This window comes from Mesorhizobium sp. B2-5-13 (genome assembly GCF_006440535.1).
Classification (GTDB): Bacteria; Pseudomonadota; Alphaproteobacteria; order Rhizobiales; family Rhizobiaceae; genus Mesorhizobium; species Mesorhizobium salmacidum.
The window spans coordinates 1-54,354 of sequence record NZ_VFUI01000007.1 but is presented as its reverse complement, the minus strand read 5'-3'; the positions used below and the strand labels follow the sequence as shown (position 1 = coordinate 54,354).

Annotated in this window: 59 protein-coding genes, 1 tRNA gene and 2 pseudogenes (1 of these 62 only partly in view); 35 read left to right on the top strand and 27 right to left on the bottom strand. The window is 63.5% G+C overall.

What is annotated here, in order from left to right; all coding sequences use genetic code 11:
* Positions 1-3,973: the 5' portion of a PAS domain-containing protein gene (locus FJ434_RS14000; RefSeq protein ID WP_181165929.1), read on the bottom strand. The gene continues 578 nt to the left of window position 1, outside the view; the window shows 3,973 of its 4,551 coding nt (coding positions 1-3,973); its start codon is at positions 3,971-3,973; the stop codon falls past the left edge of the window.
* A 632-nt stretch (positions 3,974-4,605) separates the two neighbouring features.
* Positions 4,606-5,526, bottom strand: coding sequence for a DUF2865 domain-containing protein (locus FJ434_RS13990; protein WP_140748076.1), 921 nt, complete (start codon positions 5,524-5,526; stop codon positions 4,606-4,608).
* 317 nt (positions 5,527-5,843) lie between these two features.
* Here FJ434_RS13990 and FJ434_RS13985 point away from each other — a divergent pair, with 317 nt between their 5' ends.
* Positions 5,844-6,059, top strand: a complete 216-nt coding sequence (locus tag FJ434_RS13985; RefSeq protein ID WP_140748078.1) for a hypothetical protein — start codon at positions 5,844-5,846, stop codon at positions 6,057-6,059.
* 99 nt (positions 6,060-6,158) lie between these two features.
* Here the strand turns inward: FJ434_RS13985 and FJ434_RS13980 are convergent, their stop codons facing one another.
* From FJ434_RS13980 to FJ434_RS13965, 4 genes are all read right to left on the bottom strand, one after another.
* Positions 6,159-6,527 (bottom strand): cell envelope integrity protein TolA, encoded by a 369-nt coding sequence (locus FJ434_RS13980; RefSeq protein WP_140748080.1) that lies wholly within the window; start codon positions 6,525-6,527, stop codon positions 6,159-6,161.
* Positions 6,528-7,039: 512 nt separating this feature from the next.
* Positions 7,040-7,114, bottom strand: a tRNA-Glu gene (locus FJ434_RS13975).
* Between the two features lie 90 nt (positions 7,115-7,204).
* Positions 7,205-7,612 (bottom strand): VOC family protein, encoded by a 408-nt coding sequence (locus tag FJ434_RS13970; RefSeq protein WP_140748082.1) that lies wholly within the window; start codon positions 7,610-7,612, stop codon positions 7,205-7,207.
* Positions 7,613-7,648: 36 nt separating this feature from the next.
* Complete coding sequence (locus FJ434_RS13965) at positions 7,649-8,032, bottom strand: fimbrial protein (RefSeq protein WP_140748084.1); 384 nt, start codon at positions 8,030-8,032, stop codon at positions 7,649-7,651.
* A gap of 26 nt (positions 8,033-8,058) precedes the next feature.
* Between FJ434_RS13965 and FJ434_RS13960 the strand changes: the two genes are divergently transcribed.
* Positions 8,059-9,099, top strand: a complete 1,041-nt coding sequence (locus tag FJ434_RS13960; RefSeq protein WP_140748086.1) for an RluA family pseudouridine synthase — start codon at positions 8,059-8,061, stop codon at positions 9,097-9,099.
* Between the two features lie 190 nt (positions 9,100-9,289).
* Complete coding sequence (gene rpoH, locus FJ434_RS13955) at positions 9,290-10,201, top strand: RNA polymerase sigma factor RpoH (RefSeq protein ID WP_015315375.1); 912 nt, start codon at positions 9,290-9,292, stop codon at positions 10,199-10,201.
* Positions 10,202-10,283: 82 nt separating this feature from the next.
* Here the strand turns inward: rpoH and FJ434_RS13950 are convergent, their stop codons facing one another.
* The 4 genes from FJ434_RS13950 to FJ434_RS13935 form a co-directional block, all read right to left on the bottom strand.
* The gene (locus tag FJ434_RS13950) at positions 10,284-11,156 is read right to left on the bottom strand and encodes an MBL fold metallo-hydrolase (RefSeq protein ID WP_140748088.1); all 873 of its coding nucleotides are present in this window, start codon (positions 11,154-11,156) and stop codon (positions 10,284-10,286) included.
* Positions 11,157-11,300: 144 nt separating this feature from the next.
* A complete protein-coding gene (locus FJ434_RS13945) occupies positions 11,301-11,960 on the bottom strand; it encodes a peroxiredoxin (protein ID WP_140509714.1) in 660 nt (219 codons plus the stop codon).
* 211 nt (positions 11,961-12,171) lie between these two features.
* Positions 12,172-12,537, bottom strand: a complete 366-nt coding sequence (locus FJ434_RS13940) for a cell division protein ZapA (RefSeq protein WP_027141889.1) — start codon at positions 12,535-12,537, stop codon at positions 12,172-12,174.
* Positions 12,538-12,548: 11 nt separating this feature from the next.
* On the bottom strand, positions 12,549-12,821 hold the full coding sequence (locus FJ434_RS13935; protein ID WP_015315371.1) for a DUF4164 domain-containing protein: 273 nt from the start codon (positions 12,819-12,821) through the stop codon (positions 12,549-12,551).
* 263 nt (positions 12,822-13,084) lie between these two features.
* On the opposite strand from FJ434_RS13935, the gene tkt reads away from it, so the two are divergent.
* From tkt to FJ434_RS13900, 7 genes are all read left to right on the top strand, one after another.
* Positions 13,085-15,076 carry a transketolase gene (tkt, locus tag FJ434_RS13930; protein WP_140509710.1) on the top strand — a complete coding sequence of 664 codons (1,992 nt, stop codon included), beginning with the start codon at positions 13,085-13,087 and terminating at the stop codon, positions 15,074-15,076.
* A 157-nt stretch (positions 15,077-15,233) separates the two neighbouring features.
* Entirely contained in the window at positions 15,234-16,244 is a 1,011-nt protein-coding gene (gap, locus tag FJ434_RS13925; RefSeq protein ID WP_027141887.1) for a type I glyceraldehyde-3-phosphate dehydrogenase, read from the top strand.
* Between the two features lie 186 nt (positions 16,245-16,430).
* Positions 16,431-18,311: a potassium/proton antiporter gene (locus tag FJ434_RS13920; protein WP_140509708.1), complete on the top strand. Its 1,881-nt coding sequence runs from the start codon at positions 16,431-16,433 to the stop codon at positions 18,309-18,311.
* Between the two features lie 157 nt (positions 18,312-18,468).
* Positions 18,469-19,665, top strand: coding sequence for a phosphoglycerate kinase (locus FJ434_RS13915; protein WP_140748089.1), 1,197 nt, complete (start codon positions 18,469-18,471; stop codon positions 19,663-19,665).
* A 146-nt stretch (positions 19,666-19,811) separates the two neighbouring features.
* Complete coding sequence (locus FJ434_RS13910) at positions 19,812-20,837, top strand: class I fructose-bisphosphate aldolase (RefSeq protein ID WP_140748091.1); 1,026 nt, start codon at positions 19,812-19,814, stop codon at positions 20,835-20,837.
* Positions 20,838-21,015: 178 nt separating this feature from the next.
* Positions 21,016-21,759 carry a thioredoxin family protein gene (locus FJ434_RS13905; protein ID WP_140509702.1) on the top strand — a complete coding sequence of 248 codons (744 nt, stop codon included), beginning with the start codon at positions 21,016-21,018 and terminating at the stop codon, positions 21,757-21,759.
* A gap of 148 nt (positions 21,760-21,907) precedes the next feature.
* Complete coding sequence (locus tag FJ434_RS13900) at positions 21,908-22,624, top strand: SGNH/GDSL hydrolase family protein (RefSeq protein WP_140748155.1); 717 nt, start codon at positions 21,908-21,910, stop codon at positions 22,622-22,624.
* Between the two features lie 25 nt (positions 22,625-22,649).
* On the opposite strand, the gene FJ434_RS13895 is transcribed toward FJ434_RS13900, so the two are convergent.
* The gene (locus FJ434_RS13895; protein WP_181165932.1) at positions 22,650-22,829 is read right to left on the bottom strand and encodes a hypothetical protein; all 180 of its coding nucleotides are present in this window, start codon (positions 22,827-22,829) and stop codon (positions 22,650-22,652) included.
* Between the two features lie 98 nt (positions 22,830-22,927).
* Entirely contained in the window at positions 22,928-23,881 is a 954-nt protein-coding gene (locus tag FJ434_RS13890) for a ring-cleaving dioxygenase (RefSeq protein ID WP_140748093.1), read from the bottom strand.
* 266 nt (positions 23,882-24,147) lie between these two features.
* On the opposite strand from FJ434_RS13890, the gene FJ434_RS13885 reads away from it, so the two are divergent.
* The 4 genes from FJ434_RS13885 to FJ434_RS13870 all read left to right on the top strand — a co-directional run bounded on the left by FJ434_RS13885 (position 24,148) and on the right by FJ434_RS13870 (position 26,256).
* Positions 24,148-24,315, top strand: a complete 168-nt coding sequence (locus FJ434_RS13885; RefSeq protein ID WP_015315361.1) for a hypothetical protein — start codon at positions 24,148-24,150, stop codon at positions 24,313-24,315.
* Between the two features lie 84 nt (positions 24,316-24,399).
* Positions 24,400-24,990, top strand: a complete 591-nt coding sequence (locus FJ434_RS13880) for a DJ-1/PfpI family protein (protein WP_140748095.1) — start codon at positions 24,400-24,402, stop codon at positions 24,988-24,990.
* Between the two features lie 66 nt (positions 24,991-25,056).
* The gene (locus FJ434_RS13875) at positions 25,057-25,464 is read left to right on the top strand and encodes a hypothetical protein (RefSeq protein WP_140748097.1); all 408 of its coding nucleotides are present in this window, start codon (positions 25,057-25,059) and stop codon (positions 25,462-25,464) included.
* A 72-nt stretch (positions 25,465-25,536) separates the two neighbouring features.
* Entirely contained in the window at positions 25,537-26,256 is a 720-nt protein-coding gene (locus tag FJ434_RS13870) for a YafY family protein (RefSeq protein ID WP_140712965.1), read from the top strand.
* A gap of 64 nt (positions 26,257-26,320) precedes the next feature.
* Here the strand turns inward: FJ434_RS13870 and FJ434_RS13865 are convergent, their stop codons facing one another.
* From FJ434_RS13865 to FJ434_RS13855, 3 genes are all read right to left on the bottom strand, one after another.
* On the bottom strand, positions 26,321-27,016 hold the full coding sequence (locus FJ434_RS13865) for a DUF1013 domain-containing protein (protein ID WP_127278222.1): 696 nt from the start codon (positions 27,014-27,016) through the stop codon (positions 26,321-26,323).
* Between the two features lie 419 nt (positions 27,017-27,435).
* Positions 27,436-27,576 carry a DUF1127 domain-containing protein gene (locus FJ434_RS13860; protein ID WP_013892619.1) on the bottom strand — a complete coding sequence of 47 codons (141 nt, stop codon included), beginning with the start codon at positions 27,574-27,576 and terminating at the stop codon, positions 27,436-27,438.
* A 201-nt stretch (positions 27,577-27,777) separates the two neighbouring features.
* Positions 27,778-28,788 carry an NAD(P)H-quinone oxidoreductase gene (locus FJ434_RS13855; protein ID WP_140748099.1) on the bottom strand — a complete coding sequence of 337 codons (1,011 nt, stop codon included), beginning with the start codon at positions 28,786-28,788 and terminating at the stop codon, positions 27,778-27,780.
* Between the two features lie 122 nt (positions 28,789-28,910).
* On the opposite strand from FJ434_RS13855, the gene FJ434_RS13850 reads away from it, so the two are divergent.
* The 3 genes and pseudogenes from FJ434_RS13850 to FJ434_RS13840 all read left to right on the top strand — a co-directional run bounded on the left by FJ434_RS13850 (position 28,911) and on the right by FJ434_RS13840 (position 30,734).
* On the top strand, positions 28,911-29,105 hold the full coding sequence (locus tag FJ434_RS13850; protein ID WP_140509076.1) for a DUF1192 domain-containing protein: 195 nt from the start codon (positions 28,911-28,913) through the stop codon (positions 29,103-29,105).
* 74 nt (positions 29,106-29,179) lie between these two features.
* A pseudogene (locus tag FJ434_RS13845) lies at positions 29,180-30,439 on the top strand (MFS transporter); the annotation flags it as partial.
* Positions 30,440-30,470: 31 nt separating this feature from the next.
* A complete protein-coding gene (locus tag FJ434_RS13840; RefSeq protein ID WP_010911936.1) occupies positions 30,471-30,734 on the top strand; it encodes a metalloregulator ArsR/SmtB family transcription factor in 264 nt (87 codons plus the stop codon).
* Between the two features lie 130 nt (positions 30,735-30,864).
* On the opposite strand, the pseudogene FJ434_RS13835 reads toward FJ434_RS13840, so the two are convergent.
* The 3 genes and pseudogenes from FJ434_RS13835 to FJ434_RS13825 form a co-directional block, all read right to left on the bottom strand.
* Positions 30,865-31,189, bottom strand: a pseudogene (locus tag FJ434_RS13835) (metalloregulator ArsR/SmtB family transcription factor).
* 5 nt (positions 31,190-31,194) lie between these two features.
* Positions 31,195-31,851 carry a glutathione S-transferase family protein gene (locus tag FJ434_RS13830; protein ID WP_140748102.1) on the bottom strand — a complete coding sequence of 219 codons (657 nt, stop codon included), beginning with the start codon at positions 31,849-31,851 and terminating at the stop codon, positions 31,195-31,197.
* Between the two features lie 89 nt (positions 31,852-31,940).
* Positions 31,941-32,777 carry an alpha/beta hydrolase gene (locus FJ434_RS13825; RefSeq protein ID WP_140748105.1) on the bottom strand — a complete coding sequence of 279 codons (837 nt, stop codon included), beginning with the start codon at positions 32,775-32,777 and terminating at the stop codon, positions 31,941-31,943.
* A gap of 92 nt (positions 32,778-32,869) precedes the next feature.
* On the opposite strand from FJ434_RS13825, the gene FJ434_RS13820 reads away from it, so the two are divergent.
* The 3 genes from FJ434_RS13820 to FJ434_RS13810 all read left to right on the top strand — a co-directional run bounded on the left by FJ434_RS13820 (position 32,870) and on the right by FJ434_RS13810 (position 34,297).
* Positions 32,870-33,391 (top strand): helix-turn-helix domain-containing protein, encoded by a 522-nt coding sequence (locus FJ434_RS13820; RefSeq protein WP_140748108.1) that lies wholly within the window; start codon positions 32,870-32,872, stop codon positions 33,389-33,391.
* A 76-nt stretch (positions 33,392-33,467) separates the two neighbouring features.
* Positions 33,468-33,701: a hypothetical protein gene (locus tag FJ434_RS13815; RefSeq protein WP_135863133.1), complete on the top strand. Its 234-nt coding sequence runs from the start codon at positions 33,468-33,470 to the stop codon at positions 33,699-33,701.
* Between the two features lie 164 nt (positions 33,702-33,865).
* On the top strand, positions 33,866-34,297 hold the full coding sequence (locus tag FJ434_RS13810) for a heme-binding protein (protein WP_140748111.1): 432 nt from the start codon (positions 33,866-33,868) through the stop codon (positions 34,295-34,297).
* 3 nt (positions 34,298-34,300) lie between these two features.
* On the opposite strand, the gene FJ434_RS13805 is transcribed toward FJ434_RS13810, so the two are convergent.
* The 3 genes from FJ434_RS13805 to FJ434_RS13795 all read right to left on the bottom strand — a co-directional run bounded on the left by FJ434_RS13805 (position 34,301) and on the right by FJ434_RS13795 (position 36,037).
* Complete coding sequence (locus FJ434_RS13805) at positions 34,301-34,702, bottom strand: hypothetical protein (protein WP_027141869.1); 402 nt, start codon at positions 34,700-34,702, stop codon at positions 34,301-34,303.
* A gap of 252 nt (positions 34,703-34,954) precedes the next feature.
* Complete coding sequence (gene rpmF / locus FJ434_RS13800; RefSeq protein ID WP_008834724.1) at positions 34,955-35,137, bottom strand: 50S ribosomal protein L32; 183 nt, start codon at positions 35,135-35,137, stop codon at positions 34,955-34,957.
* A gap of 138 nt (positions 35,138-35,275) precedes the next feature.
* The gene (locus FJ434_RS13795; RefSeq protein WP_140712977.1) at positions 35,276-36,037 is read right to left on the bottom strand and encodes a transglycosylase domain-containing protein; all 762 of its coding nucleotides are present in this window, start codon (positions 36,035-36,037) and stop codon (positions 35,276-35,278) included.
* A 96-nt stretch (positions 36,038-36,133) separates the two neighbouring features.
* Between FJ434_RS13795 and FJ434_RS13790 the strand changes: the two genes are divergently transcribed.
* Positions 36,134-37,033, top strand: a complete 900-nt coding sequence (locus FJ434_RS13790; protein WP_246672660.1) for a polyprenyl synthetase family protein — start codon at positions 36,134-36,136, stop codon at positions 37,031-37,033.
* A gap of 110 nt (positions 37,034-37,143) precedes the next feature.
* Complete coding sequence (locus tag FJ434_RS13785; protein WP_140748114.1) at positions 37,144-39,483, top strand: response regulator; 2,340 nt, start codon at positions 37,144-37,146, stop codon at positions 39,481-39,483.
* A 15-nt stretch (positions 39,484-39,498) separates the two neighbouring features.
* Here FJ434_RS13785 and FJ434_RS13780 read toward each other — a convergent pair whose 3' ends face one another.
* From FJ434_RS13780 to FJ434_RS13765, 4 genes are all read right to left on the bottom strand, one after another.
* Positions 39,499-40,251, bottom strand: a complete 753-nt coding sequence (locus tag FJ434_RS13780) for a Stf0 family sulfotransferase (protein WP_140712983.1) — start codon at positions 40,249-40,251, stop codon at positions 39,499-39,501.
* 97 nt (positions 40,252-40,348) lie between these two features.
* Positions 40,349-41,203, bottom strand: coding sequence for a lytic transglycosylase domain-containing protein (locus FJ434_RS13775; protein ID WP_140712985.1), 855 nt, complete (start codon positions 41,201-41,203; stop codon positions 40,349-40,351).
* Between the two features lie 5 nt (positions 41,204-41,208).
* Positions 41,209-42,462 (bottom strand): flavodoxin-dependent (E)-4-hydroxy-3-methylbut-2-enyl-diphosphate synthase, encoded by a 1,254-nt coding sequence (gene ispG / locus FJ434_RS13770; RefSeq protein ID WP_140509088.1) that lies wholly within the window; start codon positions 42,460-42,462, stop codon positions 41,209-41,211.
* Positions 42,463-42,811: 349 nt separating this feature from the next.
* On the bottom strand, positions 42,812-42,991 hold the full coding sequence (locus FJ434_RS13765; RefSeq protein ID WP_027141862.1) for a YdcH family protein: 180 nt from the start codon (positions 42,989-42,991) through the stop codon (positions 42,812-42,814).
* Positions 42,992-43,230: 239 nt separating this feature from the next.
* Here FJ434_RS13765 and FJ434_RS13760 point away from each other — a divergent pair, with 239 nt between their 5' ends.
* Positions 43,231-43,434, top strand: a complete 204-nt coding sequence (locus FJ434_RS13760; protein WP_027141861.1) for a YdcH family protein — start codon at positions 43,231-43,233, stop codon at positions 43,432-43,434.
* Positions 43,435-43,469: 35 nt separating this feature from the next.
* Here the strand turns inward: FJ434_RS13760 and FJ434_RS13755 are convergent, their stop codons facing one another.
* Positions 43,470-44,258 (bottom strand): IclR family transcriptional regulator, encoded by a 789-nt coding sequence (locus tag FJ434_RS13755; RefSeq protein WP_027141860.1) that lies wholly within the window; start codon positions 44,256-44,258, stop codon positions 43,470-43,472.
* A gap of 170 nt (positions 44,259-44,428) precedes the next feature.
* On the opposite strand from FJ434_RS13755, the gene FJ434_RS13750 reads away from it, so the two are divergent.
* From FJ434_RS13750 to FJ434_RS13705, 10 genes are all read left to right on the top strand, one after another.
* Positions 44,429-45,259 (top strand): transporter substrate-binding domain-containing protein, encoded by an 831-nt coding sequence (locus FJ434_RS13750; RefSeq protein WP_010911956.1) that lies wholly within the window; start codon positions 44,429-44,431, stop codon positions 45,257-45,259.
* Between the two features lie 73 nt (positions 45,260-45,332).
* Positions 45,333-45,998: an amino acid ABC transporter permease gene (locus FJ434_RS13745; protein ID WP_027141859.1), complete on the top strand. Its 666-nt coding sequence runs from the start codon at positions 45,333-45,335 to the stop codon at positions 45,996-45,998.
* Between the two features lies 1 nt (position 45,999).
* Positions 46,000-46,650: an amino acid ABC transporter permease gene (locus tag FJ434_RS13740; protein ID WP_140748117.1), complete on the top strand. Its 651-nt coding sequence runs from the start codon at positions 46,000-46,002 to the stop codon at positions 46,648-46,650.
* A gap of 4 nt (positions 46,651-46,654) precedes the next feature.
* A complete protein-coding gene (locus FJ434_RS13735) occupies positions 46,655-47,449 on the top strand; it encodes an amino acid ABC transporter ATP-binding protein (protein ID WP_140748120.1) in 795 nt (264 codons plus the stop codon).
* Positions 47,450-47,485: 36 nt separating this feature from the next.
* Positions 47,486-47,947, top strand: a complete 462-nt coding sequence (locus FJ434_RS13730) for a RidA family protein (RefSeq protein WP_027141856.1) — start codon at positions 47,486-47,488, stop codon at positions 47,945-47,947.
* A 25-nt stretch (positions 47,948-47,972) separates the two neighbouring features.
* On the top strand, positions 47,973-49,178 hold the full coding sequence (locus FJ434_RS13725) for an aminotransferase class V-fold PLP-dependent enzyme (protein ID WP_140748123.1): 1,206 nt from the start codon (positions 47,973-47,975) through the stop codon (positions 49,176-49,178).
* 397 nt (positions 49,179-49,575) lie between these two features.
* Positions 49,576-50,115 carry a sigma-70 family RNA polymerase sigma factor gene (locus FJ434_RS13720; protein WP_140509047.1) on the top strand — a complete coding sequence of 180 codons (540 nt, stop codon included), beginning with the start codon at positions 49,576-49,578 and terminating at the stop codon, positions 50,113-50,115.
* Positions 50,112-51,017, top strand: a complete 906-nt coding sequence (locus tag FJ434_RS13715) for an anti-sigma factor (RefSeq protein ID WP_140509045.1) — start codon at positions 50,112-50,114, stop codon at positions 51,015-51,017. Before FJ434_RS13720 ends, FJ434_RS13715 begins: the two co-directional genes overlap by 4 nt.
* Before the next feature lie 97 nt (positions 51,018-51,114).
* Entirely contained in the window at positions 51,115-51,612 is a 498-nt protein-coding gene (gene purE, locus FJ434_RS13710) for a 5-(carboxyamino)imidazole ribonucleotide mutase (protein ID WP_027141852.1), read from the top strand.
* Positions 51,609-52,685 carry a 5-(carboxyamino)imidazole ribonucleotide synthase gene (locus FJ434_RS13705; protein ID WP_140748126.1) on the top strand — a complete coding sequence of 359 codons (1,077 nt, stop codon included), beginning with the start codon at positions 51,609-51,611 and terminating at the stop codon, positions 52,683-52,685. Before purE ends, FJ434_RS13705 begins: the two co-directional genes overlap by 4 nt.
* Positions 52,686-52,757: 72 nt before the next feature.
* Here FJ434_RS13705 and FJ434_RS13700 read toward each other — a convergent pair whose 3' ends face one another.
* Positions 52,758-53,180, bottom strand: coding sequence for a lysozyme inhibitor LprI family protein (locus FJ434_RS13700; RefSeq protein WP_140712995.1), 423 nt, complete (start codon positions 53,178-53,180; stop codon positions 52,758-52,760).
* 242 nt (positions 53,181-53,422) lie between these two features.
* Between FJ434_RS13700 and ykgO the strand changes: the two genes are divergently transcribed.
* A complete protein-coding gene (gene ykgO, locus FJ434_RS13695; RefSeq protein ID WP_006327841.1) occupies positions 53,423-53,548 on the top strand; it encodes a type B 50S ribosomal protein L36 in 126 nt (41 codons plus the stop codon).
* A gap of 109 nt (positions 53,549-53,657) precedes the next feature.
* Complete coding sequence (locus FJ434_RS13690) at positions 53,658-54,305, top strand: tetratricopeptide repeat protein (RefSeq protein WP_140509039.1); 648 nt, start codon at positions 53,658-53,660, stop codon at positions 54,303-54,305.
* Positions 54,306-54,354 lie beyond the last annotated feature (49 nt).

Genomic DNA, 54,354 nt, shown 5'->3' with positions numbered 1-54,354 from the left:
CCAGGAGTGCCGAGGAGCGTGCCGGCTTTATCAACTGCGCGTCGATGCCGAGATCGCGGTAGCTGGTGTTGGCAAGCGACTGGTCGACCGAGGTCAGCATGATGATCGGCGTGTCCGCGAGGCCCTCGGTGTTGCGCACGATGCGCGCCATTTCGGCGCCGCTCATCTCAGGCATCTGGTAGTCGAGCACGACACAATCCACCGCCACGCCATAGGCTGCCGCGGCGATCAGCACCTTGAGACCTTCGGCGCCGCTTTCGGCCGCGCAGGAATCGAACGTCCACGAGGTCATCTGCTCGGTCAGGATGGCGCGGTTGACGGCATTGTCGTCGACGATCAGCACGCGTGCGCCCGTCACGTCCACCGGCGTGATGCGCTGCCCGTTCTGCTGCCCGGCCCCCGGCAGCGTCACCGTGAACCAGAAGGTCGACCCCTTGCCTTCGGCGCTCTCGACGCCGATGTCGCCACCCATCAGGTCGACCAGCCGCGAGGTGATGGCAAGGCCAAGCCCGGTGCCCTCGTGGCGCCTTGTCGACGACGTGTCGACCTGGCTGAATTTCTCGAACACCAGTTTCTGTTTTTCCTCGGGGATGCCGATGCCGGTGTCGGTGACCGAGATCGTCAGCCTGGTTCCCGTCGGAACTCGTTCGCCGCTCACATCGACCAGCACGTGGCCTTCTTCGGTGAACTTCACCGCATTGCCGACCAGGTTGGTGACGATTTGCCGGATGCGGCCGACATCGCCGATGAACAGGCTTTCGAGCCGCGGCTCGATGCGCACGATGAGCTCGAGGTCCTTTTCCTTGGCCCGCGTAGACACCAGCGTCGCCACGTCCTCGATCGCCTCGGCGAGATTGAAGGGCGCCGGGTCGAGCACCAGCTGGCCGGCATCGATCTTGGAGAAATCCAGGATGTCGTTGATGATGGTCAACAGCGCATTGCCCGATTTGACGATGATGTCGGTGAATGTCTTCTGCTTCGGGTCGAGATTGGATTTGGCCAGCAGTTCAGCCATGCCCAGCACGCCATTCATCGGCGTGCGGATCTCGTGGCTCATATTGGCGAGGAATTCCGACTTGGCGCGGTCGGCGAGCACGGCGCGCTGACGCGCTTCGCTGAGCTCCGCCTCACGCTGCTTCAGTTCCGTGATGTCGGTCGTCGAACCGATCAAATAGAGCGAACCGTCGGAGGCGATCATTGCGCCCTTGCGGGCGAACTGATGTCTGACGCTGCCGTCGGGAAGGCGCACCGTCTCCTCAATCTCCTGGGTCTCGCCGGTACGCAGCACGGCGAGATCGCTGGCCACGAAGGCCTCGCCATCCGGCCCGAAGATCTCGACGTCGGTGTTGCCGATCGCCTCCTGCTTGCTGAAGCCGGTGAGGTCGCACCAGCCCTTGTTGACATACAACTGCCTGAGATCGGAGCGCTTGGCGTAGATCGACACCGGTACATTGTCGATCAGGCTGCGGAACACCTCGTTCTCGCGCATGCTCTCTTCCAGAGCTTGCTCGCGTGCCTTGACGTCGGTGATGTCGGTGCTGGAGCCGACCAGATGCACCGATCCGTCCGTAGCCACCAGGCGGCTCTTGCGCGTCACCAACTGCCGCACCGTTCCGTCACGATGGGTGACGGGCTCCTCGACCTCACGCACATTGCCGTTCGTCACGACATCGGTGTCGTCCTGGCTGAAGCCCTCTGCTTCCTCGCCGCTGAACAGCTGGCGGTCGGTCCGGCCTATGACATCGTCCTTGGCGAGACCGGTCAGCGCGCACCAGGCCTTGTTGACGAATTCGATGCTCAGGTCCTGCGCCTTGATGAAGGCGGCTACCGGCAACTCGTCCATGACATGCCGGAAGAGATCGAGCTGGCGCATCGAGTGATGAAGCGCAGCCTCGCGGCTCTTCAGGTCGGTGATGTCGACGCGCACGCCGATGAAGGTGCCGTCTCCGGTGCGCATGTCGTAGACCTGGTACCAGCGTCCATCCCCATTGAGGCGCTCATAGGAGGAATTCGGCAGGCGGTAACGCGCCAGGATGCCATCAAGCCAGCGTTCGGAATCGACTTCGTAAAGGCTGTCGATTCCAGGATCGCCGCTCGACCGGAAATAGCCGACCGAATGGCCGAACTCCAGCGCTTCGCGGAAAGTGCGGCCGGGCTGCCAGAAGGGCTTCAGCGCCGGCAGCGAATCCTGCAGCCTGTGGTTGGCGAAGACGAACTTGTCGTCCCGGTCGTAGATGATAACGCCTGCCGGCAGGGATTCCAGCACGCTGGCGAGATGCTTGCGCGCATCTTCGGCTTCGGTCTCGCGCCGCTTCATGTCGGAGATATCGAAAAGAAAGCCGGCGACATAGTCGCGGCCGCTTGCCATGCGGACGCGGTTCTTCCTGACAATGCGCGAACGGCTGGCGCCGTCGGCCTCGAAGCTTTCTTCCACTTCATATTGCCGCCCGCCAGCCAGCACCTCACGTTCGCTGCTTTCGAACAGCGCGACGTCGGCCGGCCTGAGGAAATCGCCCCCCGGCCTGCCAAGCATGGCTTGCGGCGCCTGCTTGAACAGCGCCGCGAAGGCCTCGTTGACGAAGACGAATCGCAGATTGTCGTCCTTGACGAAGATCGGATCCTTGACGCCGTTGATCACGGCCTCCGCCAGCCGCGCCTTCTCCAGTGCTTCGGCAAGTTCAGCCTCTCGGTCCTTCATGTCGGTGATATCGACGTAGGAAATGAACCGCTTGCCGCCGGCCAGCGCCGCCATCGACGAGATCAGCGTCCGGCCGTCATTGCGCGGGAACTGCCGCGATCCGGCTGTGCCGGCTCTGATTTCAGCCTCGCGTTCGGCGACATGTCGCTGCCATGTCGCGTCGTCCGAACCATAGGGGTCTATGTCGCGGCTCGCGTCCATCAGATCGCGGAAGCTGCAGCCGATCTCGGCGCGCCGGGCGTCGATCTGCCAGAAATCGTAAAAGGCGCGGTTGATGACCTCGGCACGCATGTCGGCATCGAGGACGAGGACACCGATCGGCATCTGATCGACCATGGTGCGGAGATTGGCGAATGTCTCGGCGATCTTGGCGTTGGCATTCTCGATCTCCGCGTCACGACGCTTGACCTCGGTGACCTCATAGTAGGTCAGCAGCCGCTTGCCTCCCGACAGAGCCGTGACCGAGAACATCATGGTCCGCCCGTCGGTGTGGACAAACTCCCGAGGTGCGACGGTACCGCCCCTGATCTCCTCGATGCGAGTGGCGAGGTAGCGCTGCCATTGCTCTTCGTCGATGTCGCCATAGATGCCGTTGCGGCGGTTGAGTTCCATCAAAAGGCTGAACGGCGCTCCAACCGTCACGGCCCCATCCGGAATCCTGGAGAGATCGCGATAGGCCTTGTTGACGATCAGCGTGTCGAGCCCGGCATCCAGAAGCACGACGCCCATATGCATGGCGTCCATCGTCCGCTCGAGATCGGCAAGATGCTGGACGGGCTCGCCGCCAGCCGGCGGCTCGATGTCCTCGAAGGCGCTGGCCAGCGCGGTGACATTGCGGCCTATGCCGCGATAGCCGGCAAATTTTCCGTCACTGTCGAAACGCGGGAAACCTGACGTCAGCACCCAGCGGCAGTCGGGGCGGCCACCCTTCAGTTCGTAGACGAAGTCGCGGAACGGCCGGTGCGCCTGCAAGTCCTCCAGATGGGCTGCCGCGCTGCGGTTGCCCTTCCGGACCTGATTGAGAAAATCGAACCGGAACCGGCCAAGCACATCAGCCGGATCAATGCCCGTCGCAGCCTGGTAGTCTTGAGAAAGCCAGGAAAAGCGAAGCTCCGCGTCGGTTTCCCAGGTCCAGTCCGAAGCCGCTTCGACGAGCTGGCGAAGCGCGCCGGCGCGATCCATGTCGACGCCGGACGGTCTATCGCCACCATGCGCGGCTGCCTTGCCGGGCTCACGCTTGCCGCGCGCGCCGATTGCTTCGTTCGATTCCGCCATGCTGTCCCCACCCCGAAAATCAAGGCCGAACCCTCCCTCCGCGGTTCATCGGCGGAATGTGCCGCAGAAGCATTAACGATCCGCTAACCTTAACGGCGCAACCGGCCTGTTCCTGCTGCGTTATTCCGTCCGGTTGTGGCGCGCGGCAAGGCCGCGCTATAAGCATGCGCAGGGGTGTTGCTAATGTATGGACGAATAGGGCCTTTCTTGCTGGGCGTGGCGCTGCTTTTCGGCGGCGGCTGCTCGCGCAGCTATGACGGCACGGTCATCATCCCGCGGCCGCTCGACGCCAGGCGGATCTGGGACCGGCCACCGCCCAATGTCGATTACCCGCCGCAGGTCGACAACGGCGCCTTTCCGGGGCCGCCACAACCCCCCGGACCGCTTTCCGAGCGCAAGGCCCTGAAACCTGCGCCGCACAGACGGCATCAGGCCAGGGCGTCACCGCCGCCTTCCCCGTCATCGGACTCCGAAAAGCAATTGGCATGCAGGAACGTGAGCGCGCCCGGCCAAAGGGTTCGCATGGTCTGCGAATAGAGCGGTTCGGCGTTTGACAGTGTCGCCAGACCGCTCCCGCGAACAATGTCCTATAGCGACGCCGCGACCTTCCTCGGTTGCTTGGCTGCAGCCTGTCATTCAGCCGGGAAGAAGGCGGGACCGACCACACGCACGGTGCGCTTGCCGGGCTCGATCGACTGGAGTTGAGCGGCACCCGGAGCCTCGATGTCGGTTTCCGGAATTGCCGCGACGCTGCCGAGGTCCGGCTTTGCCTGAGGCAAAGGGATGATTGCATTGGTCATGTTCGTGGGCGTCACCGTCCTAGCCCTCAGTTCGGCAACCCGCTGATAATAACGCTTGACGTCGCAGGCCTTGAAATTGGCATCGTCACGATACCGGAAAGCGGCCGGCAACTCGGTGTATGGTTTGCGCGTGTCGAGCGCCACCATGCTGTCGGTTTCCTGGCTGATATCGCTCAGCGTGTAGAGATCGACCGCCGGATCATCGCAGATGTAGCGGCATTGATCGGCCATTTCCTTGAGATCGCGGTTGCCGGCGAATTGCGACTTTGGCGCGGGGAAGAAATAGCCATCAGAAAGGCGGACGCAAAACAGCATCGCATTGCCGCCGGTCGTGGCCCCGGCCGCTGCCGTCGCGGATTTCGCCTTCGGCGCCGGGCGCTCCTGCGTTACCCCCGATGAACAGCCGAGCGCCGCGAACCGCCCCTGCAGGCCTGAATTGTCACGGCCGGAATTGGACGCAGCCGCGATCTGGCGCTGCACCTCCGTCCGGTTTCGAGCGAGGTCGGCACAAGCGTTGAAGAAGCCGCCCGCGGCACTTTGCGCGGTGCACTTGCGCTGCCTCTCCAGGCCCTGGATTGCCGCGAGCTGGCGGCGAAGCTGAGCCAGTGCCGGGCTCACGCCTCCGCCGCGGCCAGCGGAGAGCAATTGACTTTTGATCGCACCACAACTGTCCGCGTAGGAAGGTGTCGTGCCGGACGCAAACGCAGCGACCGTTGCCAGCGCCATCATCATGGAAAGACAGAAACGGGTCATCCGAACGCCATGATACTTGTTGCCGATAGTCCGCAACTACGCTCTTTCGACTTGGGCAAACTTCCACTAAATGAGCTATACCTAATATTTAAGACTTTTAACCTCAACAGAACTTCATCTAGTGTAATATAGTCCTGCATGTAAATTCCATATTACATTTTTATTTCAAGATTGAGACGAACCGGGAAGCAACGGAGACAGATCCGCGTTCGTCGGCAGGCCGATGTGTCGAGCCATGCGATCAATCGGGCGTTACCGGTCTCTGGCCTTGAAACCTTTGCTCGTGCTGCTGCGTTGAGGGGCGAAGGAGAACGCGGATGTCGATCCACTTCACGGTGTCGGAACTGACAAGAAACCTTTTTCACTCTCTCGGGCGGGACCACGAGCGTGGCCCACGGCCGCTCAACCCCGAGCAAAACCTGTTGCTCGAGTGCTATCTGGCCGGGCAGATTCCTGAATCGGCATGGAGCGACTATGTCTTTGAGACACCGGATCTGGCACGGCATGCCGAAATACGGCGCCTGAGCCGTTGATTTGCGCCAACCAGGGAAAGACGCCCGACGCAGCTTTCCGATTCAGACGAACCAGCCACCTTGATGCCCGTTCCATGGCAGACTTTTTTGGGCGTGCCGCTACTGCTTGGGCGAAACGAATTGCTGTGTGAACACGTTGCCGGCAATTCCTTGCGACAGCTCCGGCGATAAACTCAGCGGCGTACAATTCTTCACCGCCGCTATTGCCGCCTCGATGAACGACTGACGCGCCTTGTCGTCGCCGGCCACCTTGACGGCGGTTGGTCGCGGCGCGCCGATCAGAGTACCGTCGCGCTTGAAACTGAAACTCAGGGTTACAGTCGAATTCCCGGCATCGGCCGGCGGCGTCCAGCACGACTGAATCGCGGCCCCGACAGCGTCCATGGTGTTGAGCGTTGCGGCAACCGATGTGCATACGACACCTGTCGACACCACACCCGCGATCACCAGCTTTGCACCGCCTTTCATCGCACGCCTCATTGTCACGACCAGCCGGCAATCCGCGCGCGGACTGCCGGAATCGATGGTAGGGCCGATACAGGCAATGGCAATATCCCTCGCCAAAAAGTTGTTCGGAGAGAGCCGACTGCGAAGCCGCCCGGGCGACGGACCGAAAACCGATGCGAGCCAATGCCGAAAACAAAAAGGCCGGCACTGAGCCGACCTTTCCTTTCCGCCTCGACAGTTGCGCCAGTACATCCGTGGTCGCGGGCCGAAAGCGAATTGTCTCCAGTAGACAGGCTATTGGTAAACCAAACCTTAACGTGCCTGCCGTCCCACGCACCAAGTCAGGATTCGATAGCCGTGAGACCATCATCTTGCGGTAGGATGGTCCAGGCGACCGCCCTGAACTCGGCTTCCGGCAGGGGAACTGCCGGTTTTTCACGGGGCATCGTGCACGCGTTCGAGGCATGCCGAGCCATGCAGGTATTGGTCCGAACTTGTTAGCTTGTCAGGAGGGCAACGACCGGGCCGTTGCTTGGTACGCCCAAGGGGAATCGAACCCCTGTTCCCGCCGTGAGAGGGCGGTGTCCTGACCGCTAGACGATGGGCGCGTTCAAGAAGGGGCGATATAGGCTGGCGGCTGGGAAAAAGCAACTGGGGTTTGCCGGCTTTGCAGCATCGAACGAAAAACAGCCGGCAAGCTAGCGTTTCAGCTCGATCAGGTCCCAGAGATTGCCGTGGAGATCGGCGAAAACGGCCACGGTGCCGTAGGGCTCGAAGCGCGGCGCCTCGCGGAATTCGACGCCCTTGTTCAGCATGGCGGCGTGATCACGGAGAAAATCGTCGGTTTCGAGGAACAGGAAGACCCGGCCGCCGGTCTGGTTGCCGATGCTTTTCCTCTGCGCCTCGTCGGACGCCTCGGCAAGCAGCAGCCTGGCACCCTGTCCGTTGTCCGGCGCGACGGTCACCCAGCGCTTGCCGCCGCCGAGATCGACATCCTCGGTCAGGGTAAAACCCAGCCGCTCGACATACCAGGCGATCGCCTCGTCATAATCGGCGACGACCAGCGTCACGGTCGCGACACGGCGATGTTCGGCAAACCCGGTCATGTCCGGCGCAAACTTGTTTGCTGCATTGCCGCCTGCCTATTTGTTGCGGATTGCAAAACGGCCGATCAGGCGGCGCTCGGCGATATCATAGACGAAGATCGCACGGCTGCCGTCGGCAAGCTCGGCGTCGATAGAAAGGCGGCTGCCCGACAGTGACTGACCGACCACCCGGGAGCCTACCGGCAGCACGATGTCCCCGCTGAGCGGTTCGCCGGCGGGCATCTGGACGTCGCCGGCCAGCGGCGGGCTCACCGGCGTTGCCTTGCGTGATTTGTAGACAATCGCCGCGATCACCACCATAAGAGCCAGAAGGAGCAGGCCGAGATTGATGGCCATGAAGCGGATGAGCCTGCCGCGCAGCTTGTCGACCGCGGGGTCAAGCGGCTTTTCCTGCTCTTCATCGGCATCGGGCCGGGCCATGGCAAATATTCCGGAATGGTTTTTCGATGAGCGCTCATAGCGAAGAGGCCCCTGAATTGATAGAGGCCGCGCCCACCTTGCTGGTCGCCGGCGCGGATGCGGCCGGCCAACGCCTCGACCAGTGGCTGGCGGCAGCGCTTGGCCCGGACATGTCACGCAGTCGCGTGCAGATGCTGATCAGGCAAGGCGTCGTCGTCATCGACGGCAAGCGGGTCAACGAAACCAAGCGCAAGATGAGCGCTGGCGAAAATGTGTCGGTCGCCATGCCGGAACCGGAACCGGCGCTGCCGCAGGGCGAGAACATCGCGCTCGACGTGCTCTACGAAGACAACGAGTTGATCGTCATCAACAAGCCGGCGGGGCTTGTCGTGCACCCCGGCGCCGGCAACTGGACCGGCACGCTGGTCAATGCGCTCATCCACCATTGCGGCGACAGCCTGTCGGGCATTGGCGGGGTGCGTCGCCCGGGCATCGTCCACCGCCTCGACAGGGAGACCAGCGGCGTCATGGTGGTCGCCAAGACCGACCGCGCCCACAAGTCGCTATCGGAAGCCTTCGCCGACCACGGCCTGACCGGCGACCTCGAACGCGCCTACCTGGCTTTGGTCTGGGGCACACCGCAAAGGCCGACCGGCACGATCGATGCGCCGCTTGGCCGCGCCGCCGACCGGGTGCGCCGCGCCGTCGTGCCGGAAGGCCGCGACGACGCGCGCCACGCCGTCACCCGCTTTGCCGTGCAAGAGCGCTTCGGCGAAGGCCAGCGGGAATTCGCCACCGCGAGCCTCGTCGAATGCCGGCTGGAAACCGGCCGCACCCACCAGATCCGCGTCCACATGGCCCATATCGGCCATCCCGTTATCGGCGATCCCGATTACGGCTTGGCATTCCGCACCAAGGCCAATCGGCTGCCGGAGCCCCTGAAAACTCAGGTCAAGGCATTTTCCCGGCAAGCTTTGCATGCCTGGCTCCTTGCATTTCGGCACCCCACTACCCATGTAACGATGAGGTTCGAGGCGTCGATACCGGAGGATATGGAGGAACTCGTCGAAGGCTTCCGCAAACTCTGAACCAACCATCAAAAAACCTGACTGTCATTGTTCACTTCAGCGTGACACACTGTTTCGTGTTGAACAAATGCCTGTCTTTTCTGGTTTTGTTCCTGTATAAGATCTGATGTCGCGGGCGAGCCTTTTGGTGCTCGCGTCACATGCCCGCCGCGTTTCGGGGGCATTACTCCAATAGAGAGGGGGCGCTATCATGGCCCAGTCATTACCCAGTATCGTTTCCGGCGAAGGCGGCCTCAGCCGCTATCTGGAAGAAATCCGCCGCTTTCCCATGCTTCAGCCGCAGGAAGAATACATGCTCGCCAAGCGTTATGCCGAGCATGAAGACACCACGGCCGCGCATAAGCTCGTCACCAGCCATTTGAGGCTCGTCGCCAAGATCGCCATGGGCTATCGCGGCTACGGCTTGCCGATCGGCGAGGTGATCTCGGAAGGCAATGTCGGGCTGATGCAGGCCGTCAAGAAATTCGAACCCGAGCGCGGTTTCCGCCTCGCGACCTACGCCATGTGGTGGATCAAGGCCTCGATCCAGGAATACATCCTGCGCTCGTGGAGCCTGGTCAAGATGGGCACGACCGCCAACCAGAAGCGCCTGTTCTTCAATCTCCGCAAGGTGAAGGGCAAGATTCAAGCGCTGGACGACGGCGATCTCAAGCCCGACCAGATCGCCGAAATCGCCACGCGGCTGAACGTTTCCGAGGCCGAAGTGGTGTCGATGAACCGCCGCCTGTCCGGCGACGCGTCACTCAATGCGCCGATCCGGGCGACGGAAGGCGAGTCCGGCGAATGGCAGGACTGGCTGGTCGACGACCACGAAAGCCAGGAAGAGATGCTGATCGAGCAGGACGAACTGGAAAACCGGCGCGGCATGCTGTCGGGCGCTCTGGCCGTGCTCAACGATCGCGAGCGGCGCATCTTCGAGGCGCGTCGCCTCGCCGAGGAGCCGCTCACCCTGGAAGAGCTTTCGGCCGAGTTCGACATCAGCCGCGAGCGCGTGCGCCAGATCGAGGTGCGCGCTTTCGAGAAGGTGCAGGATGCCGTCAAGGCCGCCGCCAAGCGCCAGATGCAGGCGCTGCGCACCATCGAGGCGCAGCCGGCGGCTTAAAGCCGGGACCGATTACGAAATAGAGGGCGGCGTCAGGAAACTGGCGCCGCCCTCTTTGTATACAAGAAGCCGGAGCGTACCCTCAAAGCCCATCAAGCGGAAACTTGAGGTACCGCCGGCCATTGGCTTCCGGCTCCGGCAGCCGTCCGCCATTCATGTTGACCTGCAGCGCATGCAGGATCAGCCGCGGCATCGGCAATGTCCGGTCACGCGTCTCGCGCAGGGCGACGAACTCGGCCTCGCTGCGGGCAGCGACAAGATGGATGTTGGTCGCCTTTTGCGCTCCGACCGTGCTCTCCCACATCGGCTCGCGCCCGCCGGCCTGGTAATCATGGCCGACGAACAGCCGGGTTTCCTCCGGCAGGGCCAGGATGCCCCGGATCGAACGCCAGAGCCGCGCGGCGCTGCCGCCGGGAAAATCCGTCCTTGCCGTGCCGCTGTCGGGCATGAACAGCGAGTCATGCACGAAGGCGGCGTCACCGACCACATAGGTGATCGAGGCCAGCGTATGTCCGGGTGAGAACAGCACCTTGACTGGAAGGGTTCCGATCCGAAACGTCTCGCCTTCGGCAAACAGCCTGTCCCACTGCGAACCGTCGGCGGGAAAATCGGGCCAGTTGTAGATGACCTTCCATAGTGCCTGGACGTCGACGATCCTGTCGCCGATCGCCATCGGCGCTTCGGTCTTCTGTTTCAGATAGTGCGCCGCTGAGAAATGGTCGGCGTGGGGATGGGTGTCGAGGATCCACTCGAGCTCCAGCCCATTTTCTCCAATGAAAGCGAGCAGCGCATCCGCGCTCCTCGTACCCGTTGCGCCGGATTTCTCGTCGAAATCCAGGATCGGATCGATGATGGCGCAGCGCTTCGTCGTCGGGTCCGCGACGACATACTGGATGGCTCCGGTCGGCTTGTCATAGAAGCCGCTGACCAAAGGCCTGGCCAAAGCTACATCCATTCCCGGCTCCATCGCTCACAGCCGGCAGGAACGATTTTCTCCGCCGGAACCCGCCGCGAGCATGGTTGTCCGCCCCGTCGAGCCAGTCAAGCATGACTTGGCTCGCAGGAGAGGAAAACCAAAAACTGTTCCGACGAGTCGGCTTCAGGCGGAAGGTTGTTTGGTCTTCCTGAGGTAGGGCAGGATGGTCTCGTAAGCGCCGAAGCGCTTGATCGCATCCTCGTTGGAAACGGCGGCCGTGATGATGACGTCCTCGCCCTGCTTCCAGTTCGCCGGCGTCGCCACCTGGTGCTTGGCGGTGAGCTGCATGGAATCGACCGCGCGCAGGATCTCGTCGAAGTTGCGCCCCGTCGTCATCGGATAGGTCAGCACCAGCTTGATCTTCTTGTCCGGTCCGATGACGTAGACCGAGCGCACGGTGGCGTTGTCGGCGGGCGTGCGGCCTTCCGAGGTTTCGCCGGCGCCGCCTGGCAGCATGTCGTAGAGCTTGGCGACCTTGAGGTCCTTGTCGCCGATCAGCGGATAATGCACCGAATGGCCCGTCGCCGTCTTGATGTCGTCCTGCCATTTGCCGTGGCTTTCGACCGGGTCGACCGAAATGCCGATGATCTTGACGTTGCGCTTCTTGAACTCGCCCTCGAGCCCCGCCATCGTGCCAAGCTCGGTCGTGCAGACCGGCGTGAAATTCTTCGGATGGCTGAACAGGATCGCCCAACCGTCGCCGATCCAGTCATGGAACTTGATGGTCCCTTGCGTGGTCTCGGCGGTGAAGTCCGGCGCGATGTCGTTGATACGAAGACTCATGACCTATCCCTACCCCTGGTGAAATTTAGCCTGCATTCTATCGCCGGCCGGCGCCGGCACCTATTCCTAGCACCGCTACGTGACTGATTAAACGGTGGAGATGACGGCTATTCACCCGACGGGCAAAAATTTTTCCGCGCCTTCGGATCGGGGCGAAAATAAAGCGTGACATTGGGCATGAGACAAACGCCAGGGATCGGCGAGGCCCGCCTCAGGCCTTGGTGATCGCCAGCGACGTCGCCAGGTCTTCCATGCGCTGCGCCAAGGCGCCGAGCGCGTTGGTCAGCACGCTGTCGCTCTTGTCGGCCTTGGTCAGTGCCTCGTCGCGCGTCTTGCGCAAGGTCAGCACTTCGCTCTCCATGCCCTTGACGCGCTTCTGCAGTTCGGAAAGCTCGTCCATCACCATGATGCCGGCCATGACGGTCAGCCGCTGGTCGCCAATCTCGCCAAAAGAATCCTTCAGATGCGAGACATAACGATCGAAGCGTTCGGCGAGATCGATCAGATGCTCTTCCTGGCCCTCGTCGCAGGCCATGCGGTACTGCTTGCCGTCGATTGAAACCGTGACCTGTGCCATCGGGCCAGCTCCTATCTGTCCAACACGGCGCGGATGGTTTCCATCGCGGTCACCAGCCGTCGCGAGACTTCCTTGTTGGCGTCTTCCAGCCGTTCGGCGCGCGCTTCGGAATTGTCGAGCTCCTGCGCCAGCCGCGAGCGATCGGCATTCATCCGCTGCACTTCTGCCTCGGCTTCCGAATAGTCGCGTTCGTGCTCGAGCTTGGCCGCGACGGCGTTTTCCAGCCCCTCGATGGCCTTGCTCAGCCTGGCGATTACTTCCTTGAGCGTGGTTTCCCCGGTCATGGCCTTCGTCCTGTGCCCTGCCCATCACCGAATCGTTCGCGTTCAGAACGCGTTATGTCAGAAACATTAGGCACCGGGTGAAGGCCACGTCAACAAAGCTCTCGCGACTGTCCCCCGCTAACGCTAAAGTAGTCCCGCCTGCGGCATCACAAGACCGGCAAATGTGCACCCGATTTGTTGACTAAAAGCCCGCGCCTGCTATGTGTCGCGCACCCTTTTCAAGGGCTTTCCCAAGCCCCCCAAACCCCCACCCTGGAGGTACCATGACGTCGCGTGAACAACATGACCGGATGGCCAATGCGATCCGTTTTCTCTCCATGGACGCCGTCGAGAAGGCGAATTCCGGCCATCCTGGCCTGCCCATGGGCTGCGCCGACATCGCCACGGTGCTGTTCACCCGCTTCCTGAAATACGATCCCAAGGCCCCGCACTGGGCCGACCGCGACCGCTTCATCCTGTCGGCGGGCCATGGCTCGATGCTGCTCTACTCGTTGCTGCATCTGACCGGTTACGAAGACATGACCATCGACCAGATCAAGCACTTCCGCCAGCTGGGCTCGAAGACAGCGGGCCATCCCGAATACGGCCATGCCACCGGCATCGAGACCACGACCGGTCCGCTCGGCCAGGGCCTCGCCAATTCGGTCGGCTTCGCGCTTGGTGAGCGCATCATGAATGCCGCCTTCGGCAACGACCTCGTCAACCACTACACCTATGTGCTGGCCGGCGACGGCTGCCTGATGGAAGGTGTTTCCCAGGAAGCCATCGCGCTTGCTGGCCACCTCAAGCTCAACAAGCTGATCGTCTTCTGGGACAACAACAACATCTCGATCGACGGCCCGGTCTCGCTCGCCGACAACACCGACCAGGTTGCCCGCTTCCAGGCATCCGGCTGGAATGCCAGCCATATCGACGGCACCGATCCGGAAGCGATCGCCTACGCCATCGAGGCCGCACGCCACTCGGACAAGCCGACGATGATCGCCTGCAAGACGACGATCGGTTTCGGCGCCCCGACCAAGGCCGGCACCAACAAGGCGCATGGCTCGCCGCTAGGCGCCGACGAGATCGCCGGCGCGCGCAAGTTCTTCAGCTGGGACTCGCCGCCCTTCGAGATTCCAGCCGACATCCTCGACGCCTGGCGCACCGCCGGTAAGGCTGGCGTCAAGGCGCGCACCGACTGGGAAGGCCGCCTCGCCAAGGCCGATCCGAAGCTGAAGGCCGAGTTCGAGCGCCGCACCGCGGGCAAGCTGCCGGCGAATTTCGACGCCGTCATCGCCGACTACAAGAAGAAGCTTACTGCCGACAAGCCGAAGGTCGCCACCCGCAAATCGTCCGAGATGGCGCTGGAAGTCATCAACGGCGCGGTGCCCGAGACCATCGGCGGCTCGGCCGATCTGACTGGCTCCAACAACACCAAGACCAGCCAGACCAAGAACATCACGCCGGACGATTACGGCCAGCGCTACGTTCACTACGGCGTTCGCGAGCATGGCATGGCCGCGGCCATCAATGGGTTGACGCTGCATGGCGGCCTCATCGCCTATGGCGGCACCTTTCTGTGTTTCTCCGACTATGCCCGTCCGTCGATGCGGCTTGCCTCGCTGATGGGCATCCGCTCGATCTTCGTCATGACCCATGATTCCATTGGTCTGGGCGAAGACGGCCCGACCCACCAGCCGGTCGAGCACATGGCGGCCCTGCGCGCCATTCCCAATCACAATGTGTTCCGTCCGGCCGACGCCGTGGAGACCGCCGAATGCTGGCAGATCGCGCTCGAATCCGAAAAGACGCCGTCGACGCTGGCGCTGACCCGTCAGAACCTGCCGACCGTGCGCACCGAGTTCACCGAAAACAACCTGAGCAGCCTGGGCGCCTATGAACTCGCCGCCGCCAGCGGTGAAGCCGCGGTGACGATCTTCGCCACCGGTTCCGAGGTCGAGATCGCGCTCGGCGCCCGCGACCTTCTGGAAAGGCATGGCCACCCGACCCGTGTCGTCTCGGTGCCTTGCTTCGAACTATTCGATAAGCAGAGCGACGCCTACCGCAAGAAGACGATCGGCGACGCGCCGATCAAGATGGCGATCGAGGCCGGCATCCGCCAGGGCTGGGATCATCTTATCGGCTCCGATGGCATCTTCATCGGCATGACCGGCTTCGGCGCCTCGGGGACCATCGAGCAGCTCTATCCGCATTTCGGTATCACCGCCGAGGCGGCCGCCAAGGCAGCGGAAGCTCGCTTGCACGGTAAATGACTTTGGGGGTCCGGCGAGATCGCGTGAAAAGCGGTTTTGCCGAACTGGCCCAACCTAATCGATTTAAATCCGGCCCGCTGCGGCTGGATTCTTCGCCCGTCCGCCGCTATGAAGCTGCGGACCAATCGTCTGCCTTCCAGCTCCCAGGGAGAGAACAATGACCGTCAGAGTTGCCATCAACGGGTTTGGCCGCATCGGCCGCAACATCCTGCGCGCCATCCATGAGTCCGGCCGCAGGGACATCGATGTCGTCGCCGTCAACGATCTCGGCCCCGTCGAGACCAACGCCCACCTGCTGCGCTTTGACAGCGTGCACGGCCGTTTCCCGCATGAAGTGTCGGTCGACGGCGACCAGATCACCGTCGGCAAGGAGAAGTTCAAGGTCACGGCGATCAAGGACCCGACGCAATTGCCATGGAAGGAACTCGGCGTCGACATCGCGCTCGAATGCACCGGCATCTTCACCGCCCGCGACAAGGCCGCCGCGCACCTGACCGCCGGCGCCAAGCGCGTGCTGGTCTCGGCACCTGCCGACGGCGCTGACTTGACCGTCGTCTACGGCATCAACCACGACAAGCTGACCAAGGACCACATCGTCATCTCGAATGCGTCCTGCACCACCAATTGCCTAGCGCCGCTCGCGGCCGTCCTGCACGAGACGGTCGGCATCGAAAAGGGCATGATGACGACGATCCATTCCTACACTGGCGACCAGCCGACGCTGGACACCATGCACAAGGATCTCTACCGCGCCCGCGCCGCCGCCCTGTCGCAGATCCCGACCTCGACCGGTGCCGCCAAGGCCATCGGCCTCGTCCTGCCCGACCTCAAGGGCAAGCTCGACGGCATCTCGATCCGCGTGCCGACGCCGAATGTGTCGGTCGTCGACTTCAAGTTCATCGCCAAGCGGTCGACCACGGTGCAGGAAATCAACGAGGCGGTGATCGCCGCCTCCAATGGCAAGCTGAAGGGCATCCTCGGCGTCACCCATCACCCGAACGTGTCGATCGATTTCAACCACGATCCGCGCTCCTCGATCATGGCGCTCGACCAGACCAAGGTGATGGACGGCAACTTCGTTTCGGTGCTGTCGTGGTACGACAATGAATGGGGCTTTTCCAACCGCATGGGCGATACCGCCGTCGCTTTCGGCAAGACCATCGCCTGATCGAAGATCCGTCTTCTCGACACTCGAAACGCCCGGCTTCGTCCGGGCGTTTTCGTTTGCCGGAGCAGCAACGCGAAAATCAGCGGCGCGGGGCAAAAAACCACCCTCCTGCCTTGCACTGGTCACGCCTTCGCCCCACTCTGCCGTAAAGCCAGCAAGCAGAGGAATTCGAGGGGCAAATCACGGATGGAGCATGCGATCTATCTCGTCACGCTGGTCGGCACGGCGCTTGTTGTCGCCGCCGCGTTTTCGAGCCTGATCGCCTTCCGCTTCGGCGCCCCGCTCCTGCTCCTGTTTCTGTGCATCGGGCTCGCCACCGGAACCGACGGCCTCGGCATCCAGTTCGACAACGCCCGCGTCGCCTATTTTGCCGGCTCACTGGCGCTCGCCGTCATCCTGTTCGATTCCGGTTTCGGCACGCCGCTCAACGCTTTGCGGCAGGCGGCGGGACCAGCCCTGTCGCTGGCGACCTTCGGCGTGCTTCTCACCACCGGCCTGTTCGGCGCCGCCGCCTATTATCTGCTCGACCTCAGCTGGCTGGAATCCTTCCTGCTCGGCGCCGCCGTCGCCTCGACCGATGCGGCGGCGGTGTTTTTCCTGCTGCGCGCCGGCGAGATCAATCTGCGCGAGCGCGTGCGCTCCACGCTCGAGGTGGAATCCGGCACCAACGATCCGATCGCCATCTTCCTGACCATCACACTGGTCGAGATCATCGCCGCCCACGCCAATCCCGAAACCAATGCCCTGGTCACCAATCTGATCCTTGGTTTCCTCATCAACATGGGCCTCGGCGCCATCGTCGGCGTGCTTGGCGGCCTCGCCATCGTGCGCCTGGTCGACCGGCTCAATCTCGACCATGGCCTGTTGCCGATCTTCGTGCTGACCCTGTCGCTGATGGTCTTCGCAGCCGCCGGCGCGATCGGCGGATCGGGCTTCCTGGCGGTCTACATCGCCGGGCTCATCGCAGGCAATTCCGACATCCGCGCCGTCACCATCCTGAAGCGCTTCCAGGACGGCATGTCGTGGCTGGCGCAGATCATCATGTTCCTGATCCTCGGCTTGTTCGCGACGCCCTCGCAATTTCCGGCCATCATGGTGCCTGCGGTGCTGCTTGGCCTGTTCCTGATGTTCGTCGCCCGCCCTGTCGCGGTCTGGCTCTGCCTGATCCCGTTCCGCCTGCCGCGTCCCGAAGTCGCCTTCGTCTCCTGGGTCGGCCTGCGCGGCGCCGTATCCATCCTGCTCGCCATTACACCGCTGCTCGGCGGGCTGGAGAACGGCCGCACCATCTTCAACGCCGCCTTCATCATCGTTCTGGTGTCGCTGGTCATCCAGGGCTGGACCGTCGGCCCACTGGCGCGTCGCCTGGGCCTGATCGTGCCGGCGCGGCTCGGACCGCTGGACAAGGTCGAGCTGGAACTGCCCGGCTCCGCGCATCACGAGCTCCTTGCCTATCGTGTGGCGCCGGGCAGTCCGGTGGCGCGCGGCGAGCGCATCCCGCGCTGGGCGCGGCCCTCGCTGGTGCTGCGTGACGGTCGCTCGATGCGCTTCCAGGACATGGGCCGGCTCGCCGCCGGCGATCAGGTCTACATCTTCGTGCCCGACCGCTATCCGCGCCTGCTCGACAAGCTGTTCGCCAGCCGCGCCGTGGTCGATCCGGAGGATGCCGACTTCTTCGGTGCCTTCGCCGTCGATCCGGCACGTTCCGCCGCCGAACTGGAAGCCGCCTACGCGCCCGGTCTCACCGAGGCCGAGCAGAAGCAAACCGTCGGCGCACTGGTCACGGCGCGGCTCGGCGGCCATGCCGAATATGCCGACCGCGTGCTGCTCGGTCCGATCGAACTGATCGTGCGCGACGTCGACGACAAGGGCAAAATCACCGGGCTCGGCCTATCTTTCGAACCGACCGCGCCGGTGGCAAGGGTGCCGGTCTTCCTCAGTGCCGGCGAGATCGGCGACCGTCTCGTCGCCTTTATCCGCGACTGGCGTAAGCCGGCTGAGACGCAGGTGGCACCGCGGGCGGATGACACCCCGGAGCCGCCGGTCGAGAAGGCATCGGCCGAAAGCTGACACGGTCGGCCGTTGCACCGCCTCGACATGCGCCGGGCGGTCTTCACCGACTATGTCCCCGCCCGTCTCAAAATTTCGCATCCGACCCCGGCCAAAGCCTTGCATCGCCGCCGATGCGGGGTATGGTCCCGGCGATTTTCAGACGAAAGGGACCGGCATGGCTGTCTTCAAGACACTGGACGATATCGGCAACATCAGCGGCAAGCGCGTGCTGGTGCGCGTCGACCTCAACGTTCCCGTCGCCGACGGCAAGGTCACCGACGCAACCCGCATCGAACGCATCGCGCCGACCATCGCCGAATTGTCCGGCAAGGGCGCCAAGGTCATCCTGCTCGCCCATTTCGGCCGGCCCAAGGATGGTCCTTCGCCGGAATTCTCACTGGAGCCGATCGCCAAGGCGACCGCTGGGGTGCTCGGCCGCCCCGTCGGCTTCGCCAGCGATTGCGTCGGCGACACGGCGGGAAGCGCTGTCGCCGCCATGGACAAGGGCGACGTCCTGCTGCTCGAAAACACCCGCTTCTACAAGGCCGAGGAGAAGAACGATCCCGCCTTTACCGAACGGCTCGCCGCCAATGGTGACATCTTCGTCAACGATGCCTTTTCCGCCGCCCACCGCGCTCATGCCTCGACTGAAGGGCTGGCACACCTGTTGCCCTCCTTCGCCGGCCGCACCATGCAGGCCGAGCTTGAGGCGCTGGAGAAAGGACTGGGCAACCCGGTGCGTCCGGTTGTCGCCATCGTCGGCGGCGCCAAGGTCTCGACCAAGATCGACCTGTTGATGAACCTGGTGAAGAAAGTCGACGCGCTGGTCATCGGCGGCGGCATGGCCAACACCTTCCTCGCCGCGCGCGGCACCGATGTCGGCAAGTCGCTGTGCGAGCATGACCTGGCCCCGACCGCCAAGCAGATCATGATCGAGGCCGCCGAAGCCGGCTGCGCCATCATCCTGCCGGTCGACGGCGTCGTCGCCAAAGAATTCGAGGCGGGTGCCGCCTGCGAAACCGTCGCCATCTCCGACGTGCCAGCCGACGGCATGATCCTCGATGTCGGCGCCAAGACCGTGACGACGATCGGCGAATGGATCGACCGCGCGGCGACGCTGGTCTGGAACGGTCCGCTCGGCGCCTTCGAGATCGAGCCGTTCGATCACGCCACGGTGGCGGCGGCCAGGCATGCGGCCGCGCGTACAAAGGCCGGCAAGCTGGTTTCGGTCGCCGGCGGCGGCGATACGGTGGCGGCGCTCAACCATGCCGGTGTCGCCGACGATTTCACTTATGTCTCGACCGCCGGCGGCGCCTTCCTGGAGTGGATGGAAGGCAAGCCGTTGCCCGGCGTGGACGTGCTGAAGCGCTGAGGGCACCCCGGCTCGCCAACAATCCGATCAACTCTAGGGAGCCGGCGGCGGCGCCGGCGACTTTCAATCGATTCGAGCTTTCCGGCATCATTCCTTTGGCGGTAGTGTTCTGCTAGGCGCAGATAAACCGGTTCAGGAGAAGCATGATGAGCGAACGTCTCGAAGACATTGCCGCCGCGATCGTTGCCAACGGCAAGGGCCTGCTGGCCGCCGATGAAAGCTCCGGCACCATCAAGAAGCGCTTCGACGTCATTGGCGTCGAATCGACCGCCGACAGCCGTCGCGACTATCGCGAGATGATGTTCCGCGCCAAGGACGCGATGACCAGGTACATTTCCGGCGTCATCCTCTATGACGAGACCATCCGCCAGAAAGCCGCCGACGGGACGCCGCTGGTCGACATCATCAAGACATCAGGTGCCATTCCCGGCATCAAGGTCGATGCCGGCGCCAAGCCGCTGGCAGGCTTTCCCGGCGACACCATCACCGAGGGCCTCGACGGGTTGCGAGAGCGCCTTGCCGACTATTATAAGGTCGGCGCCCGCTTCGCCAAATGGCGCGCGGTGATCGACATCGACACGACCAGGGGCGTGCCCTCGGCCACCTCGATCGGCGCGAACACGCATGCGCTCGCCCGCTATGCGGCCCTTTGCCAGGAAGCCGGCATCGTGCCGATCGTCGAGCCTGAAGTGCTGATGGACGGCGCCCACGACATCGGCACCTGCTACGAGGTTTCCAAGGCCACGCTGACGAAGCTCTATGACGAGCTTTATGCCGCCCGTGTCGTGCTCGAAGGTACGATCCTGAAGCCCAACATGGTGCTCTCTGGCAAAAAGTCGGGCACGGTGGACAGCCCCGAGGAAGTCGCGGCAAAGACCATAAAACTGTTTCGCGAGACGGTGCCGGCGGCGGTGCCGGGCATCGCCTTCCTTTCCGGCGGCCAGGAGGACGAGGAGGCGACCGCCAACCTCAATGCCATCAACGCCATCGGCCCGCATCCGTGGAAGCTGACCTTCTCCTACGGCCGCGCGCTGCAGGCCGCCCCGCAGAAGGCCTGGAGCGGCAAGGCCTCGAACGTCGCCGCCGGCCAGGCCGCCTTCACCCACCGCGCCCACATGAACCACCTGGCGGCACTCGGTAAATGGAAGGCGAGCCTGGAACAGGCTGCCTGAAGACCCACTGCTGTCCCTTCCCTTCAAACCCGGGCCGATATGCCCGGGTTTTTCGTTTTGTCGCACCGGCCTTGGGGCAAGGCATTCGCATTCTTATTTTCTCTGGGCATTCCTGGCAGCGGCGATGTCGGCTTGCGCCCATCCCGTACGTCCTTGGGGTGCAAACAGGGAGAAGTTCATGCATCGCAACAAGGTCGTTTCGCGCGAAGAATGGTTCGAGGCTCATAAGGCACATCTGGCCCGCGAGAAGGAACTGACGCGGCTTCGCGAACGCATCGCGGCCGAGCGGCGCGAACTGCCCTGGCTGAAAATTCGCAAGGACTACGTCTTCGAGACCGAACGAGGGCCGAAGAAACTTGCCGATCTGTTTGGCGCCAACAGCCAGCTGATCGTCTACCATTTCATGTTCGGGCCGGGCTGCGTCAATCATTGCGAAGGCTGCTCCTTTCTTGCCGATCATATCGACGGTGCCAACCAGCACCTCATGCACCACGACGTATCGCTGGTCGTAATCTCGCGCGCGCCGCTGGACGAGCTTGTAGCCTACAAGCAGCGCATGGGCTGGAAGTTCGACTGGGTGTCGTCCTATGCGTCGGATTTCAACTTCGATATGCAGGTTTCCTTCACCGACAGGCAGATCGCGGCTGGCGACACCACCTACAATTTCGAGACCCGACCCCGGACATCGAAGGAGCTTCCGGGCGCCAGCGTTTTCTACAGGGACGAGAACGGCGACATTTTCCTGACCTTCGTTTCGCGTGCCCGTGGCGGCGAACAACTGATCGGCGCCTACCACTATCTGGACCTGACGCCGAAGGGCCGCGACGAGACCGGCCTCTACCGCAACCTGATGGATTGGGTGCGGCTGCACGACCAATATGCAGGCGAGCCGCAAGCGGAGCGCGGTTGCCACGATGGCTAACCAGCAGTGCGAAGCAGTCTTGCCTTCGGAATTGCGTAAGACAAAGGGTAGAGCGCTCGAGGCGATCGTGTTTTCACCGGAACTGCTCGTTCACCTGTCTCGCGACATGCGTTAAATGCTGGTCGAAAACCAGTTCAATGGACCAGCGATGCTACGCTTTCCGACCATCCTCACCTGGCTCGCTTTCCCCGCCTATGTCTGGCAGGGATTGGGCGTGCGCCGCCGCACCTCGCGCATGCTGCCGGCGCAAGGCCCGGTCATGCACGATCTCACCGGCGAGGCGCCAGCGATTTCGCTACTGGTGCTGGGCGATTCCTCCGCCGCGTCGGTCGGCATCGGCAATTCCGAAAACGGCCTTGCCGCGCAGCTTGCCGTCATGATTGCGCAGCGCACCGGCAGCGCTGTGCGCTGGCGTGCCGCCGGCTTCAATTCGGCGACGTCGGGCCAGATCCGCGACCACGTCCTGCCCAATCTGTCGGCCGATCCGTGGACGCATACCGTGCTTGCCATCGGCACCAACGACACCAAGAATTTTCATTCCGTACCGCGTTTCAAGAGAGAGTTCGGCGGCCTGCTCTATGCATTGCGCGCCAAATGGCCGGAGGCGCGCGTGGTATGGTCGCCCGTGCTGGAGTTCACGCGTGCGCCGGCCATGCCGTCGCTGCTCGGCAAGATCCTCGAGATCCGCGCCACCGCGATGAACCGGATGGGCGAACGGCTCTGCCTGGAACGCGGCGCGGTGCCGGCCCCGCGCCTGCCGATCACCAATCCCGAGGCCGGCTTTGCCTCCGACGGGTTTCATGCCTCGGAGGCCGGCTACCGGGCGTGGGCGGAACATCTCGTCGGCCCGGTGCTTGCAGACTGAAGCCGACGGCAGATGTCGCGAGGGCCTATGTCAAATGCCCGAGCACGGCCGCCAGCGAAATTGCCACCATGGCGAGCAATGCCAATTTCCAGAAATCGCCGCGACGCCTGAGCCCGGGCCAACCGAGCGGCTTGATGATCTGAATCACCATGAACCCGACAATGACAAGGGCGAGGAGTTTCGTCATGTAGCCTTTGACCAGCAACGCTGACACCTGTCAAAGCGGTTCGTTCTGTCTCCGGGAAAGAAAAGGCGCCGCGATCCCGAACCGGAACGCGGCGCCCGCCTTGACCGCGCAGCGATCTATTTCAGCGGCTTGAGGCCGGCCTCGATCGAGGCGCGTTTTGCCTCCAGGAACGGCGGCAGGGCAAGGCTTTCGCCGAGCGTCTCCAGCGGCTCATCGGCGGTGAACCCCGGCCCGTCGGTGGCGATCTCGAACAGGATGCCGTTCGGCTCGCGGAAATAGAGCGAGCGGAAGTAGTAGCGCTCGACCTCGCCGCTCGACGGCAGCCGGAATTCGGCCAGGCGCGCTGTCCATTGATGCAACGTCTCCTGGTCCGGCGCCCTGAAGGCGACGTGGTGAACCGCACCGGCGCCTTGGCTTGCGGGCGCCAGCCCAGGCTGCACGGCCACATGAAGCTCCGCCGCCGGCCCGCCCGCGCCCATCTCGAAGACGTGGACCTGGCCCTCGCCGTCCGGCGAGGCATAATCACGCGCCTTGCGCAGGTTCATCACCTCGGTCAGCACCGCCTCGGTGTTGGTGATGTCGGGGACACTGATCACGATCGGCCCGAGCCCACGGATCTGATGCTCGGCCGGCACCGGGCTTTGCAGCCAGGGATGGCTGCCGCCCTCGCCGCCATCGCTGACGAGCCGCAGGCGCTGGCCTTCGGGGTCCTCGAAATCCAGGCTGGGGTAACCGCCGATATCGGCAATCTCTCCTGTCGCGATGCCTTCGCTGGCAAGGTTCTGCTTCCACCAGGCAAGGCTCTCCCGGCTGCCGACCCTGAGACTGGTCCGCGCGATGCTGTGCGTGCCACGCCGTTCGCGGCCGACCGGCCAGTCGAAGAAGGTGAGGTCGGTACCCGGCGTTGCCTCGCCGTCGGCATAAAAGAGATGGTAGGCCGAGGTATCATCCTGGTTCACCGTCTTCTTGACCAGCCGCAGCCCCAGCACCTTCGTGTAGAAATGAAGATTGCCGGGCGCATTGGCGGTGATGGCGGTCAGATGGTGAATTCCTGTCAGTTGCAAGCTCATGGTCGTCTCCCTGTTTTTGGGGGAAGAATTTTCTCCTTTGATATCAGAACTCCGGTCACCTCGTTGAAGGCCGCCTATTCCGACAGTTCGTCACCAAGCGATGAACAATACGGCCCCGATTAGCCTGATCCTGGTGAACGATCCGCAGCCGCATGACCTGTTACGGCAGGGGCGGAACTGTCGTCGCACGACCTGCCATCCTGCTGACAGACTGCTGTCAGCAGGGGTGTGCGATACTGTCTCCAGTTAGAGAGAGGAGATTGGTCATGAACGGTTTTACCATTCTGCGCGGCATGCAGCATTATGTCGGCAAGATCCGCACGATGCGCAACGAGATCCGGACCCAGCGGTTCATGAATGCGCTGCCCGCCGACATTCGCAAGGATATCGGCTGGCCTGACATGTATGCCGAGCGTCGCCATCACGGCAATTGAGACGAAATTTTCAACGCAGCAGTTGGACGCTGATGCGTCAGCACCCAGATATTAGGTCCGGCGCGCGAGGGATGGAGCGAGCTTATGCCCGATCGGAAGACAATCGGCTTTCTGTTCATCGAGGGTTTTGCCGACTGGGAATATGGGCTGCTGGCGGCGTCGGCGGTCGAATGGTTCGGCGCTCGCGCCGTCTCGGTTACGCCCGAAGGCAAGCCGGTGACCGGAATCAGCGGTTTTCGGCTGACACCAGACCGGTCGGCCATCGTCGATGAGAATACCGATCTCGATGCCGTGGCCGTCATCGGTTCCGACCAGTGGGCGGGCAAGGCGCCGCCGGATATATCCGAACTGCTGGCGGCCGTCGCCAGGCGCGGCGGTGTCGTTGGCGGGATTTGCGCCGGGACGCTTGCGCTGGCTCGAGCCGGCATGTTCGCGAACGCCAAGCATACCAGCAATGGCCGTGACTGGATCAATCACCACGAGGCCGGCTATGCCGGCGAGGGCAATTATCAGGACGTGCCTTATGCCGTGGCCGACGGCAGGATCGTGTCCGCGCCAGGTTCGGCGCCCGGCACTTTCGCCCTTGCCTTTCTGCAGACGCTCTACCCGGAAAAAGGCGGCGATCTCGCGCAGATGCGGACGCTGTTCGCCAAGGAGTATGCTGAAGCCTCCTGACAGTATGCTGTCAGGAGGCGCGTGCGATGGTGGGATGATGCACATGGCCGGCCGAGAGGACGATCGATGAAAAACTGGAACGACAGGCTGAACACGCCTGGTATCAACGGTGTGAAACCAACGCCGCGCACGGTGGGAGACGTCGTCGAGGGCCAGCCGATGCTGGTGCCGACCGCGCGCCAGGTCGATGATTTCATCCGCTCTATCCCCGAAGGCGTCGAGATGGACGTTCGTGCGCTGCGCACGGCGCTTGCCATCGGGCACGGCGCCGAAGTGACATGCCCGGTCACCATAGGCTATCATCTGCGCACGGTCGCTGAAGCCGCCAAGGAGGATTTCGAGCGCGGCATGACGCTCCGCGACATCGCTCCCTCCCGGCGCGTGCTGGATGCGAAGGCGCCGACAACGAGGAACCTGTCCTTCGGCGCGAAATTTGTTGCCACGCAGCGCAAGCGCGAAGGGCTGAAACCGTAATGCATGTCATGTGGAAGTGGATCCGGTCAGGGAGCCACGGCATGCATGGGAGAAATACTGGGGAAGCAAACGATGCGCCGCGCCGACAGGCTCTTTCAGATCGTGCAGCATCTGCGTGGTGGCCGCTTGGTCACCGCCCAGAAGCTCGGCACATGGCTCGAGGTTTCCGAGCGAACCATCTATCGCGACATAGCCGACCTGCAGTCGACGGGCGTGCCGATCGACGGCGAGGCCGGCGTTGGCTACATGATGAGGGAGGGTTTCGACCTTCCGCCGTTGATGTTCACGCGTGACGAAATCGTGGCGCTGGTTGCCGGCGCCCGTATGGTTCGCGCCTTTGGCGGCGCTGCGATGGCGCGGGCCGCCGACGAAGCGCTGGTCAAGATCGGTGCCGTGCTGCCCGATGCCGAAAAGGACCGCATCGCCCGCACCGAGATCCACACGCCGATGTGGGTGGTCAGCGACGCCGCCCGCGAGGCGATCGACCTGATCGAACGCGCGGTCGAAAAGCGCCAGGTGCTGACCATCGACTACTCCGATGAAGCCGGCCGCGGCACACTGCGCGATATCAGGCCGCTCGGCCTGTGGTTCTGGGGTAAGGTGTGGACGCTGGTCGCCTGGTGTGAGATGCGCGATGATTTCCGCGCCTTCCGCATCGACCGCATCGCCTCGGTGGTCATCGCAGGGCGCATCTTCAAGCCGGAACGCGGCAAGCAGCTTGCCGATTTCTACCGGGCGGTGGAGCGCAGCGAGGATTACGGCATGGCGCCCGACCGCGCGGCGCGAAGCTGAGATTTGCCGGACCGTACAAAAAAGCCCGCTCGAAGCGGGCTTTTTTGTTGCGTAGGCGAAAAGCCTATTCCTCGTCGTCCTTATCGGTATCCTTCGACTTCAGCGCCGACAGCTTGGCGAAGACGGCGTTTGCGTCGAGCTCCGCGTCCTCGTCCTTCGGCTTCTCCGGAGCCGGCACCAACCGCTCGGTCAGTGCCGCCGGCAGCAGCGTGTCGCCGACCGGCTGAGCCTGCTCGCGGCCGCGCGAGGCGCGGTTGACTTCCATGTCGAGGTCGATCTGCGAGGCGAGACCCAGCGTCACCGGATCCATCGGCTGCAGATTGGCCGAATTCCAGTGCTTGCGCTCGCGGATCTGCTCGATCGTCGACTTGGTGGTGCCGACGAGGCGCGAAATCTGCGCGTCCTTGAGCTCGGGGTGGTTGCGCACCAGCCACAGGATGGCGTTCGGCCGGTCCTGGCGCTTCGACAGCGGCGTATAGCGCGGGCCCTTGCGCTTGGATTCGGGTACCCGCACCTTGGGATCGGAAAGCTTCAGGCGCTGGTTCGGATCCTTCTCGGCGCGCGCGATCTCGTCGCGGGTCAGCTGGCCGGTCATGATCGGATCCATGCCCTTGATGCCTTGCGCCGATTCACCGTCGGCGATCGCCTTGACCTCGAGCGGATGCAGCCCGCAGAATTGCGCGATCTGCTCAAAGGAAAGCGCGGTGTTGTCGACCAGCCAGACGGCGGTCGCCTTGGGCATCAGCAGCGTATTGGCCATGTGCAAAATCCTTCTCGTTCGCCCGCGTTCCCGCGCGGGCGGTGGTTTAGGGCCACCAAAATGGGAAATTCGCGGCCTGTATAACCGTTCCAGACTGCTTTCGCAACGTTTTTGGAAGAGCTGGGACGACGTGGCCAACCAAGGCACGCGGTGGCGGCTAACAAGCGTGGCCGGCCGCTAAAGATCCGACAGTCGGCATTTGCCGATTGTCCATGACATGGCGTTCCTCCAGCTTGCGCGCCCTGCCACCGCATTTGCCGCGGATCGCCATGGCATGTCACGCCGAAGCCGAGATGAATCCGAAGCCCCCAAAAGACAAAACCCGCCGGACAGGGTCCAGCGGGCTTGGAACCGGCGACGACAAGCGTCCGCAGCGGCTCTGCATTGCGACCCTGCCTTGCGGCGGGTCGCGCTTGCAATCAGATCGCCTGACGGGCGATCCGCTCGATGTCGCCGCGGTTGATTCCGAGGTCGCTGAGCTGACGTGCGTTGAGGCGGTTCAGTTCGCGAACGGTCTCGTTGTACATGCGCCAGTTACGGAAAGCACGGATCGGGTTCATGGTAGTCCTCCTGAATTGGGTTCGTTTCGATGATGCTCAAATAGTGATCATCGAGCGGGACTTGAACAGCCGATTTTGCATAGCAATGATGCAAATGCTGCATTGCACCATTAAGCTTCTGTTCATCCTGTAGGCAGGGGCGAAGGGCGTTGGCCAGACCGTGTCGAGATCCGGTCAGGCCGGGCCGAAAATGCTGGCGTCCTAGCCGACGTCGAGCACGATCTTGCCAATATGCTCGCCCTCCTCCATCCGCTCATGCGCACGCCAGGCGTCGGTGAGCGGGTAGATCATGTCCATGACGGGCGCCACCTTGCGCGCGCTCAGCAGAGGCCATACTTGCGCCTCCAGCGCCGCCGCGATCGCGGCCTTGAATTCGACGCTGCGCGGCCTCAGCGTCGAACCCGTATGGGTCAGCCGCTTGACCATGACCTTGGAAAAGTCGGCGCTCGCCACCGCGCCGGCCTGGACGGCGATCTGCACGATGCGGCCCTCGACAGCGGCGGCCTCGTAGTTTCGCTGGATATAATCGCCACCGACCATGTCGAGGATGACGTTGGCGCCCCGGCCTTCGGTCGCCTCTTTGACCGCGGCGACGAAATCCTGCTCGCGGTAATTGATCGCGCGGTCGGCACCGAGCTTCAGGCAGGCGTCACATTTCTCCTGGGATCCGGCGGTGGTGATGACATAGGCGCCGAAGGCCGAGGCGAGCTGGATCGCCGTAGTGCCGATGCCGGACGAGCCGCCATGGACGAGCAGTGTCTCACCCTTCTTGAGTCCGCCGCGCTCGAACACATTGTGCCAGACGGTGAAGTAGTTCTCCGGCACCGCCGCCGCTTCCGTGTGGGTGAAACCCGCCGGCAGCGGCAGAACGCTGCCTGCATGAACCCTAGCATATTCGGCATAGCCGCCGCCGGGCGTGAGCGCGCAGACCCGGTCGCCGATGCGCCAGCGCGATATCTCGTCGCCAAGAGCGGCCACTTCTCCCGACACCTCGAGGCCCGGCAGGTCCGATGCGCCGGGCGGTGGCGGATAGGCGCCCTTGCGCTGCTGGACGTCGGGCCGGTTGACGCCGGCGGCATGGACCTTAATCAGGATTTCTCCGGGGCCGGGCAGCGGCACGTCGCGCGTTTCCGGCTTCAACACCCGGGGGCCGCCCGGCTCCGAGATCGCGATCGCCGTCATCCGTGCCGGAATTTTCTGTCCGCTCGCCATGAAGTTTCCCGTCTTTCCTCGCCGCACTCTTACCGGCTGTTTGCATCGACACCCCTGCCCTATGTATGCTCATTGGCAAATCAGGCAAATGGCCAATCTGGTCTGGCGGAGGAGGAGCAACGATGGCGATCTTCGACGACGAACCCGAGAAGAAGGCACGTCCGCACGAGATCGGGCAGGACCTGTCGCTGCTTTCCGTCGGTGAACTGTCCGAACGCATCGGCATCCTGCGCGACGAGATCGCCCGCCTGGAGGCCGAACTCAAGACCAAGGACAATACCAAGTCGGCCGCCGAGGCGCTGTTTCGCCGCGGATAATTCGCTGAGGTAACCGCCCGCCGCCGAAAAGCCCGAATGCGACTGTCTTCAAACCTGCGTCCCTCCCAGTCCAGCCGGATCAAAAAATGCTCGCAGCCTACAGACCGATCCTTTCCCTGCTTCGCGGCACCGCCTTCCTTCTGGCGGCATCGGGACTGCACGGGCTGCTGTTGCCTCTGCGCGGTCAGGTGGAAGGATTCTCGACCGCTTCGCTTGGCCTGATGGGCACGGCCTGGGCCGGCGGCTTCGTCACCGGCTGTTTCTTTGCGCCGCGCATCGTGCGCCGCGCCGGACATGTGCGCGCCTTCGGCGCCTTTGCCGCGTCCGGCGCCATCGTGGCGCTGCTGACGGGCCTTGTCATCGACGAGTATGTCTGGATCCTGCTACGGGCCTTCACCGGTTTTACCATGGCCGGCGCCTTCATGGTCATCGAGAGCTGGCTGAACGAGAAGGCCACCAACGAGAACCGCGGCACCGTCTTCGGCCTCTACATGATGGTCACCTATGCCTCGATCATGGGCGGACAGATGATCGTCGCCGGCGGCGACGTGAAATCGGCGTCGCTGTTCATGATCACAGGCATCCTGTTCTGCCTGTCGCTCATTCCGACCGCGGTCTCGACGGCCTCGCATCCGAAGCCGCTGCAGGACGTCAAACTCGACGTCAAGGGGCTCTACGCCAACTCTCCCGTGTCGGCGATTGCCTGCCTCTTGATCGGCATCGCCAATGGCGCCTGGGGCACGCTTGGCGCGGTTTACGGAGCCCGCATCGGCATCCCTACTGCCGAGATCGCCTTGATGATGAGCCTTGTGGTCGTCGCCGGTGCCGCCATGCAGCTTCCGGCCGGGCGTCTCTCCGACAAGACCGACCGGCGTTTCGTGCTGGCCGGTGCCGCTTTCGGCGCGGCGCTGTTTGCGCTTCTCATCTTCCTGTTCGAGCCGCGCTCCGCAGTCTTCGTCCTCGTCTTCACCGCCGCCTACGGCGCTTTCGCCTACACGCTCTATTCGATTGCCGTGGCGCATGCCAACGACCACGCGCGCTCCGAGGATTTCGTCAAGGTATCGGGCGGCCTGCTGCTGCTTTACGGCTTCGGCACCATGATCGGGCCGTTGCTGGCGGCGGCCCTGATGGGCTGGATGCGCCCGGAGGGCCTGTTCCTGGCGACCGCCTTGGCGCATCTGTCCCTGGCTGGCTACACGCTGCTGCGCATCAGCCGCCGCGCTCCGGTGCCGATCGAGGATCGCGATGCCTTCAAGACGCAGCCTGCCGACCGTTCGGTGACCCCCGAAGCATTGCGGCTTGATCCGAGAAGAAAAGCAGAAGCAAACAGTTGAGATTTGAAAAACTTTGCCTCACAAATGAGGCATGATGTTTTCCGACGCCTTCATGGCGATCGCCGATCCCAATCGGCGCCATCTTCTGGAAGAACTTCGACGCGGTCCGAAGACCGTCAACGAATTGGCGGCCGGGCTGCCGGTCTCCCGTCCGGCCGTGTCACAGCATCTGAAAGTGTTGCTCGATGCCGGACTGGTCAACGCCAAGGCTGAAGGCACGAGGCGTGTCTATACGGTGAGCAATGCCGGCTTCCTGAGACTCAACATCTGGCTCGATCAATTCTGGGAAGCGTGATCATTTCTAATGCATGTCGCGCAAAAGTGATCTCGGTTTTGCGACAACGACACGCATCGGGCAAAGACCTGAGGCGCGTCGCAAATATCCTTTTCGACGCGACGCGCTTTAGCCGCGGTACCCGCGCTGTCTAGCTCTCGGCCAGGAAGTCGCCGCGCCGATCCAGCCGGCGTTCCCATGAGAGGCGCCGCTCGTTGATCCAGTGCTCGGCCGCTCGCAGTGCCTTCCGCTCGATCTGGCAGGTGCGCACCCGCCCGACCTTCTGTGTGCGCACGAGACCGCTCGCCTCCAGGAGATTGAGGTGCTGGACGACCGCCGACAGCGACATGGCCAGCGGCTCGGCCCAACTGGCTCACCGAGGCGGGGCCGCGTGACAGCCGGTCGACCATCTGCCGCCGCGCCGGATCGGCGAGCGCCTGAAACATCAGGTCGAGCTGGGCGGGATCATGCAGCATCGCGATCAGCCGTTGTTGTAGGGGAAGAGCTTGAAGTAGGGCTGCGCCTCCTCGATCACCCTGATGAAGGCAGCGCGCTGCAGCAGGCGGTCGTGATAGCGCTTCACGGCAGGATATCTGTCGCCGAACGGCTCGACCTTGTTGGCGTAGAAGAGCGCCGGAGACGCCGCGCAATCGGCCATGGTGAAGGCATCGCCCACAGCCCATTCTCTCGATTGCATCTCCTGTTCGATGATGGCGTAGGAATTGCGCAACTGGGCACGCGCCTGCTCGACACCGAATGGATCAGTCTTGTCCTGCGGCCGCAACCTGTCGCCGACGATCTTCTGCATCGGCTCCTGCACATAGAAATCATAGAAGCGGTCGGCCTGTCGGACCGCCAGCGCCATGTCGATGTCGGCGGGAACGAGGTCGACCGGTCCCGGATAGTGCGCGGCCAGATACTCCACGACAATGGTTGATTCCAGCACCGTACGGTCACGCGCGTCGTCGCGCAGCGCCGGCATCTTGCCGGTCGGCGAAACCTTCAGGAAGGCCGCGCGCGATCGCTCGTCGCCGAGATCGACAATGACCGGCGAAAAAGGCGTGGCGTTCTCATAGAGCGCGATCAGCGGCTTCCAGCAGAAGGAGGCCAGCGGATGGAAATGCAGCGTCAGGGACATTCTTGTGCTCGTCTGTTTCTGCAACAACACTGAATCATCTGCTTAACTATTTCGGTGAGCCTTGCTCATCAAGGCTGACCCGCGAAGTCTCAGCTGGATCGGACGTGCGCGACGATAGCGGCTTCCATGTCAGGCCAGTCGTCCGGATGCAGTTCGTGACCGCCGCCTTCGACGCGAAGGAGTTTCGCGCCGGCAACAGCTTGGGCCAGGGCTTCGCCATGCTCGACCGGAAAGATCGGATCCGACGTGCCGTGGATGACCAGCAATGGCGCCTTCATCTCGTGCAGGCGACCCTTCCACTGATCCGTGCCCTTGAGCATGAAATGATTGGTGGCGCTCAGGAAGCCGCCGGACCTGATATAATCCCGTTCGATGAACGCTCTCATCCCCTCCTCGTCGAACGGATGGGCGGTGCTGGCGATTGCCCGCGCATCCCTGATCATGAAATCGATGACCTGGCGGCGGTCCGCCCAATCGACTTTGGCCCCATCGGCCGAATGCTCCAAATAGGCGTCGGTCGTCCGCGGCAAATGCGAAGTGTCGGTCCCCACGGGCGAACTGCTGATCACCGTCAGCGATGCGACACGGGAGGGGTGCTTGAGCGCGACGAGTTGCGCGATCATGCCGCCCATCGACATGCCGACGACATGGGCCTTGCCGATGCCGTGGCTGTCGAGAACGGCCATCGCGTCGTCGGCCATGTCGTCGAAAGTGTAGGGCGGCTGTCCCACCGGATATTTGGTTGACCGGCCGGTGTCGCGATTGTCGTAGCGGATCACGTATAGGCTGGCATCCGCCAGCTTCCGGCAAAACGCCTCCGGCCACCAAAGCATCGAGGCCATAGCGCCCATGATAAGCAGCAGTGCCGGACCCGCTGGATCGCCGAAGGTTTCGGATATGATCTCGGGACGGTCTTTGGTTGTCATCTCATGGCCTCCTATTCTGCTTGCATTTTGCAATCGGTTGCACGATAGTAAAACCGATACGATAATGCAACCGGTTTTGTGGAGAAAATGGAATGACCCTCGATCGCCGGTCCGGCTGCCCGATCAACCTCTCGCTGGAGGTGTTCGGCGACCGCTGGAGCCTGATCATCCTGCGCGACATGATTTTTGGCGGCAGGCGCCATTTTCGTGAACTGCTCAACGGGTCGATGGAAGGCATTGCCTCCAACATCCTCGCCGACCGGTTGAAGCGGCTGATGGAGCTCGGCATGCTGACCAAGGCGGACGATCCTTCGCACAAGCAGAAGGCGATCTACAGCCTCACCGAGATGGCCATCACGCTGGTGCCGATCCTGGCCCATCTCGGCGCCTGGGGCCGGGTCTGGCTGCCGACCAGCGAGGAACTTTCGATCCGCGCCGAACTCCTGGAAAAGGGCGGACCTCCAATGTGGGAGAAATTCATGGACGAATTGCGCCATGAGCATCTCGGCACACCCCTCGATCCGGCTTCCGGCTCCTCTGTCCGCGCGACGCTGCAGGCCGCCTATGAAGCGGTGGTTGCCGAAAAGGCCCTCAACGCCAGCCCGGCCGCCTGACCAACTATTTTCCCCGTTGAAAGGCCGGCTCTGCTACAAGGGACGGAAATCACACGTGACGGGATTGGATAGGCTCTTGGTTGAGAACTCTAGGGACACCGCCCGCGCGCGTGCCGATCTGCGCTTCAAGAAGCAGGAAGAGGCGGCGACGGTCCGTCAGAAGGCCATGGCCGAGTACGTCGCCGAGAGCGACGCCCGCAAGGCCAAGACCGACAAGCTGCGAGCGCTGCGGCTCGCCAAGGAAGCCGAAGATCTAGCCAACACGCCTGCCGCCCCCGCCAAGAAGCCGGCCCGCGCCAAGAAAAAGTAACGCCCCGCCTTTTGGCCAATTCCTAGCCTTAAATCGAGCGGTCGTGACGCCGTCGGACAGGTGCGCCTTGATCCCGCTGCTTCACAGGAAGCAATTTCAATCGAAAGCGGGATTGCCTGGTCCGGCTGGCCGGCGATGATTGGGCTGTTCAACAGGAGATTGCCATGACCGCGCTGTCGCTCGAAAAAGCCGTCGAGATCATCAATGCAGCCTTCGCCAGGGGCACCGATCTCAAGCTCAAGCCGCTCGGCGTATCGGTGCTCGACGCCGGCGGACACCTGGTCGCCTTCCAGCGCCAGGACGGCGCCTCGTTCCTGCGCCCGCAAATGTCGGCCGGCAAGGCCTATGGCGCGCTGGCGATCGGCATGGGCTCGCGCAAGGTCGAGGCCTTCGCCAAGGAACGTCCGCATCTGGTTGCCGGCATTTCCGACGTGTCGGGGGGACGCGTGCTGCCGGTCGTCGGCGGCGTGCTGATCCGCGACAAGGGAGGGAGTGTCATCGGCGCCGTCGGTATTTCCGGCGACACGTCAGACAATGACGAGGCAGCCGCGATTGCCGGCATCGAAGCCGCCGGCTTCACCGCTGATCCGGGCTGAGCCTCAGTTCAAATTGATGTCGCGACTGGCCGACCGCATCGACACCGCGAACCCGGCCAGCACGTCGAACAGGGCGATGATCATCAGCGTGAAGAAGATGGAATGGGCGGCACCCTTCACCAGCAGGAACTCGACCAGGAAAGCGACGAAGACAAGCGTCGACAGCAGATGGTCCATGATCGAGGCCGTGGTCGTGCGCGCCGACTTCACCATTTCGAGGAACAGGAAGATCAGCCCGATCAGCACGATAAGGTCGCCGAGCGTCATCGAGAACACCCCGCCCGACATCATGCGGAACGAGAATATCTCGCTCGCCCACGGATCGTCGCCGCCGCCGAATATACCGAGCAGGCCGAGATTGTAGAGCACGAAAGGCACGATCAAAAGCGGGACGGCACCGAACATCTGGCGTCTCCATATGGGGGGCACCTTCTGTAGAATGCTCCACAGGCACGGCGTCAAGATTTTTCGTGCACGGCCGCAAACACGGTCGAAGACCGGATGCAACAACCATGTCAGCCGTTTGCCCGGCCGACATGAAAAAACGAGAGACGAAAACTCGGCGCTTGAAGTAGCCGGCGCGCACGCCGCACCAAACGCAAAAAGACCGGCCAGAGGCCGGTCTTTTGCAACTCTAACCTTCGAAAAAAGCTGGGCTCAGCTTTCCTTGGGCGTCAGCACCTGGCGACCACGGTACATGCCGGTCTTCAGGTCGATGTGGTGCGGGCGGCGCATTTCGCCGGAATTCTTGTCCTCGACATAGGTCGGGGCCTTGAGGGCGTCGGCCGAGCGGCGCATGCCGCGCTTGGACGGAGAGGTTTTGCGTTTCGGAACGGCCATGGATATGCTCCACTACATGGTCAAAAGCCCGCCCGCCCTCGTGAAAGGGCCATGTCGGGCCTAAATCTGAGAAAGTCGGGTGCCTATACACGCCTGACACCGTTTTGGCCAGCACTGCGGTGAATCTTTTTTGTACGGCTAGTCCAGACAGCCGACATAAGCGCCTGAGCGCCCGGCGCGCCGCTCGATCAGGTTGGCAAGCCGTCTGAGGCCCGGTCCGGGTTTTGCCGGATTGCGGGCGATCGGGTTTGGCAGAGTGACGGCGAGAAGGGCCGCCTGCCGGCGCGACAACTGCTTTGCGGAAATGCCGAAATGGTGCTGCGCCGCCGCCTCGATGCCGTAGATGCCCGGCCCCCATTCGGCGATGTTGAGATAGATCTCCATGATGCGCCGTTTCGACATCACCGCGTCGAAGTAGACGGCCAGCGGCAGTTCGACGACCTTGCGCACCGAGCCCAGCGGCCTTGACCAGAGGAAGAGGTTCTTCACCGTCTGCATGGTGATGGTCGAGGCGCCGCGCGTCGCCTCGCCGGCCAGCGCATCGTCGACGACGCCCCTGAGCTCGCCAAGATCGACGCCGCGGTGGAAACAGAACTGCCCATCCTCCGACATGATGACCGAATGGGCGAGCACGGGTGCCACGTCATCAATGGAAACCCAGCGCCGGTCGTAGCCGGAGAAGGTCGCCAGGTCCTTCAGCATCAGCGTCGATACCGGGTGCACGAAGAACGGCAGGTAGAGAAAGGTCAGCACCACCGGGATAAGCGCCAGCACGGCGGCCACGACGATGCCACGCCGGACCCAGCGCCTGAGACTGCGACGGTTCACGCCTCGCGATCTCGTCGCCATGTCCAGCTTTTCGGTCTCATGATCGACGATCGGTTCCGCCAAGCCGCCCAACCCGCACTTCTCCTTGCTCCGGCATAATGGCGCTTGCCTTCTTGCGCAACGTCTGAGTGTCGGCTACCGGTCCCGGCCATGACGAATGAGGACGAAATGGCGTTCGAAATGGCGCTCATCAGGCGCGCGGCCGCCGCCGAGGTGATGCTGCGCCGGTTGCTCGACGACCGTCCGCTATCGGGCGAGATCGCGCGGCCCGATCGCCTGATGGCGGCGATGCGCCATGGCGTGCTGAACGGCGGCAAGCGCCTTCGCCCCTTCCTGGTCATGGAAAGTGCGGCACTGTTTTCCGCCGATGGTGAAGCCGCGCTGCGCGTCGCGGCGGCACTCGAATGCGTGCATTGCTATTCGCTGATCCATGATGACCTGCCGGCAATGGACGATGATGACCTGCGCCGCGGTCAGCCGACCGTGCACAAGGCCTTTGACGAGGCCACCGCCATCCTGGCCGGCGACGCACTGCTGACGCTCGCCTTCGATATCCTCGCCGGCGAAGCGACCGCGCTGCCGGCCGAGCGGCGGTGCGCGCTGGTGCTGGCGCTGGCCCGCGCCGCCGGGGCCGGTGGCATGGTCGGCGGCCAGAAGCTTGATCTCGAAGCCGAGCTGGTGCGACCGGACGAGGCCGGCATCATCCGGCTGCAGGCGATGAAGACCGGCGCCTTGATCCGCTTCGCCTGCGAGGCGGGTGCAATCCTGGCCGGCGCACAGCCGGATGACCGGGAAAGGCTGGCCGAGTTCGGGTCAGCGATCGGCCTTGCCTTCCAGCTCGCCGACGACCTGCTGGATCTGACGGCCGACGCCAGGCAGATGGGCAAGGCGACCGGCAAGGATGCCGCCGCGGGCAAGGGGACGCTGGTTGCCTTGCACGGCGCGGATTGGGCACGCAAGCAGCTCGACGGTCTCGTCGGCCAGGCGCACGCGCTGCTCGAACCCTATGGCGAAAAGGCGGCCCTGCTGAAGGCCGCCGCGACCTTCGTGGCAACCCGCAACAGCTGACGGAAGGCCCATATCGGGTTGCACATTGCACCTGTGGTTGTGCCAACGAAATCTTAATGTAAATGAAGCGTAATCCCAATTCTTAGAATGCGTATGTGTTGGGGTTGCGCATGCCGGAATATTCTTCTTTCATCCGGTCCGTCCGGATACGTTATCTTTCAGGATTGTTGGTTTTCGCGCTGGCTTCGGCCGCCATCATGGGTGCGCTCAATCGCGTCAATTCCTTGCGCCATGAAATCGATGCGCTGAGCAGCAATCTCGTCGTTTTCACCCGCGACCTGCGCAACGCCACCAGCTTCGCCGAGACAACCAGCTCCGCCTGGCGGATCGAGACGCGCGATGCGCTGACGGCTTCGGCACGCGACCATTCCGAGCGTCTGACCGGCGAGATCGAGGCACTGACCGCCCAGTTCGCGGCGATACGTCAGCGCCTGTCGGCCAAGACCGTCGACGAACTGGCAGCCGCTTCCGTCAACGGCGATCTGTTCTGGTCGCCGCGTGACATGGTTCGCAACTTCAATCTGATGTCGGTGGCGCAAAAGACCGATGAATGGAGCGCTCGCGAAATCCGCAACCAGAACGACCTGTTCGTTCAGCCCATGCTGGTGCGGGTCCGCACCGGGATGGACGAGGAACGCCATCTGGCGGACGCCTCCAGCGACCGGCTGCTTTTGTGGGCGAGCGGCCTGTTGTTCGCCGTCCTGGCCATTGTCGCCTTCTGGATCTTCCGGCCGATGGAACAGGCGATCCGCCGCGCTTTTGCCCAGTCGGCCGAATCCTTGTTCAAGGCCGAGGCGGCCGACCGCGCCAAGTCGGAATTCCTGGCCAACATGAGCCACGAGATCCGCACGCCGATGAACGGCGTGCTCGGCATGGCCGAATTGCTGGCCAAGACCGAGTTGAACCCGCGCCAGAAGACCTTCACCGACGTTATCGTCAAATCAGGCAACGCGCTTCTCACCATCATAAACGACATTCTCGATTTCTCGAAGATCAATGCCGGGCAGCTGACGCTCGACCCTGCTCCTTTCCGCCTCTCGGAAGCGGTGGAGGATGTGGCGACGCTGGTCTCGGCGCGCGTCGCCGAGAAGAACCTGGAACTTATCGTGCGCGTCGACCCCAGGCTGCCGGCCCATGTCGTTGGCGACGCCGGCCGCTTTCGGCAGATCGTCACCAACCTGGTCGGCAATGCGGTTAAATTCACCGAGAAGGGCCATGTGCTGATCGATGTCGGCGGCGAAACCGTCAACGACGTCGTCCAGCTCAAGCTGCGCGTCGAGGACACCGGCATCGGCATCCCGGCCGAGAAATTGCAGAACGTGTTCGAGAAGTTCGCCCAGGTCGATGGCTCCTCGACCCGCCGTCACGAAGGCACCGGCCTTGGGCTCGCCATCGCCGCCCGTCTCGTCGACCTGATGGCCGGCAAGATCGGCGTCGAGAGCGAGATCGGCCGCGGCTCCGTCTTCTGGTTCGCCGTGCCGCTGCCGGTCCACCGTGCCGAGGCGCGCGATGCTATCGTGCCGGTGGACGTCACCGGCGCGCGCGTTTTGGTCATCGACGACAATCCGGTCAACCGCGAGATCCTGCTGGAACAGCTCAGAAGCTGGAGCTTCGACTGCGCCGCCGCCGAAAGCGGCGCGGTAGGCCTCGCCTTCCTCGATCGCGCCTGCCAACTCGGCGCCAGCGTCGACTGTATCATCCTCGATTATCAGATGCCCGGCATGAACGGCGCCGATGTCGCCCGGGCCATCGCCGCCGACAGCCGGCTGTCCGCCATCCCGGTCGTTATCCTGACCTCGGTCGACCAGGTCGATTTCGGCAAGATGATCATCGACTTCGGCATATCGGCGCATCTGACCAAGCCGGCGCGGTCGGCGGTCCTGCTCGGCACGGTCATCTCGGTCATCCAGAAGGCGCGCTCGCAGGCCGGCAAGGCGCAGTTCATTCGCGAGCCGGTCCAACCGATGCCTCAGCCGGCTCCGCCGGCCTTCACGGTTATCCGCGGCCCCGCCCTGCCGGTCGCGGCAGTGCCGGAATCGAACGCCGCGCCGAACAGCCCGATCGACATCCTCATCGCCGAGGACAATGACGTGAACCAGATGGTGTTCGGCCAAATCCTCAATGGGCTCGGCTTGAGCTACCGCATCGCCGGCAATGGCCGCACCGCGGTCGAGATGTACCGGTCGCTGCACCCGAGGCTGGTTCTGATGGACGTCTCGATGCCGGAAATGAACGGTTATGAGGCGACACGCGCCATCCGGACGATCGAAGCTTCGTCCGGCGGCCACATCCCGATCGTCGGCGTCACCGCGCATGCGCTGAAGGGCGACCGCGACAAGTGCATCGAGGCCGGCATGGACGACTATCTGCCCAAGCCCGTTTCGCCCGATCGCCTCGGCGCCAAGATCGGCACCTGGCTCAGCGAGACGGTGGTGGCCAAGACCGCCTGACCACCCATCAACGCCTCAGACGGCTGCGTCCAGATGAAAGCGGCGCATCCAGTCCAGGCTCGTCTCGTCGGCGAGCTTGGCGACGCCGGGCCTGACATGCCGGACATCCGGTGCCCGGACGCCCAGGGCTTCGCAGATGCGCAGCAGTGCCACGGCCGGCTCGGCGGCAAGGTGCTCATAGCCGATCCGCAATGGCGCTATGCCCTGTTGCGCGAACCAGATGTTCCAGGCGCCATCATAGGCTTCCAACTCTTCGACCTCACCCTTGATGCGCTCGAAATCATAGTGAGGTTCCCTGGCAGGCCCTACCCTTTCGATTTCGGTTCCGTCGGGAGCGATATGCCAAAGACCGGTTTGCCGGGCTTTGACCAGGGAGACGGCCTGCGCGAGCTTGTTTTCGCGCGACAGGTGTATGTAGAGGACACGGCCAAAAGCCCTCTCGAAACGCGCTTTGTCCGACGCAAGCTCCGGAAAAATCCGGTCGAGTATCGCCGAAAGCTCGCCCAGGTTCTCCTGCATCAGGCGCAAGCCGAAGATTTCAGTATCGCCCTTGCCGGCACCGATCGCCGCATTGAGATAGGCAAGCTGGAATTCAAGCTCGCCCATCGTGTCGCGAGCGGGCAGTCCCCAATCCTCGGCCCACTCCGACACATCCTGCCGCCGGTAGAATGAGTGGGGGTCGCCGGTCGTTCCGGTGGCCGCCAGCAGCTTGCACAGCAGGGTGCTGCCGGTTCTGGGCGTGCCGCAGATGATGTATCCGTCGAACATGGGCGCTCGCGATGACAGGGCTGCTGCCCAAGGAGAGATGGTGGCCGCCCTATAGCTGAAATTGTTGCTGGATGCGACGGGCGCCGTCTTCAGGCCTTTACCGGTTGCGCACCACCACGCAGGCGCCACCGACGCTTTGCAGTTTCTGGCAGATGACATTGGCCGCAGTTCGGTCGTCGATCCCGATCCTGACAGCGTAGATGCCGCGCCGGCCGATCGGCGTGCGCACCCGGCTCACCACCGGATCATGCCCGGCAAGCAGGGCCGGAAAACGGCCCCGCACCCTGAGCCATTGGCTGATCGCGGCGCTGCGGCGGAAATTGCCCGCCACCTGGACGCCCCATGGCTTGATGTTGATCGAGGCCATCGCCACCGTTCTCGACATGATCACCGGCAGCTTGCGGCAGGCGACCGCGAAATCCAGCTTGCCGTCGAGTGGCTCGACTTTTCCGGCATAGGCCCGGTCCGTGAACTTGTCGACCGGCTCGCCCATCACGTCGAAGACATAGCTTTCCGTCTCCATCGGCAGGAAGCCGCCGGAATTCAGCCAGCGCGACACCCGGCTCTCGCCGGCATTGTAGGCAGCGGCGGCCAGACCGAGATTGCCATAGCCGGCCTTCATTTCGGCGAGATATCTAGCCGACGCCGGGATCGCCTGGGTGATGTCGAAGGAATTTTCCAGCCCCCGCATCTTGGCGGTGCCCGGCATGAACTGGGCGATGCCCTCGGCGCCGACAGGGCTCACGGCGTTGGGATCGAACCGGCTTTCCTTCCAGATCAGGCGGGCGAAGAAATCCCGGGGCAGGCCGTTCTGGTCGGCATGCGCCTGGATCAGGTTACAGACCTTGTCGATCAGCCGCTGCTTGGCAGATTGCGGTGGATCCGCCTGGGCAAGCGTCGACCAGGCCATACCACACAGGAATATCAGCGCCGCCCAGAGGAAACGCCGCATCTGGCCTACTCTGCCGCGGCCTTGCCGCCCTGACCGAACCTCTGTTCGATATAGTCGGCGACCATTTTCTCGAAATCCGCCGCGATCGACGGCCCGCGCAGCGTCGCCGCTTTCTTGCCGTCGACGAAGACAGGCGCGGTCGGCGTCTCGCCGGTGCCGGGCAGCGAAATGCCGATATCGGCATGCTTGGACTCACCCGGGCCGTTGACGATGCATCCCATCACGGCGACCTTGAGGTTCTCGACGCCCGGGTATTTCTCACGCCACACCGGCATGTTCTTGCGCAGGTCCGCCTGGATGTTCTGCGCCAGTTCCTGGAACACGGTGGAGGTGGTGCGGCCGCAGCCGGGGCAGGCCGCGACGATCGGCACGAACTGCCGGAAGCCCATGGTCTGCAGCAGTTCCTGCGACACCTGCACCTCGCGGGTGCGGTCGCCATTGGGCTCCGGCGTCAGCGAGATGCGGATGGTGTCGCCGATGCCTTGCTGCAGGAGGATGCCCATCGCGGCGGAAGAAGCGACGATGCCTTTGGAGCCCATGCCGGCTTCGGTGAGGCCGAGATGCAGCGCGTGATTGGAACGGGTGGCGAGTTCGGTGTAGACGGCGATCAGGTCCTGCACGCCACTGACCTTGGCCGACAGGATGATTTTTTCGCGGCTAAGGCCAATCTCTTCGGCCATCTCGGCCGACAGGATCGCCGACTGCACGATCGCTTCTCGCGTGACTTCCTGCGCGGTCAGGGGGAAACCGTTGTCCTGGTTGTCGTCCATCAGCCGGGTCAACAGTTCCTGGTCGAGCGAGCCCCAGTTGACGCCGATGCGTACCGGCTTGTCGTGCTTGATCGCCATTTCGACGATATCGGTGAACTGCCGGTCCTTCTTGTCCTTGAAGCCGACATTGCCGGGATTGATGCGGTACTTGGCCAGCGCCACGGCGCATGCCGGATGGTCGGCCAAAAGCTTGTGGCCGATATAATGGAAGTCGCCGACCAGCGGCACATCGATGCCGAGCCGCAACAGGCGTTCGTGGATACGCGGCACGGCGGCCGCACTCTCGTCGCGGTCGACGGTGATGCGCACGATCTCGGAACCGGCGCGGTGCAGCGCCGCGACTTGCGCGACCGTCTGGTCGATATCGGCCGTGTCGGTATTGGTCATCGACTGTACGACGACGGGCGCGCCGCCGCCGACGACCACACCGCCGACATCGACGCCGACCGAGGTGCGGCGGGGGAAAGGAAAGGAAAAATATCCGGTCATGCCGGCAGCCTTTTGTCTCTGGAGCGCCATGCGTCTCTCTGGAGCGCTATGCGTCTCTCTGAAGCCCGTGCGTCCGCTTGGACGCACAAGCCGGGTCCGATGCGCTGAAGTCCGGGCATGAGGTGGAGGAGCAAAGGTGGCTTGTCAATGGCGACAGGTCGCCACTGGCAGCAATTGATCCCCGCCGGGGACCTGAACAGCACGCCGACCTGACGGCGGCCGGGCACAAATGAGCCTGAAGGATATTAGCTTCGACTTATGGAATCGCTGAAATTAAAACCACTGCACCGGCGGCAGGTGCCGCCGGCAAGGAAGACCGCCAGTGGTGAGCGGCTATGTCAGGTGAGCGTCAATGCGAGGTTGGTTGCGCCCTCAGTTTCTCAATCGCATCCTTGAGTGCCAGCTTGCGTCGCTTGAGATTTACGATGTCGAGATCGTCCACCGACGGGTGGTTCATCGCGTCATCGATTTCGCGTTCGATGTCGCCGTGTTTCCGCTGCAACTCATCAAGATGGGATGCAAGAGACATGATTGGTTCTCCCTTTCATGGTTTCCTCGATTGCAGCCGTCAAAGGCACGTCCACCGCAGGTCGCATCTGTGACGGCACAATGACAGTGTGCCACCATCAGGCAGCGATGTCGAATGCTGCGTGGTAGCATTCCACGACAACGTGAAATGTGATATGGGCTGCGCGCCGGTGGCAGAAATTGCCGCCCCCGCCCAACCAAGCCCAGTTTTGGGCGCCGCAGACGTGCAGACGGTAGAGAATGTCCGATCAGGAACAGGCCGATACTCGCCTCGAATTTTCCCGGCTGAAGCAGGAACACGCCGATTTCGATGCGGCGATCAACGCGATGATCGCCATGAATTGCGACCCGCTGCAGATCCAGCGCATGAAAAAGAAGAAGCTGGCCCTCAAGGACCGGCTGATGAAGCTGGAAGACAAGATCATTCCAGACATCATCGCCTGAGACGGAACCGGCCCGCGCTCGCCGGCACTTTCCGCCTATCCGCCAATCGAAAGCCCGGCGGCGCGGCCGCGCAGCAGGCCGATGAGATCGGCGGTCCGCTCCTCCGACGTGTCGATCGGAACCACCAGGCACATCGTTGCCTCGACCTTGCCTGGCGCTGAAAAGACCGGCACGGCGAGGCATTTCGTATAGGCGTCGACCAGACCCGAGGTGACGCAGTAGCCGGTCACCCCTGCCTTTGCGATGTCGGCGATGAAATCCTCGAGCCGCAGCTTGCGGCCGTCGGGCAGCACGAGATCGTCGTCCGACACCATGGCTTCGATCGCCGCTCTATCCAGCCCCGCAAGCAGCAGCCGGCCCGAGGCGGTCCAGGGCAGCGGTATCTGCAGGCCGGTGGCCGAACTGATGCGGAACGGCCTGGTGCCGGGGCTGGAGTGGACGATCGTGTAACGGCCGCTCTGCAGCATGCACAGTTCCGAGGTCTCGCCGGTCTCGCGCGACAGATGATCGACCTCCTGGCGCCCGCGCCGCAACAGGTCGTTGCCGCGCACGTAGTCCATTCCGTAGAGGTAGAGCTTCTTGCCGAAATAGACGCGGTTGCCATCGCCGGCCATTTCCAGCAGCCCGGCATCGACCAGTGACCGCACCAGCGTGTAGGTCGTCGAACGCGGCGCATTGACCCCCTTGGCGAGATCGCCAATGCCGATCGCACGCTGCGTCGTGTGAAGAAACTCCAGGATCTCCAGGACCCGGTTGAGACCCTTTTCACGGGAGCCCGGCGTCTTCTCGTCGGCTGAAACAGCCAAAACACTACCATCTTGCATTGTCGATTCCCGGTGTTAGTATCTGTCTTGTACAGGATACATGCGTCTCTTGTAAGGGACAATCTTTGATAGTCGCTGTCGCGTGCATGGCCTGTGCATAGGGGAACACAACACGAAAGGAGGTCGCCGTGAACGACACATCCGGAAGACGTGATTTTCTGAAATTGGGAATGGCGGGACTTGCGACGGCAGGCGTTCTGGCAACCGTCGATGCCCAGAAGGCCGCAGCGCAAGCCGCATCCGACAGCCTGCTGCGCACCGTGCTCGACCGCGGCAAGCTGATTGTCGGCACCGGCAGCACCAACGCACCCTGGCATTTCGAGAACGATGCCGGCGAACTGGTCGGCATGGACATCACCATGGGCCGCATCCTCGCCAAGGGCCTTTTCGACGATCCGACCAAGGTCGAGTTCGTCATGCAGGATCCGGCGCAGCGCATTCCCAACGTCACCACCAACAAGGTCGACATCACCATCCAGTTCATGACCATGACAGCCCAGCGCTCGCAGCTGATCAATTTCTCCCGACCCTACTATGTCGAGGGCGTTGCCTTGCTGACGCTGCCGACCGCCGAGAACAAGACCTTCGACAAGCTGCTCGCCGGCGGTTCGGCGACCCGCATTTCCATCCTGCAGAATGTCGACGCCGAAAGCTCGGTCCACTACGCCCTGCCACAGGCGCAGGTGCTGCAGATCGACACTCAGGCCAACGTGCTGCAGGCGCTTGAATCCAAGCGCGCCGACGCTGCCGCTGTCGACCTGTCCACCGTTCGCTGGCTCGCCTCGCGCAATCCCGACAAGTATTTCGATGCCGGCAAGAGCTGGTATTCGATGCTTTACGGCGCAGCACTTCGGCAAGGCGATCTCGACTGGCTGACCTTCGTCAACCAGACCTTCACCATCGCCATGTTCGGCCATGAATCAGCGCTCTACGACGCAGCCTTCAAGGACTATTTCGGCCAGGAACCGCCGGCGCGTCACCCCGGCTTCCCGGTCATCTGATCCCGGATCGCGGAAGGGCGGCATTCCAGCCCTTCCGCAATCGACTCGACGCCCTTCACACCGAGGCGGATGCATGGGCTATGCCCTCAATTTCAACCTGATCTGGCGGCATTTCGACAAGCTCTGGGGCGGCCTGCTGCTCAGCCTCGAACTTGCCGTGATCTCGATCGCCATCGGCGTCGTCATCGGTCTGGTGCTCGCGGTCTGGTATGTCTCGGCCGGGCGCGTCGTGCGGGCGGTGATCGCGGCTTACGTCGAATTCATCCGCAACGTGCCGCTGATCCTGCTGGTCTATCTCGTCTTCTACGGCCTGCCGACCGTGGTCGACCTGGCCTACAGCGCACCAACCTCATTTGTGCTGACCCTGTCGGTCTATAGCGGCGCCTATCTGGTCGAGGTGTTTCGCTCGGGCCTCGAGGCTGTCCCGCGCGGACAGCTCGACGCCGGCAAGGCGATCGGCCTGACGCCTTGGCAAAGGCTGCTTCATGTGCGCCTGCCGACCATGCTGCGCATCACGCTGCCGGCGCTCTCCAACACCTTCATCTCGCTGTTCAAGGACACCTCGATCGCCTCGGTCATCTCGGTGCCGGAACTCACCTTCGGCGCCCAGTGGATCAACTTCAACACCTTCCGCATCGTCGAGGTCTACTTGGTCACCACCGCCATGTATCTGGTGACGGGCTACATCATGCTTTTTGGACTGCGGCTCGTGGAGCGCCGGTTCAGGGCGGCGCGCTGACATGCTGAGCCAGATCCTCTACGCACTGCCCTTCCTTGCCGCAGGCTTCGCCGTGACCTTGTGGGTCTCGCTGCTGGTCGTGGTTCTGTCGCTCATCGCCGGCGTCCTGCTGGGCGTTGGCCTGGTCTACGGGCCAATGCCGCTGCGCTGGGCGGTGCGCATCTTCTCGGACACCATTCGCGGCATTCCGATCCTGGTGCTGATGTTCTTCGTCTATTACGGCCTGCCCGCGATCGGGCTGCATCTGCCGTCGTTCTGGGCCGCGGTTTCCGCGCTCACTCTGTTCAAGACGGCGCAGGTCATCGAGTATCTCAGGGGCGCGGTCGGCTCGATCCCGAAGGGACAGTCCGAGGCCGCGATGGCGGTCGGGCTGACCTTTCGCCAACGGCTCACCTACGTCATCTTTCCGCAGGCCTTCAGGCGCTTCCTGCCGCCCTGGATCAATGGGGTCACCGACGCGGTCAAGGGCAGCGCACTGGTGTCGCTGCTCGGAATCACCGACTTGATGCAGGCCATCAACCAGGTCATCGGCCGTACCTATGAAGCGATGCCGCTCTATATACTGGGCGCGCTCATCTATTTCGCGGTCAACTACGCACTCTCGCTCGCCAGCCGGCGGCTCGAGCGGCGTTTCTCCTTCATCCGGGATTAGCACGATGTCCGAAGCCCAAAACGCCGGTCCGGTACTGCTCGACGTGCGCGACGTCTCAAAAGCCTTCGGCACCGTCGAGGTGTTGCGCTCCGTCAGCCTTCAGGTGAAGCGCGGCGAGGTGGTGACTGTCATCGGCCCTTCCGGCAGCGGCAAGACCACCCTGCTGCGCTGCGTCAACTTCCTCGAAAGCTACGACAGCGGCTCGATCCGCATCGATGGCAACGAGGTCGGCTACCGCGAGGCCGGAACGCGCCAGCGCCGCAGCGAGCGCGATCTTGCCGCCATGCGTGCCGAGACCGGCATGGTGTTCCAGAGCTTCAACCTGTTCCCTCACCTGACGGCGGCCGGCAACATCATGCTGGGCCTGACCAAGGTGCGGGGAAAGAAAGAGGCCGAGGCGCGATCGATCGCAGAACATTGGCTCGGCCGCGTCGGCCTCGCCCACAAGGCCGACAGCCTGCCGGCTGAACTCTCCGGCGGCCAGCAGCAGCGCGTCGGCATCGCCCGCGCCGTGGCCATGGAACCGAAGATCCTGCTGCTCGACGAGATTACCTCCGCCCTCGATCCCGAACTGGTCGGCGAGGTGCTGGCGGTGGTGCGCAGCCTGGCCGAGGACGGCATGACCATGCTGATGGTGACCCACGAAATGGCCTTCGCCCGCGACGCTTCGAGCCGCATCGTCTTCATGGCCGACGGCGGCGTCAGCGCCGTCGGGCCGCCGAGGGAGATCCTCGCGACGGAGACCACCAACGAGCGCCTCCGCACTTTCCTGGCGCGCTTCCGCGCCTCGCACTTCTAAACTCAGGCGGCCAGGCCGCCCAAGGAGCCTTCATCCATGACGCCTTATATCAGGCTCGCCGAACTCGGCCTGACGCTGCCCGAGCCGCCGACGCCGATCGCCAACTTCGTCACCCATGCCGAGAGCGGCCGGTTGATATTCCTCTCCGGCCAGGGGCCGCTGCGCGCCGACGGCACACTTTGCACCGGCAAGGTCGGGGAGGATGTGACGGTCGAGCAGGCCTATCAGCATGCCCGGCTGACCGGGCTCAACCTGCTTGCCGTCATGCATGCCGCCGCCGGCGATCTCGGCCGCATTGTGCGCGTCGTCAAGCTGCTCGGCTTCGTCAATGCGACGCCGACCTTCAGCGACCATCCAAAGGTGGTCAATGGCTGTTCGGACCTGTTCGCTAATGTCTTCGACAAGATCGGCGGCCACGCGCGCTCGGCGATCGGCGTCGGCTCGCTGCCTGGAAACATCACCGTCGAAATCGAAGCGGTCGTCGAGATCGCCGCCTGACCTGCCACCCACGGGATTTGCTCACATGAAAACCTATTCCGACACCGGCTCCAACACCACCATCCGCGAACGGCTGGGCTTGCGGCCGATCATCAACGTCTCCGGCACCATGACCGCGCTCGGCGCCTCGATCATCGTCCCGGAAGCCGTCAACGCCATGGCCGAAATGGCCTCGCAATGGGTGGAGATGGACGATCTGCAGCGCGCCGCGAGCACGGTTGTCGCGCGCCTCACCGGCGGCGAGGCCGGCTTCATCACCGCCTGTTGCGCAAGCGGCATCACCATGGCGATTGCCGGCGCGATGACCGGAACCAACCTGCTCGCCATCGAGCGTCTGCCCGACGACACCGGCGACCTCAAATCGGAGGTCGTCATCCAGCTTGGCCACATCGTCAATTACGGCGCGCCGATCGACCAGTCGGTCCGCGTCGCCGGCGCCAGGGTGGTGCCCGCCGGCACGGTCAGCGTCACCCAGGACTATCATGTGCGCGAAGCGATCAACGAGCGCACGGCGGCGGGCCTCTACGTCGTCGCCCACCACACCGTGCAATACGGCATGTTGTCGCTGGAGGAATTCTGCGAGATCTGCCACGCCAAGGGGGTGCCTGTCATCGTTGACGCCGCGTCCGAATACGATCTGCGCGGTTTCCTCGCGCGCGGCGCCGATGTCGTCGTCTACAGCGGCCACAAATTCCTGAGCGGGCCGACCAGCGGTATCGTCACCGGCCGCAAGGACCTGGTGCGATCAGCCTATCTGCAGAACCGCGGTGTCGCCCGCGCCATGAAGGTCGGCAAGGAAAGCATCGCCGGCACCATGGCGGCGCTCGAAGCCTGGGAGAAGCGCGACCATGCCGGCATCCGCCGGCGTGAGGAGGCGGCACTCAATCTGTGGAAGGACGCTTTGCAGGGACTGCCCGGCATCGCCGCCATCATCATTCCCGACCCCACCGCCAATCCGCTCGACCGGCTGCAGATATTCGTCTCGCCCGAGAGCCGCTTCACCGCCGCCGGTCTTGCCTCGGCGCTTGCCGCCGGCTCGCCGCCGATCATCGTGCGCAACCATGAGGTCGAGCGCGGCCATTTCTTCCTCGACCCCTGTAACCTTCATCCGGGCGAGGCGGACGTCGTCGCTGAGCGCCTGCGCGCCGTGCTGACCGCGAAGGAGCGCCCGGCCGACGCGATGAAAATTGCGCGCAAGGATTCGTCGGGTGTTTTGCGCTGGCCGGATTGATCGCCAACCGACCATGCCGAAAGCACCGGCTGATCACGCGACCGTGAACAGCCGGATATGCCCGCGCGGGAATAAATCGTCTCCTCAACAAGTCTCCTCGACATACGCCACGGCTGGCGTTGAGGAGATCGGCATGCCCATCATCGCGAGCACAGCGAACCTGGCTGCGGCGGCAGCCGCCGTCATCCGCTGGCGAGCATGACCGTCGTCAGTCCCTCCTCCGTGGCGCGCTTTCTTTTCATGGCGCTTGACACTGGTGAGGCAGATGAATTCACTTTCAGCAAGGCAAGCGACTTTGCCCGTTTCCGGGGGCTTTGCCCCTGCAAGCCAGGCAAAATCGCTGTCGCATCTTGAGGCGGCACGGCCTGTCCGCTCCGGAGGGGATCATGGTGCTGCTTTGAGCGAGAGGGCCCTGGCAGAGCGCTTCAACCAGGTGGTGCTGCCGCATCTCGGCGACGCGCTGGCGCTTGCCCGCTGGCTGACCGGCAATGCCGCCGACGCCGAGGATGTCGTGCAGGACGCCTGCATCAAGGCGCATACCGGCATGTCAGGCTATGCCGGCGGCAACGCCCGTGCCTGGCTGCTGACCATCGTGCGCAACACCTCCTACACCTGGATGGCGCGCAATCGGCCGCGCGCCATGATGGCCGTCGGTGATCTCGGCGATCTCGACGACATGGCGGCGGCCCATGGCACCAGCCTGCCCGACGAGGACGGTCCGGAAGCGAGCCTGATCGCCAAGGCCGATACGGCGGCACTCGAGGCGGCAATCGCTGCCCTGCCGCAGCCGTTTCGCGAAACGCTGGTGCTGCGCGACATTAACGGCCTCAGCTATCGCGAGATTGCGGCCATGCTCGACGTGCCGATCGGTACGGTGATGTCCAGGCTTGCCCGGGCCCGTAGCCTGCTGGCATCTGAACTGGGGAGAGCGCCATGACCGGCCATGACGACGGACTGCCCAATGATCCCGAAGGTATCAGACTGATGATCCAGGCCCTTGTCGATGGCGAGCTCGATGCGGCGGCGGCCCTTGCCGTGGAGCGTCGCATCGCCACCGACCCCCGGCTTGCCGCCGAGCATGCCCGCATCCTTGCCTTGCGAGGCGCGGTCAGCCGCTTGCCGCGCCCCGAAGTCAGCGACGCCTTTCGGACCCGCATCGCAGCAATCGGCATGGCGGGCACCGACCAGCAGGACCAAGCCGATGCGGCCCAGCCGCAGCGCGGCACGCCGTCGAAGCTCCCGGGATTGATTGCCAGCGCAGGCCAGCGACCGGAAGCCGGGACGCGTCCTTCGCAGGCGTGGACATCGCCAAGGGCACGCCGCTTCGGCTCGTTCGACTGGCGCGCCATGGCCGCGTCGATCATGATCAGCGCGGTGCTGGCCAGCGGCGCGACGCAATGGGTGATGTTCAACAGCGCGGAAGACGGCTTTGCCGCCGCTGTCGCCAGCGGCCATCGCCGCAGCCTGCTCGCTGCGAGCCCGATCGACATCGTTTCCGCCGACCGCCATACGGTCAAGCCTTGGCTCGACGCCCGGATCGGCGTCTCGCCGCCCGCGCCGGACCTTGCCCAAGACGGTTTCGCCCTCATCGGCGGCCGGGTCGAGGTGATATCAGGCCGGCCGGTGCCGGCACTGGTCTACCGCCACCGTGAGCACCTGATCACGCTCGTCGCCGAACCGCAGCAGGACGGCAAGATTATCCAGCCGGACGATCTTTCCTCCGGCGGCTTCTCGATGGTGCACTGGAGCGACGGCGCCTTCTCCTACTGGGCGATCTCCGACATGGAGCGCCCCGAACTCGACGACTTCGTCGCCCGCTTCCGCAAAGCAGCGGTATGAGCCGGATATGGCCGTTGGCACCTCGCCGATGGCCTGAAATCCTTGCGGCCCCGCGCGAATTCCGCTAAGGCGCGCCTTTGTCGCCGGGAGCAGAAGCTTGAACGATCAACGCGCCGACGTCGCCATCATCATGGGCAGCCAATCCGACTGGGCGACGATGCGCCAGGCAGCGGAGACGCTGGAGGCGCTTGGTGTCCCCCATAAGCGGCTGATCATTTCGGCGCACCGCACGCCCGACCGGCTCTATGAATTCGCCAAGGGCGCCAAGGCGGCCGGCTACAAGGTGATCATCGCAGGCGCCGGGGGTGCGGCGCATCTGCCCGGCATGACGGCGGCGATGACGCCACTGCCGGTGTTTGGCGTGCCGGTGGAATCGAAGGCGCTGTCGGGCCAGGATTCGCTGCTCTCCATAGTCCAGATGCCGGCCGGTATTCCGGTCGGAACGCTGGCAATCGGCAAGGCAGGTGCGGCCAACGCTGCCCTCCTAGCCGCTGCCGTGCTGGCGCTCAATGACGACAAGCTTGCCCAGCGCCTCGACGCGTGGCGCGCCTCGCAGACCGCCAAGGTCGCCGCCGAACCGACGGACACGCCGTGAGCCTGCCCGCCGGATCGACCATCGGCATCATTGGCGGCGGCCAGCTTGGTCGCATGCTGGCAATGGCCGCTGCCCGCCTCGGCTACCGCACCGTCGTGCTGGAGCCACAGCAGGATTGCCCGGCCGCCCAGGTCGCCAACCGGCAGATCACGGCCGCCTATGACGACCCGGCCGCGCTTGCTGAACTGGCCATGGCGAGTGCCGTCGTCACCTATGAATTCGAGAACGTGCCGGTGGCCGCTGCAACCGCGCTTGCCGCCAAGGTGCCGGTCTATCCGCCGCCGCGCGCGCTCGACGTGGCGCAGGACCGGGTGAGTGAAAAGACATTCCTCAACGGCATCGGCATCGCCACTGCCGATTTCCGTCCGGTCGACACCGACGACGGGCTGGCGGCGGCGCTCAAGGCATTCGACGGCAGCGGCATCCTAAAGACGCGGCGCATGGGCTATGACGGCAAGGGCCAGCGCGTCTTCCGCAACATCGAAGCCGGCGGTTTCGCCGGCACCTGCGAGGCGATGGGCAATGTGCCGCTGATCCTGGAAAGTTTCGTGCCGTTCGAGCGCGAGATTTCCGTTATCGCCGCGCGGGGGCTGGACGGCACTCTCGCCGCCTACGATCCGGCCGAGAATGTGCACCATGACGGCATTCTGCACACATCGACCTTGCCGGCCGGCATTGCGCCGGCGACCGCGCGGGCCGCGAAAGACGCGGCGACGAAAATCCTGTCGGCGCTCGACTATGTCGGCGTCATCGGTGTCGAGTTCTTCGTGCTGGCCGACAGTTCGCTGCTGGCCAACGAGATCGCGCCCCGCGTCCACAATTCCGGCCACTGGACCGAAGCCGCCTGCATCGTTTCGCAGTTCGAGCAACATATCCGCGCCATTGCCGGCCTGCCGCTGGGCAGCCCCGACCGCCATTCCGATTGCGTGATGGAGAACCTGATCGGCGACGACGTGCTGCGCGTTCCAACGCTGCTCGCCGAGCCCGACCTGATGCTGCACCTCTACGGCAAGGCGGAAGCCCGGGCCGGCCGCAAGATGGGCCACTTCACCCGCATCAGCCGCCGCGGTTAGAGCAATTCCAGAAAAAGTGTCTAAAGATTTTCCGTCCGGAATTGCGTAGCAACCGCTCTGATACCAACACGCCTATTGCACCTCGTCGCTCTCGTCCTCGCCGGGACTGGCGCAAGTCGCATCGCCTTCCTCGCAATTGGCCGAGGCGGCGAGCTGCTTGATGCGGTCATTGGTTAGCCCGGTCAGGCATTGCGAGACCTCCATCGCATGGATGGACCCGCCTTGGCTGGCGGCTGTGGAATGCGTGCACTCGGCGTCGCGGAACGCGATCCAGGCCCGTTGCGCGGCCTGCAGCGATCTCTTTCCATCGGCATCATCGGAGCTGATCAGGTCCTGATAGGCCTTGTTGAGCCTGGCGTCGGCGGCCTGATAGTCCTCGCCGGCACAGATGTTCATCATTTGCTGGCTGTCGTCGGAACGGTCGCATTCCTGCGCTCGGGCAGCCGCGCTCGCCGCCAGGACGACGAGGCAGGCGGACAGGAATATTCGGCGCATGGTCGTCCCCAAATCACTTGAAGTAAACGGCATCATCCCAGCCGGCTCATGGCCGCGCAATGCCACGGGGCCGACATGGCGGATATTTGATGATATCAGGACGCGGAGCGCGCTTGCGATCGACTTACGGTTGACATGGGCAAGGCTCCTCGTTTATGAGCCACCCACCGTTCAAAAGGCGCGTCTTCTGGCGCGCCTTAAAATTTCGACCCGGAACCGGGTCCACACCGACAGGCAAGACCATGAAGATCAAGAATTCGCTCAAGGCGCTGAAGGCGCGTCACCGCGACAACCAGCTGGTTCGCCGCAAGGGCCGCGTCTACATCATCAACAAAACCGCCCCCCGCTACAAGGCGCGCCAGGGTTGAGTTTTCGGCCGGAGGCTTTTTGCCTCCGCCCATTGATGTTTGTCGGCCTGCCGATCTTCTCACGCTAAAATCACTTTGCGGTTCCGCCGCCCGGGACTAGAGTCGGGCGATGCGGATCCTTTTTGCATTCTTGACGACTTTCCTGGTTTCCGGCGTCATCTCCCTGCCGACGCAGGCCGGTGATCGGCCGATCGCGGTCGCAGCCACGGATGGTCAGTCGGCGCCCTCCGATGCCCAGCCTGCGGCCCCGGACACTCCGGCCCCGCCAATAACGAAGCAGGCGCGGATCGACAAGCTGTTCTCCGACCTGAAACGCGAGCGCAACGAAAAGGCCGCCGAGCGCATTGCCGGCAACATCTGGAACGAATGGTTCCAGTCAGGCAGCGCCTCGATCGACCTGATGATGCAGTGGTCGCAAAAAGCGATGAACGATCGGAAGTTCGACGTTGCGCTCGATTTCCTGGACCAGGTGGTGACCTTGCAGCCAAACTACGCCGAAGGCTGGAACCGCCGCGCCACCGTGCATTTCATGATGAAGAACTACGGCAAGTCGATGGCCGACATCGACCGCGCGCTGCAGCTCGAGCCACGCCATTTCGGCGCGCTGTCGGGCCTGGCCCAGATCATGGCGGAAACAGGCCACAAGCAATCGGCGCTCGAGGCCTGGCAAAAGGTGCTGGCCATCTACCCGATGATGCGCAGCGCCCAGAACCAGGTCGCCACCCTGTCGGAAGAGCTTGCCGGCGAAGGCATTTGATAGACTAGGCGGTAGGGGAAGAGGCCCCTACTCCCCTACTCCCCTACTC

Bases quoted from the DNA above. Each gene is read 5' to 3' on its own strand.
- FJ434_RS13990 (WP_140748076.1), bottom strand. From the start codon at position 5,526: ATGACCCGTTTCTGTCTTTCCATGATGATGGCGCTGGCAACGGTCGCT.
- FJ434_RS13985 (WP_140748078.1), top strand. From the start codon at position 5,844: ATGTCGATCCACTTCACGGTGTCGGAACTGACAAGAAACCTTTTTCAC.
- FJ434_RS13980 (WP_140748080.1), bottom strand. From the start codon at position 6,527: ATGAAAGGCGGTGCAAAGCTGGTGATCGCGGGTGTGGTGTCGACAGGT.
- FJ434_RS13970 (WP_140748082.1), bottom strand. From the start codon at position 7,612: ATGACCGGGTTTGCCGAACATCGCCGTGTCGCGACCGTGACGCTGGTC.
- FJ434_RS13965 (WP_140748084.1), bottom strand. From the start codon at position 8,032: ATGGCCCGGCCCGATGCCGATGAAGAGCAGGAAAAGCCGCTTGACCCC.
- FJ434_RS13960 (WP_140748086.1), top strand. From the start codon at position 8,059: ATGAGCGCTCATAGCGAAGAGGCCCCTGAATTGATAGAGGCCGCGCCC.
- rpoH (WP_015315375.1), top strand. From the start codon at position 9,290: ATGGCCCAGTCATTACCCAGTATCGTTTCCGGCGAAGGCGGCCTCAGC.
- FJ434_RS13950 (WP_140748088.1), bottom strand. From the start codon at position 11,156: ATGGATGTAGCTTTGGCCAGGCCTTTGGTCAGCGGCTTCTATGACAAG.
- FJ434_RS13945 (WP_140509714.1), bottom strand. From the start codon at position 11,960: ATGAGTCTTCGTATCAACGACATCGCGCCGGACTTCACCGCCGAGACC.
- FJ434_RS13940 (WP_027141889.1), bottom strand. From the start codon at position 12,537: ATGGCACAGGTCACGGTTTCAATCGACGGCAAGCAGTACCGCATGGCC.
- FJ434_RS13935 (WP_015315371.1), bottom strand. From the start codon at position 12,821: ATGACCGGGGAAACCACGCTCAAGGAAGTAATCGCCAGGCTGAGCAAG.
- tkt (WP_140509710.1), top strand. From the start codon at position 13,085: ATGACGTCGCGTGAACAACATGACCGGATGGCCAATGCGATCCGTTTT.
- gap (WP_027141887.1), top strand. From the start codon at position 15,234: ATGACCGTCAGAGTTGCCATCAACGGGTTTGGCCGCATCGGCCGCAAC.
- FJ434_RS13920 (WP_140509708.1), top strand. From the start codon at position 16,431: ATGGAGCATGCGATCTATCTCGTCACGCTGGTCGGCACGGCGCTTGTT.
- FJ434_RS13915 (WP_140748089.1), top strand. From the start codon at position 18,469: ATGGCTGTCTTCAAGACACTGGACGATATCGGCAACATCAGCGGCAAG.
- FJ434_RS13910 (WP_140748091.1), top strand. From the start codon at position 19,812: ATGAGCGAACGTCTCGAAGACATTGCCGCCGCGATCGTTGCCAACGGC.
- FJ434_RS13905 (WP_140509702.1), top strand. From the start codon at position 21,016: ATGCATCGCAACAAGGTCGTTTCGCGCGAAGAATGGTTCGAGGCTCAT.
- FJ434_RS13900 (WP_140748155.1), top strand. From the start codon at position 21,908: ATGCTACGCTTTCCGACCATCCTCACCTGGCTCGCTTTCCCCGCCTAT.
- FJ434_RS13890 (WP_140748093.1), bottom strand. From the start codon at position 23,881: ATGAGCTTGCAACTGACAGGAATTCACCATCTGACCGCCATCACCGCC.
- FJ434_RS13885 (WP_015315361.1), top strand. From the start codon at position 24,148: ATGAACGGTTTTACCATTCTGCGCGGCATGCAGCATTATGTCGGCAAG.
- FJ434_RS13880 (WP_140748095.1), top strand. From the start codon at position 24,400: ATGCCCGATCGGAAGACAATCGGCTTTCTGTTCATCGAGGGTTTTGCC.
- FJ434_RS13875 (WP_140748097.1), top strand. From the start codon at position 25,057: ATGAAAAACTGGAACGACAGGCTGAACACGCCTGGTATCAACGGTGTG.
- FJ434_RS13870 (WP_140712965.1), top strand. From the start codon at position 25,537: ATGCGCCGCGCCGACAGGCTCTTTCAGATCGTGCAGCATCTGCGTGGT.
- FJ434_RS13865 (WP_127278222.1), bottom strand. From the start codon at position 27,016: ATGGCCAATACGCTGCTGATGCCCAAGGCGACCGCCGTCTGGCTGGTC.
- FJ434_RS13860 (WP_013892619.1), bottom strand. From the start codon at position 27,576: ATGAACCCGATCCGTGCTTTCCGTAACTGGCGCATGTACAACGAGACC.
- FJ434_RS13855 (WP_140748099.1), bottom strand. From the start codon at position 28,788: ATGGCGAGCGGACAGAAAATTCCGGCACGGATGACGGCGATCGCGATC.
- FJ434_RS13850 (WP_140509076.1), top strand. From the start codon at position 28,911: ATGGCGATCTTCGACGACGAACCCGAGAAGAAGGCACGTCCGCACGAG.
- FJ434_RS13840 (WP_010911936.1), top strand. From the start codon at position 30,471: ATGATGTTTTCCGACGCCTTCATGGCGATCGCCGATCCCAATCGGCGC.
- FJ434_RS13830 (WP_140748102.1), bottom strand. From the start codon at position 31,851: ATGTCCCTGACGCTGCATTTCCATCCGCTGGCCTCCTTCTGCTGGAAG.
- FJ434_RS13825 (WP_140748105.1), bottom strand. From the start codon at position 32,777: ATGACAACCAAAGACCGTCCCGAGATCATATCCGAAACCTTCGGCGAT.
- FJ434_RS13820 (WP_140748108.1), top strand. From the start codon at position 32,870: ATGACCCTCGATCGCCGGTCCGGCTGCCCGATCAACCTCTCGCTGGAG.
- FJ434_RS13810 (WP_140748111.1), top strand. From the start codon at position 33,866: ATGACCGCGCTGTCGCTCGAAAAAGCCGTCGAGATCATCAATGCAGCC.
- FJ434_RS13805 (WP_027141869.1), bottom strand. From the start codon at position 34,702: ATGTTCGGTGCCGTCCCGCTTTTGATCGTGCCTTTCGTGCTCTACAAT.
- rpmF (WP_008834724.1), bottom strand. From the start codon at position 35,137: ATGGCCGTTCCGAAACGCAAAACCTCTCCGTCCAAGCGCGGCATGCGC.
- FJ434_RS13790 (WP_246672660.1), top strand. From the start codon at position 36,134: ATGGCGTTCGAAATGGCGCTCATCAGGCGCGCGGCCGCCGCCGAGGTG.
- FJ434_RS13785 (WP_140748114.1), top strand. From the start codon at position 37,144: ATGCCGGAATATTCTTCTTTCATCCGGTCCGTCCGGATACGTTATCTT.
- FJ434_RS13780 (WP_140712983.1), bottom strand. From the start codon at position 40,251: ATGTTCGACGGATACATCATCTGCGGCACGCCCAGAACCGGCAGCACC.
- FJ434_RS13775 (WP_140712985.1), bottom strand. From the start codon at position 41,203: ATGCGGCGTTTCCTCTGGGCGGCGCTGATATTCCTGTGTGGTATGGCC.
- ispG (WP_140509088.1), bottom strand. From the start codon at position 42,462: ATGACCGGATATTTTTCCTTTCCTTTCCCCCGCCGCACCTCGGTCGGC.
- FJ434_RS13765 (WP_027141862.1), bottom strand. From the start codon at position 42,991: ATGTCTCTTGCATCCCATCTTGATGAGTTGCAGCGGAAACACGGCGAC.
- FJ434_RS13760 (WP_027141861.1), top strand. From the start codon at position 43,231: ATGTCCGATCAGGAACAGGCCGATACTCGCCTCGAATTTTCCCGGCTG.
- FJ434_RS13755 (WP_027141860.1), bottom strand. From the start codon at position 44,258: ATGCAAGATGGTAGTGTTTTGGCTGTTTCAGCCGACGAGAAGACGCCG.
- FJ434_RS13750 (WP_010911956.1), top strand. From the start codon at position 44,429: ATGGCGGGACTTGCGACGGCAGGCGTTCTGGCAACCGTCGATGCCCAG.
- FJ434_RS13745 (WP_027141859.1), top strand. From the start codon at position 45,333: ATGGGCTATGCCCTCAATTTCAACCTGATCTGGCGGCATTTCGACAAG.
- FJ434_RS13740 (WP_140748117.1), top strand. From the start codon at position 46,000: ATGCTGAGCCAGATCCTCTACGCACTGCCCTTCCTTGCCGCAGGCTTC.
- FJ434_RS13735 (WP_140748120.1), top strand. From the start codon at position 46,655: ATGTCCGAAGCCCAAAACGCCGGTCCGGTACTGCTCGACGTGCGCGAC.
- FJ434_RS13730 (WP_027141856.1), top strand. From the start codon at position 47,486: ATGACGCCTTATATCAGGCTCGCCGAACTCGGCCTGACGCTGCCCGAG.
- FJ434_RS13725 (WP_140748123.1), top strand. From the start codon at position 47,973: ATGAAAACCTATTCCGACACCGGCTCCAACACCACCATCCGCGAACGG.
- FJ434_RS13715 (WP_140509045.1), top strand. From the start codon at position 50,112: ATGACCGGCCATGACGACGGACTGCCCAATGATCCCGAAGGTATCAGA.
- FJ434_RS13700 (WP_140712995.1), bottom strand. From the start codon at position 53,180: ATGCGCCGAATATTCCTGTCCGCCTGCCTCGTCGTCCTGGCGGCGAGC.
- ykgO (WP_006327841.1), top strand. From the start codon at position 53,423: ATGAAGATCAAGAATTCGCTCAAGGCGCTGAAGGCGCGTCACCGCGAC.
- FJ434_RS13690 (WP_140509039.1), top strand. From the start codon at position 53,658: ATGCGGATCCTTTTTGCATTCTTGACGACTTTCCTGGTTTCCGGCGTC.